58 protein-coding genes and 2 tRNA genes (1 of these 60 only partly in view) are annotated in these 56,652 nt (G+C 56.6%); 27 read left to right on the forward strand and 33 right to left on the reverse strand.

Going from position 1 to position 56,652, the window contains the following annotated elements; all coding sequences use genetic code 11:
* Positions 1 to 520: 520 nt before the first annotated feature.
* From AC2FEB_RS20405 to AC2FEB_RS20420, 4 genes are all read left to right on the forward strand, one after another.
* Entirely contained in the window at positions 521 to 1,270 is a 750-nt protein-coding gene (locus tag AC2FEB_RS20405) for a 5-oxoprolinase subunit B family protein (RefSeq protein WP_496676385.1), read from the forward strand.
* Positions 1,267 to 2,265: a 5-oxoprolinase subunit C family protein gene (locus AC2FEB_RS20410; protein ID WP_496676384.1), complete on the forward strand. Its 999-nt coding sequence runs from the start codon at positions 1,267 to 1,269 to the stop codon at positions 2,263 to 2,265. Before AC2FEB_RS20405 ends, AC2FEB_RS20410 begins: the two co-directional genes overlap by 4 nt.
* Positions 2,266 to 2,277: 12 nt before the next feature.
* The gene (locus AC2FEB_RS20415; protein ID WP_496676381.1) at positions 2,278 to 3,039 is read left to right on the forward strand and encodes a LamB/YcsF family protein; all 762 of its coding nucleotides are present in this window, start codon (positions 2,278 to 2,280) and stop codon (positions 3,037 to 3,039) included.
* A 149-nt stretch (positions 3,040 to 3,188) separates the two neighbouring features.
* The gene (locus AC2FEB_RS20420; RefSeq protein WP_496884337.1) at positions 3,189 to 4,436 is read left to right on the forward strand and encodes a hypothetical protein; all 1,248 of its coding nucleotides are present in this window, start codon (positions 3,189 to 3,191) and stop codon (positions 4,434 to 4,436) included.
* Positions 4,437 to 4,493: 57 nt separating this feature from the next.
* On the opposite strand, the gene AC2FEB_RS20425 is transcribed toward AC2FEB_RS20420, so the two are convergent.
* Both AC2FEB_RS20425 and AC2FEB_RS20430 read right to left on the reverse strand, forming a co-directional pair.
* Positions 4,494 to 5,888: a D-alanyl-D-alanine carboxypeptidase family protein gene (locus tag AC2FEB_RS20425; protein ID WP_496676376.1), complete on the reverse strand. Its 1,395-nt coding sequence runs from the start codon at positions 5,886 to 5,888 to the stop codon at positions 4,494 to 4,496.
* 279 nt (positions 5,889 to 6,167) lie between these two features.
* Positions 6,168 to 6,869 (reverse strand): HAD family hydrolase, encoded by a 702-nt coding sequence (locus tag AC2FEB_RS20430; RefSeq protein ID WP_299901484.1) that lies wholly within the window; start codon positions 6,867 to 6,869, stop codon positions 6,168 to 6,170.
* Between the two features lie 93 nt (positions 6,870 to 6,962).
* Between AC2FEB_RS20430 and clpS the strand changes: the two genes are divergently transcribed.
* From clpS to hemF, 4 genes are read left to right on the forward strand one after another with little or no spacing between them, the layout of a single operon-like run.
* A complete protein-coding gene (gene clpS / locus AC2FEB_RS20435; protein ID WP_117872341.1) occupies positions 6,963 to 7,304 on the forward strand; it encodes an ATP-dependent Clp protease adapter ClpS in 342 nt (113 codons plus the stop codon).
* Positions 7,305 to 7,347: 43 nt separating this feature from the next.
* Positions 7,348 to 8,313 carry a class I SAM-dependent methyltransferase gene (locus AC2FEB_RS20440; RefSeq protein WP_496676374.1) on the forward strand — a complete coding sequence of 322 codons (966 nt, stop codon included), beginning with the start codon at positions 7,348 to 7,350 and terminating at the stop codon, positions 8,311 to 8,313.
* Positions 8,314 to 8,349: 36 nt separating this feature from the next.
* On the forward strand, positions 8,350 to 9,150 hold the full coding sequence (locus AC2FEB_RS20445) for an SDR family NAD(P)-dependent oxidoreductase (RefSeq protein WP_117872337.1): 801 nt from the start codon (positions 8,350 to 8,352) through the stop codon (positions 9,148 to 9,150).
* Between the two features lie 5 nt (positions 9,151 to 9,155).
* Positions 9,156 to 10,040: an oxygen-dependent coproporphyrinogen oxidase gene (gene hemF / locus AC2FEB_RS20450; RefSeq protein ID WP_496676371.1), complete on the forward strand. Its 885-nt coding sequence runs from the start codon at positions 9,156 to 9,158 to the stop codon at positions 10,038 to 10,040.
* A 3-nt stretch (positions 10,041 to 10,043) separates the two neighbouring features.
* Here hemF and AC2FEB_RS20455 read toward each other — a convergent pair whose 3' ends face one another.
* A complete protein-coding gene (locus AC2FEB_RS20455; protein ID WP_496676368.1) occupies positions 10,044 to 10,451 on the reverse strand; it encodes a hypothetical protein in 408 nt (135 codons plus the stop codon).
* 185 nt (positions 10,452 to 10,636) lie between these two features.
* Between AC2FEB_RS20455 and AC2FEB_RS20460 the strand changes: the two genes are divergently transcribed.
* Together AC2FEB_RS20460 and AC2FEB_RS20465 are read left to right on the forward strand one after the other, a co-directional pair.
* Complete coding sequence (locus AC2FEB_RS20460; RefSeq protein ID WP_299901472.1) at positions 10,637 to 11,149, forward strand: toxin-activating lysine-acyltransferase; 513 nt, start codon at positions 10,637 to 10,639, stop codon at positions 11,147 to 11,149.
* Positions 11,150 to 12,088, forward strand: a complete 939-nt coding sequence (locus AC2FEB_RS20465) for a Hint domain-containing protein (RefSeq protein ID WP_496676365.1) — start codon at positions 11,150 to 11,152, stop codon at positions 12,086 to 12,088.
* On the opposite strand, the gene modC is transcribed toward AC2FEB_RS20465, so the two are convergent.
* Genes modC through modA form a run of 3 tightly spaced genes read right to left on the reverse strand, consistent with a single transcriptional unit; the run spans position 12,085 to position 14,659 of the window.
* Entirely contained in the window at positions 12,085 to 13,185 is a 1,101-nt protein-coding gene (gene modC, locus AC2FEB_RS20470; RefSeq protein WP_496676362.1) for a molybdenum ABC transporter ATP-binding protein, read from the reverse strand. The two genes, AC2FEB_RS20465 and modC, sit on opposite strands and share 4 nt — an antisense overlap.
* Positions 13,182 to 13,874 (reverse strand): molybdate ABC transporter permease subunit, encoded by a 693-nt coding sequence (gene modB, locus AC2FEB_RS20475; protein ID WP_117872975.1) that lies wholly within the window; start codon positions 13,872 to 13,874, stop codon positions 13,182 to 13,184. The genes modC and modB overlap by 4 nt, the downstream gene beginning before the upstream one ends.
* Positions 13,875 to 13,879: 5 nt before the next feature.
* Positions 13,880 to 14,659: a molybdate ABC transporter substrate-binding protein gene (gene modA / locus AC2FEB_RS20480; RefSeq protein ID WP_496676359.1), complete on the reverse strand. Its 780-nt coding sequence runs from the start codon at positions 14,657 to 14,659 to the stop codon at positions 13,880 to 13,882.
* Positions 14,660 to 14,953: 294 nt separating this feature from the next.
* Here modA and AC2FEB_RS20485 point away from each other — a divergent pair.
* The 3 genes from AC2FEB_RS20485 (at position 14,954) to AC2FEB_RS20495 (ending at position 18,220) form a co-directional block, all read left to right on the forward strand.
* A tRNA-Val gene (locus AC2FEB_RS20485) sits at positions 14,954 to 15,029 on the forward strand.
* A 307-nt stretch (positions 15,030 to 15,336) separates the two neighbouring features.
* Positions 15,337 to 16,167, forward strand: coding sequence for a tyrosine-type recombinase/integrase (locus tag AC2FEB_RS20490; RefSeq protein ID WP_496676357.1), 831 nt, complete (start codon positions 15,337 to 15,339; stop codon positions 16,165 to 16,167).
* Between the two features lie 541 nt (positions 16,168 to 16,708).
* Complete coding sequence (locus tag AC2FEB_RS20495) at positions 16,709 to 18,220, forward strand: YonV C-terminus-related protein (RefSeq protein WP_496676354.1); 1,512 nt, start codon at positions 16,709 to 16,711, stop codon at positions 18,218 to 18,220.
* A 531-nt stretch (positions 18,221 to 18,751) separates the two neighbouring features.
* Here AC2FEB_RS20495 and AC2FEB_RS20500 read toward each other — a convergent pair.
* The 4 genes from AC2FEB_RS20500 to AC2FEB_RS20515 form a co-directional block, all read right to left on the reverse strand.
* Complete coding sequence (locus AC2FEB_RS20500) at positions 18,752 to 19,993, reverse strand: membrane dipeptidase (protein ID WP_496884338.1); 1,242 nt, start codon at positions 19,991 to 19,993, stop codon at positions 18,752 to 18,754.
* A gap of 50 nt (positions 19,994 to 20,043) precedes the next feature.
* Entirely contained in the window at positions 20,044 to 21,222 is a 1,179-nt protein-coding gene (locus AC2FEB_RS20505) for a carbohydrate porin (protein ID WP_496884339.1), read from the reverse strand.
* Positions 21,219 to 21,923 (reverse strand): DUF3299 domain-containing protein, encoded by a 705-nt coding sequence (locus AC2FEB_RS20510; RefSeq protein ID WP_496676346.1) that lies wholly within the window; start codon positions 21,921 to 21,923, stop codon positions 21,219 to 21,221. Before AC2FEB_RS20510 ends, AC2FEB_RS20505 begins: the two co-directional genes overlap by 4 nt.
* Positions 21,924 to 22,009: 86 nt before the next feature.
* On the reverse strand, positions 22,010 to 23,560 hold the full coding sequence (locus tag AC2FEB_RS20515; protein ID WP_496676344.1) for an amidohydrolase family protein: 1,551 nt from the start codon (positions 23,558 to 23,560) through the stop codon (positions 22,010 to 22,012).
* Between AC2FEB_RS20515 and AC2FEB_RS20520 the strand changes: the two genes are divergently transcribed.
* Both AC2FEB_RS20520 and AC2FEB_RS20525 read left to right on the forward strand, forming a co-directional pair.
* Entirely contained in the window at positions 23,550 to 24,554 is a 1,005-nt protein-coding gene (locus AC2FEB_RS20520) for an AraC family transcriptional regulator (protein ID WP_496676341.1), read from the forward strand. The two genes, AC2FEB_RS20515 and AC2FEB_RS20520, sit on opposite strands and share 11 nt — an antisense overlap.
* A gap of 543 nt (positions 24,555 to 25,097) precedes the next feature.
* Complete coding sequence (locus tag AC2FEB_RS20525) at positions 25,098 to 26,096, forward strand: LacI family DNA-binding transcriptional regulator (RefSeq protein WP_299639828.1); 999 nt, start codon at positions 25,098 to 25,100, stop codon at positions 26,094 to 26,096.
* On the opposite strand, the gene AC2FEB_RS20530 is transcribed toward AC2FEB_RS20525, so the two are convergent.
* Together AC2FEB_RS20530 and AC2FEB_RS20535 are read right to left on the reverse strand one after the other, a co-directional pair.
* A complete protein-coding gene (locus AC2FEB_RS20530) occupies positions 26,097 to 27,230 on the reverse strand; it encodes a Gfo/Idh/MocA family protein (protein ID WP_496676391.1) in 1,134 nt (377 codons plus the stop codon).
* Between the two features lie 37 nt (positions 27,231 to 27,267).
* The gene (locus AC2FEB_RS20535; protein WP_496676338.1) at positions 27,268 to 28,371 is read right to left on the reverse strand and encodes a Gfo/Idh/MocA family protein; all 1,104 of its coding nucleotides are present in this window, start codon (positions 28,369 to 28,371) and stop codon (positions 27,268 to 27,270) included.
* 124 nt (positions 28,372 to 28,495) lie between these two features.
* Here AC2FEB_RS20535 and iolC point away from each other — a divergent pair, with 124 nt between their 5' ends.
* From iolC to AC2FEB_RS20550, 3 genes are read left to right on the forward strand one after another with little or no spacing between them, the layout of a single operon-like run.
* Positions 28,496 to 29,464 (forward strand): 5-dehydro-2-deoxygluconokinase, encoded by a 969-nt coding sequence (iolC, locus tag AC2FEB_RS20540; RefSeq protein ID WP_299901430.1) that lies wholly within the window; start codon positions 28,496 to 28,498, stop codon positions 29,462 to 29,464.
* A gap of 9 nt (positions 29,465 to 29,473) precedes the next feature.
* Complete coding sequence (locus AC2FEB_RS20545; RefSeq protein ID WP_496676334.1) at positions 29,474 to 30,310, forward strand: 5-deoxy-glucuronate isomerase; 837 nt, start codon at positions 29,474 to 29,476, stop codon at positions 30,308 to 30,310.
* The gene (locus AC2FEB_RS20550) at positions 30,307 to 31,146 is read left to right on the forward strand and encodes a class II fructose-bisphosphate aldolase (RefSeq protein ID WP_496676331.1); all 840 of its coding nucleotides are present in this window, start codon (positions 30,307 to 30,309) and stop codon (positions 31,144 to 31,146) included. Before AC2FEB_RS20545 ends, AC2FEB_RS20550 begins: the two co-directional genes overlap by 4 nt.
* A gap of 15 nt (positions 31,147 to 31,161) precedes the next feature.
* Here the strand turns inward: AC2FEB_RS20550 and AC2FEB_RS20555 are convergent, their stop codons facing one another.
* The 14 genes from AC2FEB_RS20555 to AC2FEB_RS20620 all read right to left on the reverse strand — a co-directional run bounded on the left by AC2FEB_RS20555 (position 31,162) and on the right by AC2FEB_RS20620 (position 43,014).
* Complete coding sequence (locus tag AC2FEB_RS20555; RefSeq protein ID WP_496676388.1) at positions 31,162 to 31,560, reverse strand: TIM barrel protein; 399 nt, start codon at positions 31,558 to 31,560, stop codon at positions 31,162 to 31,164.
* 6 nt (positions 31,561 to 31,566) lie between these two features.
* A complete protein-coding gene (locus AC2FEB_RS20560; protein WP_496676329.1) occupies positions 31,567 to 31,941 on the reverse strand; it encodes a hypothetical protein in 375 nt (124 codons plus the stop codon).
* A gap of 27 nt (positions 31,942 to 31,968) precedes the next feature.
* Entirely contained in the window at positions 31,969 to 32,727 is a 759-nt protein-coding gene (locus tag AC2FEB_RS20565; protein ID WP_496676326.1) for an SDR family NAD(P)-dependent oxidoreductase, read from the reverse strand.
* Positions 32,724 to 33,530, reverse strand: coding sequence for a 5-deoxy-glucuronate isomerase (gene iolB, locus AC2FEB_RS20570; RefSeq protein WP_496676323.1), 807 nt, complete (start codon positions 33,528 to 33,530; stop codon positions 32,724 to 32,726). Before iolB ends, AC2FEB_RS20565 begins: the two co-directional genes overlap by 4 nt.
* Positions 33,531 to 33,578: 48 nt before the next feature.
* Complete coding sequence (locus AC2FEB_RS20575; RefSeq protein WP_496676320.1) at positions 33,579 to 34,760, reverse strand: phytanoyl-CoA dioxygenase family protein; 1,182 nt, start codon at positions 34,758 to 34,760, stop codon at positions 33,579 to 33,581.
* A gap of 48 nt (positions 34,761 to 34,808) precedes the next feature.
* Positions 34,809 to 35,708, reverse strand: a complete 900-nt coding sequence (gene iolE / locus AC2FEB_RS20580) for a myo-inosose-2 dehydratase (RefSeq protein WP_496676318.1) — start codon at positions 35,706 to 35,708, stop codon at positions 34,809 to 34,811.
* Positions 35,705 to 37,537: a 3D-(3,5/4)-trihydroxycyclohexane-1,2-dione acylhydrolase (decyclizing) gene (iolD, locus tag AC2FEB_RS20585; RefSeq protein ID WP_299901408.1), complete on the reverse strand. Its 1,833-nt coding sequence runs from the start codon at positions 37,535 to 37,537 to the stop codon at positions 35,705 to 35,707. The genes iolE and iolD overlap by 4 nt, the downstream gene beginning before the upstream one ends.
* Before the next feature lie 152 nt (positions 37,538 to 37,689).
* On the reverse strand, positions 37,690 to 38,511 hold the full coding sequence (locus AC2FEB_RS20590; RefSeq protein ID WP_117872290.1) for an ATP-binding cassette domain-containing protein: 822 nt from the start codon (positions 38,509 to 38,511) through the stop codon (positions 37,690 to 37,692).
* 1 nt (position 38,512) lies between these two features.
* Positions 38,513 to 39,619: an ABC transporter permease gene (locus AC2FEB_RS20595; protein WP_117872288.1), complete on the reverse strand. Its 1,107-nt coding sequence runs from the start codon at positions 39,617 to 39,619 to the stop codon at positions 38,513 to 38,515.
* Positions 39,620 to 39,688: 69 nt separating this feature from the next.
* A complete protein-coding gene (locus tag AC2FEB_RS20600) occupies positions 39,689 to 40,609 on the reverse strand; it encodes a sugar ABC transporter substrate-binding protein (RefSeq protein ID WP_299640858.1) in 921 nt (306 codons plus the stop codon).
* A gap of 124 nt (positions 40,610 to 40,733) precedes the next feature.
* Positions 40,734 to 41,747 carry an inositol 2-dehydrogenase gene (gene iolG, locus AC2FEB_RS20605; RefSeq protein ID WP_496884340.1) on the reverse strand — a complete coding sequence of 338 codons (1,014 nt, stop codon included), beginning with the start codon at positions 41,745 to 41,747 and terminating at the stop codon, positions 40,734 to 40,736.
* A gap of 380 nt (positions 41,748 to 42,127) precedes the next feature.
* A tRNA-Arg gene (locus AC2FEB_RS20610) sits at positions 42,128 to 42,204 on the reverse strand.
* A 21-nt stretch (positions 42,205 to 42,225) separates the two neighbouring features.
* A complete protein-coding gene (locus tag AC2FEB_RS20615) occupies positions 42,226 to 42,702 on the reverse strand; it encodes a GNAT family N-acetyltransferase (RefSeq protein WP_496884341.1) in 477 nt (158 codons plus the stop codon).
* Entirely contained in the window at positions 42,703 to 43,014 is a 312-nt protein-coding gene (locus AC2FEB_RS20620) for an ETC complex I subunit (RefSeq protein WP_496676313.1), read from the reverse strand.
* A 158-nt stretch (positions 43,015 to 43,172) separates the two neighbouring features.
* Here AC2FEB_RS20620 and AC2FEB_RS20625 point away from each other — a divergent pair, with 158 nt between their 5' ends.
* From AC2FEB_RS20625 to AC2FEB_RS20645, 5 genes are all read left to right on the forward strand, one after another.
* Complete coding sequence (locus AC2FEB_RS20625) at positions 43,173 to 43,430, forward strand: hypothetical protein (RefSeq protein WP_496884342.1); 258 nt, start codon at positions 43,173 to 43,175, stop codon at positions 43,428 to 43,430.
* Between the two features lie 14 nt (positions 43,431 to 43,444).
* Positions 43,445 to 45,631, forward strand: coding sequence for an excinuclease ABC subunit UvrB (uvrB, locus tag AC2FEB_RS20630; RefSeq protein ID WP_496884343.1), 2,187 nt, complete (start codon positions 43,445 to 43,447; stop codon positions 45,629 to 45,631).
* A 69-nt stretch (positions 45,632 to 45,700) separates the two neighbouring features.
* Complete coding sequence (locus AC2FEB_RS20635) at positions 45,701 to 46,663, forward strand: restriction endonuclease (RefSeq protein ID WP_496676304.1); 963 nt, start codon at positions 45,701 to 45,703, stop codon at positions 46,661 to 46,663.
* A 151-nt stretch (positions 46,664 to 46,814) separates the two neighbouring features.
* Positions 46,815 to 47,522 carry an ORF6N domain-containing protein gene (locus tag AC2FEB_RS20640; protein WP_496676301.1) on the forward strand — a complete coding sequence of 236 codons (708 nt, stop codon included), beginning with the start codon at positions 46,815 to 46,817 and terminating at the stop codon, positions 47,520 to 47,522.
* Between the two features lie 43 nt (positions 47,523 to 47,565).
* Entirely contained in the window at positions 47,566 to 47,994 is a 429-nt protein-coding gene (locus AC2FEB_RS20645; RefSeq protein ID WP_496676298.1) for an excinuclease ABC subunit B, read from the forward strand.
* 5 nt (positions 47,995 to 47,999) lie between these two features.
* Here the strand turns inward: AC2FEB_RS20645 and AC2FEB_RS20650 are convergent, their stop codons facing one another.
* Together AC2FEB_RS20650 and AC2FEB_RS20655 are read right to left on the reverse strand one after the other, a co-directional pair.
* Complete coding sequence (locus tag AC2FEB_RS20650; protein WP_117872972.1) at positions 48,000 to 48,233, reverse strand: TFIIB-type zinc ribbon-containing protein; 234 nt, start codon at positions 48,231 to 48,233, stop codon at positions 48,000 to 48,002.
* Positions 48,234 to 48,391: 158 nt separating this feature from the next.
* Positions 48,392 to 48,880, reverse strand: a complete 489-nt coding sequence (locus AC2FEB_RS20655; RefSeq protein WP_496676295.1) for an excalibur calcium-binding domain-containing protein — start codon at positions 48,878 to 48,880, stop codon at positions 48,392 to 48,394.
* A gap of 78 nt (positions 48,881 to 48,958) precedes the next feature.
* On the opposite strand from AC2FEB_RS20655, the gene AC2FEB_RS20660 reads away from it, so the two are divergent.
* Positions 48,959 to 49,441: a HugZ family pyridoxamine 5'-phosphate oxidase gene (locus AC2FEB_RS20660; RefSeq protein WP_496676293.1), complete on the forward strand. Its 483-nt coding sequence runs from the start codon at positions 48,959 to 48,961 to the stop codon at positions 49,439 to 49,441.
* Between the two features lie 3 nt (positions 49,442 to 49,444).
* Here the strand turns inward: AC2FEB_RS20660 and AC2FEB_RS20665 are convergent, their stop codons facing one another.
* From AC2FEB_RS20665 to AC2FEB_RS20685, 5 genes are all read right to left on the reverse strand, one after another.
* Complete coding sequence (locus tag AC2FEB_RS20665) at positions 49,445 to 49,852, reverse strand: universal stress protein (protein WP_299640831.1); 408 nt, start codon at positions 49,850 to 49,852, stop codon at positions 49,445 to 49,447.
* A 65-nt stretch (positions 49,853 to 49,917) separates the two neighbouring features.
* Positions 49,918 to 50,244 carry an antibiotic biosynthesis monooxygenase family protein gene (locus AC2FEB_RS20670; protein ID WP_117872260.1) on the reverse strand — a complete coding sequence of 109 codons (327 nt, stop codon included), beginning with the start codon at positions 50,242 to 50,244 and terminating at the stop codon, positions 49,918 to 49,920.
* A gap of 143 nt (positions 50,245 to 50,387) precedes the next feature.
* Positions 50,388 to 52,676 (reverse strand): glycosyl hydrolase family 28-related protein, encoded by a 2,289-nt coding sequence (locus tag AC2FEB_RS20675; protein ID WP_496676288.1) that lies wholly within the window; start codon positions 52,674 to 52,676, stop codon positions 50,388 to 50,390.
* Between the two features lie 138 nt (positions 52,677 to 52,814).
* Entirely contained in the window at positions 52,815 to 53,216 is a 402-nt protein-coding gene (locus AC2FEB_RS20680) for a DUF4864 domain-containing protein (protein ID WP_496676286.1), read from the reverse strand.
* A gap of 48 nt (positions 53,217 to 53,264) precedes the next feature.
* Positions 53,265 to 54,839 (reverse strand): lysine--tRNA ligase, encoded by a 1,575-nt coding sequence (locus AC2FEB_RS20685; protein ID WP_496676284.1) that lies wholly within the window; start codon positions 54,837 to 54,839, stop codon positions 53,265 to 53,267.
* A gap of 362 nt (positions 54,840 to 55,201) precedes the next feature.
* Between AC2FEB_RS20685 and AC2FEB_RS20690 the strand changes: the two genes are divergently transcribed.
* The 3 genes from AC2FEB_RS20690 to AC2FEB_RS20700 form a co-directional block, all read left to right on the forward strand.
* Positions 55,202 to 55,927, forward strand: a complete 726-nt coding sequence (locus tag AC2FEB_RS20690; protein ID WP_496676281.1) for a class I SAM-dependent methyltransferase — start codon at positions 55,202 to 55,204, stop codon at positions 55,925 to 55,927.
* A complete protein-coding gene (locus tag AC2FEB_RS20695) occupies positions 55,924 to 56,298 on the forward strand; it encodes an EamA family transporter (protein WP_496676279.1) in 375 nt (124 codons plus the stop codon). Before AC2FEB_RS20690 ends, AC2FEB_RS20695 begins: the two co-directional genes overlap by 4 nt.
* Before the next feature lie 88 nt (positions 56,299 to 56,386).
* Positions 56,387 to 56,652, forward strand: the 5' portion of a protein-coding gene (locus tag AC2FEB_RS20700) for a tellurite resistance TerB family protein (protein ID WP_117872968.1). The gene runs 157 nt beyond the window's last position; only the first 266 of its 423 coding nucleotides appear in the window; it begins with the start codon at positions 56,387 to 56,389; its stop codon lies beyond the right edge, outside the window.

Raw genomic sequence — 56,652 nt, forward strand, 5'->3', positions numbered from 1 at the left:
CGTCTCCACCGTCTCTCCGATGCGTCCGACCGTCTCTCCAGCCCGTCAGCACCGCCTCAGCAGCGCCGGTGAAGGGGGTTCTAAGTATAACCCGACAAAGCCGCAAGTGGAAAATGACGCCGCTGAGCATTTTTTTGAAACACTCCAAAAAATTGTTTAAAGTCAATGCAGTGAAGAACCTCAAAGGCCACCTCATACCTGCTGACCCGGACTTTTCCCATTGGGTGACCACGGATCAGCACCAAAGGCAAAAGGCGACACTACTATATATTGGGATTTGACCAATGCTGGACACAAGGCTGCGCGACTCAAATCAGCGAGTCGACTCGCTGACTTTAACGGATTCAGCATGGAATCCCTCAAATATCAGATTTCGAACCGTGGCGAGTCTGACAACCAGACATTAAGAAGTCCGACCGCGCCTTCAGTGGGCCCGCATTCTGATCACCTATCTTGCACATCTCTCCGGGATGCGCTCTGGTCCCGGCAATTCGTTTTCGGCTTCAGTAGCGAGACAGGCATGGCACGTCACCTTCCGTTCCCTTTGGTCAGAACCGTCGGGTTTGACGGAGCGCTTGTAACTTTTGCGGACACAATGTCTGAGACCGCGAACCGAGCGGCGCTGGCGTTCCGATCTGAAGTGGATCGGCTTCAGTGGTCAGAGGTCACAGAGTCTTCAGCCTCATTGGCCTCGGCGTATGTTCGGTTCGACACGCAACGCACCACCCATCAGCAGATGTTGCACAAGCTTCAGGACCTGGTTGACCAAAGGGACTGGTACAATACGCCGCTTCCAACTGGCCGCAGGCTATGGCGCATACCGACGGTCTATGGCACCGACCTTGCGCCTCAGCTGGACGATGCCGCTGCTGCTGCCGGTCTCGCGCCGGCAGAAGCGATACGGCGGCTTGGCCAGTCCCGCGTGCGGGTTTTGACGATAGGGTTTGCCCCCGGGCAACCCTACCTTGGGCCATTGCCCCCCGAGTTCAACATTCCGCGGCTGCAAAACCTGACCCCCATGGTGCCCGAAGGCGCTCTGGTTCTTGCAATATCTCAGTTTGTGCTGTTTTCCGGACCAACGCCAACCGGGTGGCGACATGTCGGGCAGACGGCTTTTCGGTGTTTCCGACCTGAGACAAGTGAGGCATTCGCCCTCAACCCCGGGGATGAACTGATGTTCGAGCCCGTTTCCCGCGAAGACTTGGATCACATTAAGGCCAACAATGAGGATGGCACGGGCGGGGCAACCTGCGAGGAGATTGCGCCATGAGCCTGATCGTCCACCAGATCGGCCCGACTTGCACCATCCAGGACCAGGGGCGCATTGGTTATCTGGACCAGGGCCTGTCCCGGTCTGGTGCTGCCGACACACTGGCCCTTTTTGAAGGGGCCGCGTTGTTGGGACAGAGCCCGGAACTCGCCGCGTTGGAAATGGCCGGAATGGGTGGCGAGTTTGAGGCCACACAGAACATGCGCATCGCTTTGACTGGTGCGCGGATGCAGGCCAGTATTGATGGCAGCCCCGTGGCCTGGAACGCCTCGCATCGCTTGGAGCCCGGACAACGGCTGATCATCGGTGCGGCCCTGCAAGGCAATTACGGCTATCTTCACTTGGGGGGCGGTATCGATTCAGAGGTTTTTCTTGGATCTAGATCAGCGCACCTGACGGCACGGATCGGGCGAGCAGCGCAGCCAGTCGACAGGCTGACATGTGGTCCGGATGCAGGCGACGCAGGTTTGAAACTGACCCCTTCCGAGCGCTTCTCGGGTGGCGTGTTACGCGTCGTCGCCAGTTTTCAGACGTCCTTGTTTGATGACGCAACGCTTGATCGATTTGTCCACACCTCATTCCATCGTGGCGCCCGCGCCAACCGTATGGGAATGCAAGTGGACAGTGACGGCGACGGGTTCGCGGCCACTGGCCAACTGAACATCTTGTCCGAGGTGATCACCCCGGGCGACATCCAGATGACCGGAACCGGAAACCCGTTCATCCTGTTGCCTGAATGCCAGACCACAGGAGGGTACCCTCGCATCGCGACCGTTTTGCCCTGCGACATGCCCCGCGCAGCGCAGTCGCCCGCTGGCGGAGCGATCACGTTCGAATTTGTGAGCTTGGATCAGGCCACCGATTTGCACTCGGCATTCCTGGCGGATCTTGCCCGCCTGCCCTCAAAAGTCGAGGCGCTGGTGCGTGACCCGCATGACATCCCGGACCTGTTGTCCTACCAATTGATCAGCGGAGTGATCTCTGCCACCGACTGAGGAGATGTGCCGATGCCAAGCGTCGATCTGAATGCCGATATAGGGGAAAGCTTTGGCCCATGGAAAATGGGCGATGACGAAAGCCTTCTGAAAATCATCACCTCCGCCAATATTGCCTGCGGCTTTCATGCAGGTGATCCGGATGTAATGGCATCTACAATGAAGCTGGCGGCCGAGAATGATGTCGGCATCGGCGCGCATCCCGGGTTTCCCGATCTGCAAGGTTTTGGTCGCCGGAACATGAAGCTGTCTCAAGGCAACCTGTGCAATCTGGTGCGGTATCAATTGGGTGCGGCGATGGGCGTGGCCAGAGCGGTCGGCACTAAAGTACGGCACCTGAAATTGCACGGAGCACTGGCCAATATGTGTTCGGTTGATATTGATATGGCGCGGGCCTGCTATCAGGGCGCGCTGGACGTCGACCCTGACATCATCGTGATGGTTCTTGCCGTGACGAAACAGGAAGACGCCGTGCGCGAGCTGGGCTGCAATTGGGTGGGCGAGATCTTTGCCGACCGCGCCTACAATGACGACGGAACATTGGTTGACCGCAGCCTGCCCGGAGCCGTGATCCACGACGCGGATGTCGCCGGACCACGCATCCTGAACATGGTGCGTGAAGGCGCGATCATCACCGAAAGCGGCAAGCGGCTGGAGACATCCATCGACACGATTTGCCTTCACGGGGACGGACCGACTGCTGTTCAGATTGCCCGCTCAGTTCGCGAAAGCCTGATCGGGGGCGGTGTAGAGGTGACGAAATTCACCCGCTGAACATCATGCGTTAACACCAGCAGCCCAGTTTTACGACTGTTGCCCGTGCAGGTCTCAGCGCTTAGCATGACGGGCAAACGCATATTCTGAATACCATAATTGCAAACAATGCATTGACCCACAGCGGGCACGTGCAAGGAGGTCGTGGAATGTCATTTGATCTGATGTCTTATCAGCCCCGAGGCGATAAGAAGAACTCGGACTTCTTCAATGAGTACCTTCCGAAGATATATCAACGCCGGACAAGCTCGGGCGTCGCGGATCAGGTTGGCGCAATGAAGGCCATTACCATTCAGGTCGAACCCGGTGCGCTGTTCGACACAATGGTCGAGCTTTACGTGATGACGCCTTATCGGCACACCGCCAGCTATCTGGGGCAGACCCACAGATTTTCGGTTCTGCATTCGCATCCCGACTATCCCGCGCTTATCCTGATGGCCCCGCTCAGCCCCGGATTTGAAGATTTCATCCCCCGCATCAACCGCATGTACCCGCTGGCGCGCAACATGCCTCAGACGCGTTATGTAGGTGAGGTTTTCGCTGCCAGTGATCTGGACGCGCTGACCGGAGCACTTGAGGATCAGAACATACGCTTCGAGTATTCCGGCGACACCGAGAACCCGTTCTACACATCAGACGGATTCCGGTTCACCACGCCGTCGGACTTTACCTGCAACCGGGTTGGGTATTCGACCCACGACTTTAACGACACCGACAGTCTGGGCCTTGGGGATCGCGTGTTGCTGAGCAATACGGAACAGGCCCGTCTGGAACGGGCCGCCGCCTTCGGAACCGAAAGCAGGATCGCCCCGCTGATGCTGGGAATCGACCATCTTGCGACCCGGGTGCTGGCGGGTGAGCGCGAGGATGCGATCCTCGAATTCCTGACCATGGTGCCCTACTATTTCTGGGGTGCTTACAACATATTCGACATGAACTCATCGACCAACGTGAACCGCAGCGGCAACGTGGACGATGACAAAAAGTCTCCGGCAAAGGTTTTCACCGCAAACAATACGCCATCTTTCGTCAATTCCTTCGCCAAACTGCCAATGCCGACCGAAGATTTCGTGCGCAATTTTGGCCGCCGTCTACACCACATGGCCGTAGAGATTCAGGATGGCGATCACGGCGCCGGGGAAAAGAACGTCGATTTCGTGGTGAACACCTTGAAGGACAAGGGCGTGCCGTTTCTAGCCCATGTGGTGGGTGAGTGCAAAGATGACCCGAACCTGAAACAGATCTTCTCGAAACACTCGAAGCACACCCTGCTGATTACCGAGTATATCGAGCGGTGTCACAAATACGACGGGTTCTTCACCAAGGACAACGTCGCCGCCCTGACGGCTGCCGCCGGACAGGATGAACAATACCAGCACGGTCACGTTTTCGACTGAAAAAAAGGCTGCGGAACACCGCAGCCCAGACCCGTTCAGGAGAGAATATGCCGAACCTTATGACGGCCCGATCATGAAACAGGTGACGTTGCGGGCCTGCAGACGACGACAGGCCAGATCAGCCTGTTCGCGGGTCATGCCCTGAAAGGTTGCATCGAAACCACGCGAGTTTTGGTTTACCTTGCGCAGCGTGCCTTCCAGCGTGGTCATTTCCGACAATGCAGTCTTCAGCAAAACCTTCTCGGCCTCGTACCGCGTGGTGTAACGACCCACATTGACGCCCCACAGGTGACCACCGGACGAGGACAGGCGGGTGACGACCTCCTGCTCGGGCTCTGGCTGTTTGGAGGTTTTGGTCGACGCCAGCACCAGATTGTCCGGACGCAATGCCGGACGGGTATCTGAGGTTTCGACAGGCGGGGCAGTAGGCGCGATATCCGCTTCGGCAATGGCCGCCGCAATACCGCTGGTGATGCGATCGCTGTTCTGATCGGCTGCCGCCGCAACAGCACTTGCCACCTGCGTTGCCGCAGTTGGCCGTACAATCGGGCGCAGGCTGGATTTTGGCGCGCCGCTCACACTTGCCACCTGCGTATTGCCACCCAGCCCGGTATTGCCCGCATAAGCGGGGCGTGCCGGTTTGCGAATGGGTGCGCGCGACGGGGCACGACGGAAACCCATATCCAGAAGCTCTGCAACCTTGGCGTTGCGCGAGGCACCGGATTTTCCACCAAAGACGGTTGCGATGATGCGCTCGTCCTTGCGTTTCGCCGACGCCACCAGATTGAAGCCCGCCGCACGGGTATACCCGGTCTTGATACCGTCAGCCCCTTTGTAGGCGGCCAGCAAGCGGCGATTGGTGTTGGGAACGGTCTTAATCCCAGCATGCGTCGATTGCCGCGAGAACAGGTTGTAATACTGCGGGTAATCATACAGCAGATGCCGCCCCAGCGTGGTCATGTCGCGCGCGGTGGACAGGTGCCCCGACTCGGTCAGACCATGGGCGTTCTTGAAGGTCGTGCGGCCCATACCCATCGCTTTCGCGGTCCGCGTCATGCGCCGCGCAAAGGCCGCCTCGGACCCGCTGATGGCAATCCCGATGGCGGTGGCCGCATCATTGGCCGATTTTACGGCTGCCGCACGGATCAGATACCGGAATGCAATCGTCTGACCCGAGCGCAGGCCAAGCTTCGACGGCGGCTCGGCCGCTGCCTTCTTGGTGATCCGAACTTGGGTATCCAACGTGATTTCACCGTTTCGCACGGCTTCGAACGCAACATAAAGCGTCATCATTTTGGTCAGCGACGCCGGATGCAACCGAGTGTCAGCGTTACGCGAATGCAGAACCTCTCCGGTTCGGGCATCGATCACCATCGCAGCGTAGGGTGCCGCCATGGATTTGAGCGGCCCAAACGCCAGCACACATAGCAACGCTATAAGGAATAAGCCCATTCGGGCCGGAACTGTCCGCCGAATCTGCACGGTATTTGCCTCTGTCTGCCTCGCGCCGCCGGGTTTTCCCGGTCAGCAAATTTTGTTTTATTATCGTACAGACTATCACAGAGACCTAGTGAAATAAACCGAAAGCTGAGCTTTTCGCGGTTTCGTTACGCCGCCCGAACAGGGCTATATCTAGACAGATACTGCCCAAAGCACACCAGATGCGCGATTGAGGCAGAACTGGGTCAACACACGGCTGGGTTTTTGTGGAACTGCGGCCAAAAGGCAACATCACTTCAGGCCGCGCACCAGATCGACCAGATCGCCCAAATCCCTCAACTCCCGGAATCGGGGACTGTCGACCGGGGCTTCAGCATGCTCCACCTGCCAGACAAGGCCGTGCGGGACATGAACCCCCCAGCTTCCAGCCTGAATCGGAGCCACAACGTCAGATCGCATGGAATTGCCAACCATCATCGCACTCGCCGGGCCGTCACCGTGTTGGTCAAATATGGACCGGTATGTGTCAGGGGTTTTTTCAGACACGATCTCCACCGCGTCGAACAGATCGCCCAGACCCGACTGAGCCAGTTTGCGCTCTTGATCGATCAGGTCCCCTTTGGTGATCAAGACAACCCGGCACAAGTCGGTCATGCCTTCCACGGCTTCGCGGGCATGGGGCAACAGCTCGATCGGATAGGCCAGCATTTCTTGGCCGGCTTCGATCAATTGGCGAATGACCGAGGCCGGAACACGGTCGTCAGTGACCTCGATAGCGGTTTCGATCATCGATAGGACAAAGCCCTTGATACCATAACCGTAATGTCGAATGTTGCGCTTTTCGGCTGCCAGAAGCCGCTCCATCAGATGGTCCCGGTCGGCATGCTCGGCCAGCAATTCAGCAAAATGCGCCTGCGTCAGCTGAAAAAATCGCTCGTTGTGCCAAAGGGTATCATCCGCATCGAAACCGATTGTCGTCAGCCTGTCAGTCATCTTGTTTACGTCCGCTTGCTCTTTTCACCGGCCATCCCCACGTTATATAAGCGCGGAGATAAACCCCAAGCCTGAATCGGACCGTTGCCTACGATGCTGGAAAAGACCTGGATGATGTCTGACGAACCGGACGACGACAGCGACGCGTCCGTCCTGCTGCAGACGCGCCCTAAAACCAAGCGTCCGCCTTTGTATAAGGTGCTGTTGCTGAACGACGATTACACGCCGATGGAGTTCGTGGTTCATGTGCTGGAACGTTTCTTTGGCATGACCCATGCGGAAGCGTTCGAGATCATGCTGACCGTGCATAAAAAAGGTGTAGCCGTCGTCGGCGTCTTCAGTCATGAGATTGCCGAGACCAAAGTTGGCCAGGTGATGGATTTTGCCCGCAGGCACCAGCACCCGCTGCAATGCACCATGGAACGCGAAGAATAAGGCTTTTCGCCTGACGCTCACCCACTTTCTGCCGGAATCGCCCATGTCCCCTCGCCTGGAACTTGCATTGCAAAACGGCCTGTCGCTGTCGCTGCCTCTTAGCGTGATCTGCCCCGTGCCAGACCATGATTTGTCAGTGCTTCCCCAGGGGGCGCAGGTGGTGCAACCGTTCAAACCTTTTCACGACCATTTTGCTGCGCAGGGCTTTGACACGGTGCCAGAAACAGACGGCCCCTGTCAGGGTGCCATTGTGTTTTTGCCGCGCGCCAAGGCGCTGGCGCGGGCGATGATCCATCTGGCCAGTTCACGAGCCCGAGGCGTTGTCGTGATCGATGGCGCAAAGACCGACGGTGTGGACAGCATTCTGAAAGATGTACGCAAAAGGACCTCGGTCGAAGGGCCTCTATCCAAAGCCCACGGTAAAATTTTCTGGTTTCAGGCTGACACACAGACCTTCGCGGATTGGGCCGCGCCAAAGACGCAGATGGTCGATGGATACCACACGGCACCGGGTGTGTTTTCAGCCGACGGAATTGATCCCGCTTCGGCCATGTTGCTGAACGCCTTGCCCGCCAAGCTGGGGCCTCACGTGGCGGATCTGGGTGCAGGATGGGGGTATCTGACCGCAGAGATCCTGAAGCGCGACACTGTGAAATCCGTGCACCTTGTCGAAGCAGACAACCTGGCCCTCAACTGCGCGCGTATCAACGCATCTGACCCGAAGGCCCGGTTTTATTGGGCCGACGCCGTCACCTGGACTGCGCCAGAGCCTATAGACACGGTGGTGATGAACCCTCCGTTTCACACCTCACGCAGCGCGGATCCAACGCTGGGTCAGGGGTTCATCATCGCTGCCGCGCGAAATCTGACCCGCAACGGGACCCTATGGATGGTCGCAAATCGCCACCTTCCATACGAGACAACGCTGAACGAACAATTCACTCAGGTCAATGAAGTCGCCGGCGACAACCGGTTCAAGGTGTTTCAGGCCACTCGCCCTCGACGCTAAGGCTCGCTAACCTGCCCCCAATTCAGGAGGATTCGTATGTCCTTTTCCATCGCAGGCAAGACAGCAATCGTTACAGGCGGGGCCAATGGCATCGGGCTGGCCATAGGACGGCATTTCGCAGATGCGGGCGCAAACGTCATGTTCGCCGATATAGATGAAAAAAGCCTGGTCGATGAGGTTGGGGAACAGGCAGAGGACGGCAATATTCGCTACTTCGCAGGCGATCTGCGCGAAAAGCTGACCATTGCCAATTTACTGTCGGCAACACTGGATGCGTTTGATCAGGTGGATATTCTGATCAACGGGGCGCGCCAGGTGATCCAGTCTGATCCGCTGGACCCTGATGATGACTCGATGCGCACCTTGCTGAACCAGAACCTGATGCCTGCCCTGCGGCTCAGCCAACTGGTCGCAAAGCGTATGATCAAACAGTCCGGGGATGACGATGAAAGCCCGGCAGGATCGATCATCAACCTGTCTTCAATCGCAGCCCGGCGCACGCATCCGGACCTGATGGCCTATTCCGTGTCGACCGCCGCGTTGGATCAGTTGACACGTTCACTGGCCGTGGCGCTGGCGCCGAACCGCATCCGGGTCAATTCGATTGCGCTCGGCTCGGTCATGAGCGCATCCCTTCAATCGACGCTGAAAGAGAACCGAGACTTCCGCGACGATATCGAAAAGCACACACCGCTTGCCCGCATCGCGTCGGCCACCGAATTGACGGAAACCGCGCAGTACCTGGCATCGGATGCAGCTGGATTCATCACCGGCCAGATCCTGACAATCGACGGCGGCCGCACATTGCTTGACCCTGTTGCCGCACCTGCGCATTAAGACCCATGTTCGAAAAAGAAAAATCCACCGCCTCTGCCTGGTTCCGCCAATTGCGCGACGACATTGTTGCCGCGTTCGAAGCGTTGGAGGACAGCCACGATGCCGGCCCGTTTTCCGACATGAAACCCGGCCGGTTTGAAGTGAAGGAAACCAAACGCCAGTCCGAAGACGGCTCTGACGCAGGCGGCGGTCTGATGTCCGTAATGCGAGGCGGGCGTGTGTTTGAAAAGGTCGGGGTCAATGTCTCGACAGTTTACGGGACCCTGGGCGAGCGTGCACAACAGGCAATGGCAGCACGCAAAGGCATTCCCGGGATGACCGAAGACCCACGTTTCTGGGCCTCGGGGATCAGCCTCGTGGCGCATATTCAGAACCCGCATGTTCCAGCGGTGCATATGAACACTCGGATGTTCTGGACCCCGCACGCCTGGTGGTTTGGTGGCGGATCAGATCTGAACCCCTGCATCGAGTATGATGAAGACACGGCGCATTTCCACGCGACCCAAAAGGCTCATCTGGACCCGCATGGCCCCGGACATTATCCACGTCTGAAGGAGTGGGCAGACGAGTATTTCTATATCCCCCACCGCAAACGCGCACGCGGCGTAGGCGGTATTTTCATGGATGATTATTGCACCGGAGACTGGCAGGCGGATTTCGCCCTGACGCAGGATATCGGTCGGGCTTTCCTGCCGGCTTTCCTGCCATTGGTTGAAAAACGGCGTGTACAGAGTTTCTCGGACTCCGACAAAGACACTCAGTTGGTGCATCGCGGTCTTTATGCGGAATACAATCTGGTCTATGACCGCGGCACTAAGTTCGGACTGGAAACCGGACATGACCCGGACGCCGTTCTGATGAGCCTGCCGCCGTTGGCGAAATGGGTCTGACGCTTAGAACGTGTCCATGATGAAATTGTCATAGCAGTAGTTCTGCGCCGACGACGCCGACATATTTGCCCCAACTTTCCTGACGGTGATGGAATACCCGGGCTTGGTATCCACCCCCGGCGGCGGGGTCAGCGAGAATTGCACGGTCCGGACACCGGGTTCATAGGCGCGCCAGATATAGATCCGCTGGTTGTTTGGCACGCCCAGCGAGCGGATCGCATAGTCCCCGATCCCACACCAATAGTTCACGGGCGCTGACGATCCGATGGCCTTGACCTCATAGACACCGTCCGGCATCGGAGTGATTTCCGTGCGAAATTGCGGTCGAACGGACAGACCGAACCCAACAGCCTCGGCCATGGCAGGTATCAACAAAAGTGCAGCAGCAGCAAAAGACTTTACTAAACGCATAATCCAGATATCCCGAAACAAGGGGCCGATACCAATAACATAGCCGGGACGACCTGCGAGTAAAGCGGGACATGCCAACGAACCTGTAACACTGACCACAACAGCGAATTAATTCTACTCAAATTGCAGGAAAGCATTACACTCTCTGTAAACTTTTGGGTCCCGTTACACTGTTGGGTATTTCTTTGAGCAAGACGTTTCCAAAAGACTGGTTTGATTTCCCGCCTGAGAAATACTCGGATCTGGGCGCAATGTTCTATCTGGCAGGGCTGACGACAACACATCAGAAACGCAGTCTGGCACAGGTTTTGTATGCGTTCGAAACCCCGTTTCGCCTGGGCCAGTACCATATCTTCCGACAGAACGGATTCCCCCGAGGCTTTGTCACGTTCGCCGGGCTCAGCCCCGAGGTCGAGCACCGCTATGCAGTAAAGGGAAAACCCCTCACAGACGCGGATTTCACCAGCGGACCCTCTTTCTGGATCATCGATCTGGTGGCCCCGTTTGGACAGACCAGCCAAATTGTTGATATCCTCAAGCAGGAGATCCCGCACCAGCGTGTGCGCACCAACCGGATGGACAGTGACATGACACGCAATCGGATTGTCGAATGGACGCGGGATGAAGCAGGCGAAGTTCACATGCGCCTGTATCGAAAGAAGGAATTTGAACGCGTGTTGCAGCAAGGCGAGGGTTAATTGGTTTCAGTTCCGATCACAGGCGAACTGACCGGGGATGTGACTGGTTTCCCGCCCAACGTGGAGACGGGACAACCCACGTTGGACAATGGAAACTTCAATCCGGTCACACAAACCTGGACGATAGCGGCACAGCCCGCCAACGGAACCGCCTCGATCGACCCGAACACAGGAGAGTGGACCTATACCGTCGACCCGACATTTTTCGATGGTCTCGACAAAGGCGAAGTTGTCTTCGATTCTTTCTTCATCAGCGTCTCGGGTACAACGCAAGTCGGCCCATTCACCCTTCCATTCACCGGCACACCGGACCCGGTGGAAGTGGTCATCAGGATTGAAGGCGTCTGTTTTGCAGCCGGAACTCTGATTGAGACTGAAAACGGCCCAACTGCGATTGAAACGCTGGAGGTAGGTCACAAGGTGGCTACCGAGGATAACGGTCTGCAACCCATCCGCTGGATCGAAAGCAGTACGATTCCACGCGAACGATTATGCGATGAACCTGTTATGCGCCCCGTTCGTATCTCGGCGGGCAGTCTCGGGCCGAACGAACCCTCTCGCGACCTTCTCGTGTCGCAACAGCACAGAATTCTGGTAAAGGGCCCGAAGGTCGAGTTGCTTTTCAGCGCATCCGAAGCCCTGGTTGCCGCCAAACACCTGTGCGGATGGCCCGGCATTGGCATCGATACATCTGTTGAAGCCATCGAATATCTCCACGTCCTGCTGGACCGACACGAAATCCTGAGCGCCAACGGAGCGCTGGCCGAAAGCCTGTTTCTGGGGGAAGAGGCGCTGTATACCTTGTCCTCTGACGCGTTGCGGGAACTGGCCGCAATATTCCCGGACAGGCCGACCCCGGGTCATACCGGGTTCGGGCGCGCGGCTCGTCTGATACTGCGCGAACACGAAGCCCGCGCCCTCGCCCTCGCCCGAGACTAACTACCGGCCACAATATGTCCGCCGACATCCTGCGGAGCCAATGCAACCGTCTTGATCACCGCATGACATGTGCTGCCCGGTTGCAGGTTAAGGGCCGCAACAGATCGACGCGTGACCCGCGCCAGCACATTGCCCGCCGGGGTCCTTACGGACACGATCGCACCAGGTCCCTCGCCCGACCGGATCTCTTCGACAGTGCCGCTGAGCACATTTAGCGCCGAAAGCCCCTCGGGTTTTTTGTTCGACAGGATCACTTCCTGCGCAGGAATACGAATACGCAAGTTAGCTCCGATCTCATGCGCAATGCGAGGCAGAAACAACCGTGCGCCATTGGCATTCAATTCCGTCAGTCCATCGGAATGATGCTTTGCAACCTGAACCTGCAACACGGCCCCGACGGCACGGACACCCGTAGGGGCCACAGACGGGTCGGCAAGAACTTCGGATGCGGGCCCATGACGAACGGCCTTGCCATCCTGCAACGCAACGACGGACGTTGCCAATCGGGCCACTTCAGCAGCCGAGTGCGTCACATAGAGGATCGGAACCGAAACCTCATCCCTGAGACGCTCGAAATAGGGCAGGATTTCCGCTTTTCGCCCATCATCCAGTGCCGCCAGAGGTTCATCTGCCAGGATCAATCGCGGGCTTGCCAACAAGGCCCGCCCGATGGCGACGCGTTGTTTCTCACCGCCTGACAACCCGGCAGGTCTGCGGTCCAGAAGATGACCGATGCCCAGCATGTCGATGACCCTGTCGGGGTCTTCGCGTCGTGTATTCTTCGGCGCGAACCATCGCCCATAAGCAAGGTTCTGACGCACGGTCAGATGAGGGAACAACCGCCCTTCCTGAAAAATATATCCCAATCGACGCCGATGCGGCGGCAGCCAGAGTCCCTTTTCCGTGTCGAACAGAACCCAGTCATCCACAGACACACGTCCCGCCTCGGGCCGCAGCAACCCTGCGACTGCGTTGACAATGGTGGTCTTGCCCGATCCGGAGCGCCCAAAAAGCACTGTTACGCCGGGGGGTGCATCAAAACTGACGTCCAGATCTATCCCTGGCAGATGGTGGTGCAATCGAACAGACAGGCTCATGATCCGGCCACCCGCGCGGCGGCGCGGCGTCCCACATATTCTGAAAGCAACAACGCGCTCATCGCGATGACGATCGAGATCAGAACCAGCCGCGTCGCAGCGGCCTCGCCGCCTGGAACCTGCAAAAAGGCGTAAACAGCCGAAGGCAATGTCTGCGTCTGACCCGGAATATTGGACACGAAAGTGATCGTCGCACCGAATTCACCCATGGCCTTGGCGAAAGCCAAAATAGACCCGGCTATGACCCCTGGTAGAATCATCGGTAAGGTCACGGTAAAAAACACCATCGGGCGCGACGCGCCCAGTGTTGCTCCTGCCTGTTCCAGCTTCGGGTCCACCGCTTCGATCGACAAACGTATCGCCCGGACCATCAAAGGGAAGGCCATGATTCCGGCGGCAAGGGCTGCACCTGTCCAGCGAAAGGCCACTACGATCCCGAACTCGGCCAAGATCCGCCCCAGTGGCCCTTGAATGCCGAAGGTCAGCAACAACAGGTATCCGGTGACAACCGGCGGCAGGATCAGCGGCAAATGCACCAGACCATTCAAAACCTGTCGCCCCGGAAACCGCCAGCGGGCCAGAGCGTAAGCGACAAATATCCCAAACGGCAAAGTCGCCAGCGTCGCCCAAAAGGACACGCGCAGTGAAAGTTTCAAGGCTTCAACTTCTGCAGGCCCTAACCAATCCAAGGCAATCACCTGCCCGGCAGGGTAAATCCCTGCTCCAGAAATACAGCCGTGACAGCATCCGTCTTCAGGTGTTCAAGGAAAGCGTGTGCTCCTTCTTTTGCATTGAGGGTCAGTGCCGCAGGGTAAATTATCGGTGGATGCAGGTCGGCGCGGAAAGTCGCAACGACCTGGACCCTTTCCTCCACCTTGGCATCTGATTGGTACACGATCCCCAATGGCGCGGCCCCTGCTGCCACCAGAGCCAGCGCAGCGCGAACATTGTCGGCCTGCGCCACCTGATTCCGCACAGCTTCCCATTGGTTCAGACTCTGCAAAGCCGCTTTGCCATAAATCCCGGCAGGCACCGCATCAACCAGTGCCATGGCCAGATAGCCATCTTTCAATTCCGCCCTGAGGTCATAGCCCGGTTGGATTTCGCCCATTTCGACACGATCATCAGACCCGATCAGAACCAGACCGTTGCCCAGCAAATCCACTCGAGCATCTGTCCGAATTAGACCATCCTGCTCCAACACATCCATCCAATCCGTGTTGGCCGAGACAAACATATCCGCAGGTGCGCCCTGCTGAATCTGCCGCGCCAGAACCGACGACGCCGCATAAGAAACAGTAACTCTCTGGCCGGTCTGGTTTTCATACCCCACCACAATTTCATCCAAAGCGGTCTTGAGGCTGGCCGCTGCAAAAACCAGAATGCCTTCGGCACCGGCCCGGATTGGGGCCAGCGCCAATATGCCAAAGACCAGTGCCACCATCCAAAATCGGCGGCCGAAGGATAGGGTCATGTATTCTCCCGACCGGATCGTTTCAGTTTCTCCGGGAATATCGGACGCCACAGGTGGCGCGCAAGCGCCTTTGGCCATTTACACATGGTGGGTCGAAAGCTCAGCGCAAAATTTGCTGTCGATCTGCCTGGAATTGGGTTGCACACTCCTTGGCCTGAGGGGGGTCCTGAGTACACGTATGTTCAGTCGACCGCTCATACGATGCAACGTTGGTCGGCTGCTGATCAAGGAATACAAGAAAATCTTCCAGACCCTCTTGCGCCCGCCCGCAGGCTTGGCTAAATGCAGCGTCACGGGTGATTAGCTCAGTTGGTAGAGCGCTTCGTTTACACCGAAGATGTCGGGAGTTCGAGTCTCTCATCACCCACCATCCTTTCCCCACAATGTATCAAGGTCTTACGCGACTAGCACCTTTTGCTGTGCTGCGCATGAAACTGTGTCCGCTGCGCCTCCGCTGCACTTAAACGGAAAAGATGTCTCCAACACAGGAGATATGAGCTATGGCAACAATCGTAAAACGGCCTAGCGGGAAGTGGCAAGCGACTGTGCGGAAGGACGGACAATCCCGATCTAAGTCTTTTCATAAGCGTGCTGATGCGACGAAGTGGGCTCGTGAAACGGAGTTGAACGCCGACAGGGGATTGCTAACCCCAACCCTCAGTATGGGCGTATCCGAGATGACACTTGGTGAAGTGCTGCGAAAGTACCGAGATGACGTCACGAGCGAGAAACGGTGCGCTGACAATGAGAGTTATGCAATCAACGGGTTCCTGCGTAAATGCTACAAATTAGCCAGTAGGAAGGTCGGCAAGCTGCGATCCGCTGACTTTGTCCACTATCGTGACCAGCGCATTAACTCCATGAAGGCGGCAACTGTGGTGAGGGAACTGGGTTGGTTGCAGCACGCCCTTGATGTCGCCTGTGAGGATTGGGGGCAGAACCTGCCACAAGGAAACCCGGTCAAGCCTGTCCGAAGGCCAAAGATTGATAACCGTCGCGAGAGGCGATTGCAGGAAGGAGAATGGCAGGCTTTGTTGGGTGCCGTGAACCAAGCTCGGTCTCCATTGATGAAGCCGTTGCTGACGCTGGCTTTGTCGACCGGAATGCGACGCGGAGAATTGCTTTCGATACGATGGAAGCATGTAGACCTTGAGCGTCGGACAGTGTTCTTGCCCCGAACCAAAAACGGTCATGCCCGTACAGTGCCTCTCAGCCCGTGTGCCGTTGCCGTATTGACGGACCTGCCACGCGGTGACGACCGTTGTTTGCCCCTGTCTGGTAACTCTGTGCGATTAGCCTTTGAACGCCTCAGGCAACGGGCAGGCGTGGTTGACCTTACATTTCATGATATACGACACGAGGCAGTATCCCGCTTTGTGGAAAGTGGGTTATCGCTGGCGCAGGTCCAAATGATCAGTGGGCACCGAGATTTGCGAATGTTGATGCGTTATACCCACCTACAGACCGATGACATCGTGGCAAAGCTGGCTGCCGTCGAATTTGCTTAGATCGACCTGATACGGTGCAGGGTGGTCATACTTTACCCAGAGCGGCAGCAGGGACCACCCTCACCTTTTTCCACCGACAACAGGTGTCCCTTGTGCATTTTGGCTGTTCAGTGGTTGGCCTTAAATCCCTCAAGCATTGAGCAATGGCCTTAACCCTTCCTCTTATGAACACACAGGTTTTAACCCTCCGTCTCTTGAGCTAACGAACGACACCCCTCGCTCAATTGAGCAAAACCCCTCCGTCAGTTGAGCATACAGGTTTCGCTTGGTCAGCCTTGATCGGGTTGCATTGATGGCTTGGGCTTCCTTCACTCCAATGCGAGCGGAGTAAGTACCCTCTAACTACATGTAAATAAAATAAAAAACGTACTGACCTGTAAGCAAGGTTACTGAAAAGAAGACTCTTGATCCCTCTAATTTAGCCATTGCGTGTTCACCGGGATTTTCTCCCAGTCGCCCCAACGGGGCAATTCCATTTGCTTGGCATCCACCAGAGCGCATTCCCCAAACTGGTCCAATGGACCGAACACAGGAGGCTTATATGCCCCATATCACTATCGTCGACAAACCCTGTGGTTATGGCAAATCCACAGAAATCAACCGCAGCTTCCAAAAGTCGGAGAAGTATGTCGCCGTTGTCCCTTACCTAAGTGAAGTGGAACGGTTCATCAAAGGTGCCCGAACAGCTTCCGACTTCATCCTCACACAGCCTATTTGCAATGGCAGCAACAAAAGTGATCACTGCGAGAAGTTGATCCGAGCGGGTAAGTCAATCGCTTGTACTCATGCACTTTTCTACCGGCTTGGAACATTGGCAACCCAAGACACAGGGATTGCTAGTTGTACTGAGTTCGATAGCAACGGCAAACCGACCATCGAAGTCGATCACCTACTTGATGGGTACAACATGATCATCGACGAAGTCGTAAACCCCTTCGAGGTGGAACAGACAGTCCGAAAGGTTGACTTTGATGCAGCTTACCTCGGCCTTGGCATGGCAAAAGAGGAGCCTGACGGACGTATTGTTCCAACGGAAAGGTGGGATGAGCTATACCGTATAGGGGACAAGACATTTGACCGATCACTCTATGAAAAAGCCAAGTCGGGCGCACTGTATCGCATAAGCGAGAAGCTGTTCATCATCGCCATTCCCAAAGAACTCTTGCTCAAGCCCAAATCCGTGACGATTTACACGTACCTTTCGGAAGGATCGGTGCTGCTGCAATATTTGCAAAAACTGCAGAAAGACCACCCCGGCTCCTTTACTTTAGACGTGCAGCGTCTGGACAAGAAAGTCGAGGCGGCATGGCGAGAAGATGTTGCTAACGCGCTGACGGTATTACCCATACCGGAATTAGCTAACCAAAAGTGGACACATTGCGCCCAGCTAAACACGATCAAAACGCACCGACAGTGTTCATCGGTTGGTCACAAGCTACGCAAGTTCAAGGAAAGAGAGCTGTATGGTGTAGACCCCAAAACGATCATGCTAACTTGTGCACGTGGCCTATGGCATGACACTGCGACCGGACAAAAGCCAAAGGCAGGAAGGCTAGCAACGCACACACGGATGTTTGGTCGCGCCTTAAAGAAAGAAGTGTACAACAAGGACACAGAGGTCTTTGATGCGGTGTGGACCACAGACGGTGTGAGCTTCGTACCCAACACCACACGTGGGACCAATGACCATATAGGGTGCACAACTGCGGTGTACCTATATGACCAAAACCCCAACCCACAACTGCTCACTTTCCTCGGCATGAAACGCGACAGCAATGTGGCTCGAAGATTCTCTGACGCCTATGCGTTGACCGAACTGGTGCAGTGGCTGTTCCGGTCCGCAATACGTGTCGGTGGTCTAAACGGTACGGGACGTGCCTACACGCCAAGGCATCGGGTGACGCTCTACATGCCATCTCAGAGAATGCGAAACCTACTGCTGAACTGGCTGCTATCGGGTGAGGTCAATAGTGGACAGGTTTGTGCCAACGGGCAGAGGCAGAAAGAGCTGCTTGCCCGATTGGAGGATCGTCACGTGGCGGTAGCTGCATAATGCCGTTTGACATAGCTGGGGAACAGGCGTTCCTAACTCGTGAAGAGGCCGCCCTGAGCGGCCTTTCTCGTTTCTGGACGGGTCGTCCGTGTAGGTATGGGCACATGGCCGAGCGCTACGTCAGCAATCGCCAATGCGTGCAGTGTAACGCCGGGAAAACGGTGGAGCGGGATCGGAAATGTCGGGCAGCCGATCCTTCTTACCGTATGTTCAGGTCGGTACTAAACCGGTCGGGACAAGCGCTGACGGGGCGAGCACGCCCATCTCTAGCGGTCGGTTGCTCTAAGGACAAACTAAAGCGGCACATTGAAGCCCGGTTCTCAGACGGCATGACATGGGATCGGTATGGTCAATGGGAGGTAGATCACATTATCCCCCTCTCGGCAGCTCGGTCTCCGGAACACCTCATCGAACTTTGCCACTATAGCAACCTGCAACCTCTTTGGAAGCGGGACAACCTAGCAAAGGGCGGGGCATAAGCCTCGCCCGTGCGGGATGTAATCTGTCTTCTTTCAGTAAGCTCCTAAAAATCTAACGCGAATAGAACCCATCACGAAGTTCTTGCCTTAGGCGCAGACGCTCCGGGTACTCTTTCAGGAATAGTTCGGGTGGTTTGCCCTCCCAAACTTGCGCATAAACTCGCATCTTGTTACCGCCGTAAATCTTCGCAAGGTCCTCATTGGAATAACCTCTTGTCCAAAGGTCATCGGTAATCGCAGCAAGGATTTTGGCAAGTTCACCGTTACCGGTAGCCCCTATGTTGAACGCGTCGATCATGTATCCGCCATCATCGTACATGCTCGCGTTTTCAGTTGCGAATTGCACGACAAGCTCAGTCGAGAACATGTCATCCGTTGCGATCCCAACATGGTCGACCCCTACAAGTTGGACATAGTAGTCGATCATATCAGCAGCCTGTTTGGGTGAAACATCCTCAGGCCAAACGCCGTCCATCATCCATTCGGTGAAAGTCGGAGAAATGTAGCCGCCCGATTTGGCCGCGCGCAACGCTTCGTCGTCCGGAATGGCACGATAGCATCCGCGTGGCGTGGCATTAGGTTCGGTCGCGTAAAGTCCAGCTGGAACAGAGTGCGTATAGACATATGGTACGCCGGGATAGTTCTCGTCCATATAATCCATTGCGTCATTGGCCGTTTTTGAACCCGTGTGGCTTAGGTCTAGCAGGATGCCGAACCGCACCAATTCATCGATGACCGACTGCCCCCAAGGCGTCAGACCAATGTCGCGCCCGTTATAGGCCGCCAACTGCCCCGATCCGGTTCGGAAAATGTCATTGTAAGCCAGGATCATACTTTTGATCCCCATATCCTTTAGCAATGCCATTTTCTTAAGATCGCCATTCAGGATTGTGGCGGTTTGGCTGTTCCAGATGACGGCTGTCTTGCCTTGGATATGGGCGGCTTCGATATCTCGGGTTTCATTGACGATCAGGTAGTTTTCCGGTTGCTGCGCCATGGCCGAGCGAAAGTGGTAGTGCTGCTCTAGCAGGGTTTCAAACGACATATCCGCAGCAGCCAGCGTCATCTCGTGTCCCGTAATGCCGTTGTCCCGCGCCCGCGCGAAGTAGGTATGAAGCTGGTCGTAGTCGGTCCAACCAGTGCCGTAGGGGCTGGCCAACATGCCGAGGACGATTGTGTCTTGCACGAATTGCTTCGCCTTTTCTGACGCATCCCAAGTCTTGCTTTCCTCGCTGGCGTGTAGTGCGCCACCAAAATTGATCGCTATAGCGCATGCGGCCAACAGGGTCTTCATGACAGAACCTCCCTAACTGTTTTGATCTTTGCTGACACTTTCGATCCACCTCAGAAAACGATCCGGGTTCTTAGGCCGAACAGCGTAATGCTATCCTGAGCGGGATTCAGCAGCGGGTCGGAAATGAACTGCAGTGATGGCGTGATCTGCAGTCCGGGCGAGATTGAGAACCGATAGAATGCTTCGAGCGTGAACTGGTCACCGTCTATGCCTCTTGCCTCAGCCCAGTTCAGGCCCAGCCCGGCCAAATCGGTATTGCGACCATAGTAACCCAGTCCGGCAGAGACGGACCGGTCATAAAGCGCAGCGGTCCCCTTTGAGGCCCCGGCCCGAAAGAATGGCATCCACTTATTATCAACAAACCATGCGGCAGAGAACGCAGCGCCGTAATCTTCCGCTCGACTGCCATCGTCAGCCGCATCCGCATGCCAGAGAGTCAAATGGACATTGTCCAAGTAGATGCGATCAAAGCCGGAGGTGTAACCAAGTTCAAGTGATTTGAAGAGATTGCCGTCGCTAAACACATCAAAGTTTGGATCAGACGAGTCGGCGTTTGCGTCTGAGACGCTGGCTACGGCGTAAAGGTTCTCGCTCAACTTTAAGCCACCGGCAATACCAAGGCCTGGATTAGGCGCGTTAAGTGTAGGGTTGGTGTTGAAAGACAGGTTTTGGAAACCGCTGTAGGGGCTTACCAACCCATAGATATCCACAAAGTCTGTTACATCAATCTGCCCAACTTGCAGCGTCCACGAGCCGTTCTCGGCCCTTTGGGTCCAGAACAGGTTGGTCAGCAGTAAACCATTATCGTTGAAGGCCGTCCCTGTGATCGAAAGGGCTCCGCCATCCAGCCCAAGAAACTGTGGGGCAACATCGGTGTAACTGTGCCGGTCTTCGATCTTGAATGTCAGAGACCCCCGTTCAGTCGCCTGCCAACTGCCGTAGAAACGCGCAATTCCGCTGGCCGCCTCACCGGTTCCCAGATCAGCATTCGTAGTTTGACCCAATGCCAAGTAATCAATGTTGAACCGAAATCCACCCTCAGCCAGTCGGTCTTTCCACTGAAACCAACCCGGTGCGATGTTGCGCGGAAAATCGGAACGATTTTGTGGGTCGGTCAGTCCATCACCGGGCTCTAGATCAGCTTCAACCGAAGAAGGCCCGGACAGACCTTGAGCCGACGCTGCGCCGGCAAAGGCAATACTAAGTGCGACAACTAGAAGTCTTATCATTCAGACGCCTTTGCCCCGCCGGTCTTGCGATTGCCCGCCGCTCGGATACGATCAGCGGCACGCTGCTTCCATTCCAGCCTGTCTGCTTCAGTCTCCAGAGTTTCGACACGTTCCGTATCTAGCTGGAAAGTCGCATTCATAGGCATAAGGCCGTCCACAACCATCATATTATGAACAGAAGGATCGATAGTCAGCTTACCGGTCAGCCGAACGGGTTCGTGGAAATAGCTGGGCGTCCAGTCCCCATTCAACCGCACACGGATCATTTGATTGGGCAGAGGTGGAGGCATGTGGCTACACATACCTCGTTCTGGCACTAGATACGCCACAGGTCGCCCGTCTGGATCGCTTGGACCTGGAATGGCAAAGCCCACGATTGTGATTGGTTGACCATCGAGGCGAGGATTTCCGTTTGTTCCTGCCTTTCTTCGCCGTTCCTTCACAGCCTCTCGCTGATCGAGCAGCCAGTCGACATCCACGCCAACTCCCGCCAAGGCGTCCTCGGTCTCGGTCAGAAGCTCCTGCCATTTCTGTCTTTCATCTGCGCTACCAGCGTCCTGCTGCAGCCTGCCGCGCATCCGCACAACGAAGAGGACGTCGTCGAACTGTTCGGGGCTTAGATCGCGATAGGGGTCTTCAAAGACCTGCGAGGATGGGTCCGGCAGGTCTGCCCAGTCCAACGCGGCTTCAGGCGTCGCCATGGCTGTCTGTCCACACCAAACCAACCCTACGAATACTACTGAGCGAAGCCAATGTTGCATAAATACTCTCCGGCTATTTAGACAGATCAATCCAGTGTGTTTTTGTAGATGACGCCGTCCTTCATGATCAGTCGGATCGTATCTGGGCTTTCAGGCCTCGGGTCGGCACCGAACCACTGATCGCCCGTGCCAACAACTGAGAAGTCTTCAAGTGGGTTACCATCGATTAGCAGGATATCCGCATAGGCTCCTTCCTCGATAACGCCCAGTTTTCCAGCGGTATACGGGTTCATAAAGTCACCTGACAAAGCGACGACCTCGCCACCCATTGATGTCAGTGTCACCATGGACGTATAGGGGCCGAAAAAATCATTGTTTAAGTGTTTTTCGTAGGCAATCTGGATATTGCACGCCTCTACAGAACCAACACAGTCTGTCTGGAAACCCCGCTTCACCGGGCATTCTTTCATATTGTCGATATAGCCTGCAAATGTGGCCGAGGCAGACTTTGCCTTGGCAAGGCTCGCCGGAACATTCGCCACAGCTGGAATGTCGAGAAGGCCGGGGTCAAATGCCGTTAGGTTTGTTGTTATGTACGCACCCTTCTCGTTCATGACTTCGGCAATTTCGCAGTCAAAAGAAAAACCATGTTCGATCGACATCACACCCGCATCGAGTGCACTCAGGATTGCTTCCTTGCGATAGGAATGCGCCATGACATAGCTGCCGTATTCATTCGCGACCTGGACGGCGGCTCTGATTTCTTCGGGCGACCCGGCCAGCAATTGCCAAGGGTCGAATGCCGACACGACACCACCGGATTGCATGAATTTCAATTGCGTCGCACCCATACGAAAGTTGTTACGTGCGAATTTATAGACGTCATCAACACCACTGACCTCCTGAGCCATGTTCAGTCGACCCATGTTTGTTTCTGAACCGGGTGGTGCTGTGAAATTCGCGAAGTCAGCGTGACCACCGCGTGTTCCGATAAACGCCCCAGATGGATAGTAACGAGGGCCCTCGATTTGCCCCGAGTCTATCGCCCTACGTAGTCCGCCATTAGCACCACCGGCATCCCGGACAGTGGTGAAACCCTGCATCAAATACATCTCGGCCATCCGCGCACCGTGTATGGCAAAGTCCTCCCAGGTCGTGTTGGCTTCCATCGCAGGCAAGGTCGGCCCCATCAGCATGAGATGCGCGTGCAGTTCAATAAAGCCGGGGGTCAGTGTCCGCCCTTCTCCGTCAATAACCGTAGCATTGGGGGCATCAATCACTTCAGTTGATACGGCCTTAATCAGGTTGCCCTCGACCAATACGCTGGCATTCTCGATACGCTGTTCATTTACTCCATCGAAGATGTGCACGTTGGTAAACAACGTTTGGGGGTCTTCTTGATCCTGAGCCTGCGCGGACGCTGAAAAAGAAAGACCTGCAGCGACAATTACCGTCGAGCAAAGCGACATTCGTAGACCAGACATAAGCACTCCCTTCATATTCATGTTTTGCCAACTGTAGTCCGGAAATCTTTTCCTCGGTTGCCACTTTTGAATTGGCATGTTCGAATGTGTTCGTAAAAATGGCCACTGAATAAAACTACTATTCATCACATGGGTGACGAGCTTGCCTTTCAACTCCACCTCTCAAGAGCATAGCGAGGGCTTTATTCGCCTCTCCTTAGCCGCTCCGTTTCTGCAATATCTCACCGAACGCAAGATCAATCCGCAACCAGCATTGGACCAAGTCGGATTGAAAGCCGAACTGTTGTCTGACCCATCCGTGTTCGTTCACTCAGAGCTGGTCTACGGTTTGGTGAACGCCTTCTCAGAAGTATCAGGGGATCGATACCTTGGACTGAATGTAGGTGCGGCGTTTGACCTACAAGGATGGCCACCCTTCGCTCAAGCCTTGCAATCTACAAAAACGCTATTCGAGTTTTTTACCCGCTTTGTTGAGCTCGTACCGCAGGAGTCCAATTCTGTGCGGCACAGCCTTGTCATTGAAGCAGACAAAGCAACTTATCGTATCGAGAGGCAACAGGAACCAACTGTCCCACCCATTCAGGTGACCGGTTTTGGTGCCGCAATCTACGTACGCCTATTGCAGACCGTCGTCGGCGATTCCTGGGACTCTTCGCGTGTGCGATGGGAAAGCAGATACATCAATGGTCTGCCTATCGACTACAAAGGGATCGAGGTTGGCCTTGGAACCGATCCCGGAATGCAAATCAGTTTTCCTGTGGAATGGTTGTTTTTGCACCATGTCTCTGAGGGCTCTGCCAAGCCGATAGCCTCACCGCGACAAGATGAAGAAGTAACCGTGGTGGCAGCTTTGCGATCTGTCTTACGCGACAAACTGGATGAGACCGATTTGAGACCAAAGGTGGTGGCTGGATTGCTGGGAATACAGCCGGAACGGTTTCTTAAAGCGCTTCAGCAACAAGGCACAACGCTACCCCGTGAAATCAAACGGCTGCGTGTCGATGTCGCCAAAGAGCACCTCAAAGAAGACCAGATGACAATTGCGGAGATTGGTCTGATGCTCGGCTATTCTGACAAGTCCCATTTCACTCGCTTTTTCCGAGGTCAAACCGGAATGACACCGACCAAGTTCCGCCTCGGTGTATAGTTACGTTGCGAATACTTGGGCTGCTTTTCCACTACATAACAAGTGCGGGCCGACAAGAATTTGCAACACACTTTTTGGAGCCCCTATCTAAGGATCACAGAGGGACAAATGCCCCCATAGCCCCTGCGGCGGTGCATGCAGCGCTGCGCCACCGCTGCACCAACTCTTTGTTTCAGTTCGATCAACGACAGACCTGATCTCAGAAAGCTGTCAAATGATCTTGATACGTCCAGAAGATCGTGCAACCTTCAAGCCACTGACAACACTAGACATCTCTTCAAGATAGTGCTGGTTGCGGCAGTGGAAAACAGCACCTTGTTGCACGTGCGGATTAGGATAGAGCGCTTCGTTTACACCGAAGATGTCGGGAGTTCGAGTCTCTCATCACCCACCATTCTCCCGTCAAAGCATCAGCATTCAAACAATATCGAAATGCCGAGGCGCAGTTGCAACCGATTGCAAGTCGAGATCGATGATGCATAATGCACCAGCAATGCCACACCTATCTGTTTCCCTGCCCCACTACTATCGGAGTTCCCCGGCGTGAGTGTAACTCTGAAAGACGTGGCCGCTTTGGCCGGCGTTTCACGATCCGCCGTGTCGCGCACCTTTACCGAAGGTGCCTCGGTTTCTGCAAAAACGCGCAGCAAGGTTGAAAAGGCGGCCCGTGAGCTGGGCTATAGTCCCAATGCCCTGGCGTCGTCTCTGACGACCGGGCGCACCAAACTGATCGGATTGATTTCGAACAACTTTCACAACCCGATTTTCCTGGAAGTCTTCGATCAGTTTACACGCGCCTTGCAGGAACGCGGCCTGCGCCCGCTTATCGTGAACCTGACGGACGAAACCGAACCTGCCAACTCTGTCCGAATGCTGCGCCAATACTCGGTTGATGCAGCTATCGTGGCATCCTCGACGTTACCGCCCAGTTTTGCAAAGGCCTTTCATGATGCGGGTGTACCAGTGGTGCACACGTTCGGCCGGTCTGCCACCTCGCCCGAAGTCCATGTGGTCGGGATCGACAATGTGGAATGCGGACGCATGGCTGCGCGCGAGCTGGTCGCGCGGGGCTATGCCAGTGTGGGCTATCTGGGCGGGCCGCAGGATGCGACCTCGTCCCTGGACCGGCAACGGGGCTTCATTGAAGAAATGGCCGGCCATCCGCAGATTCCGGTCAGCCACTCCTTCGCCGGGGCTTATTCCTTCGAAGCGGGGCGGGCCGAGATGCTGCGCCTGCTGGCCGGTGATCCGGCGCAGGCCTATTTCTGCGGCGATGACATCCTGTCGATCGGGGCGCTGTCAGCGCTGGCCGATCACGGGCTGAAACCGGGCACCGATATCGGAATCATCGGCCTGAACGACATGGAGATGTCGCGCTGGGAATATATCAACCTGACCACCATCCATCAGCCGATCAAGCAGATCATCACTTCGTCCGTGGATCTGGTCGTCGAGATGTTGAAAGAGCCTCAGCGTTATCCCGAAGCCCGAATTTTCCCGTGCCGGGTGATTGAGCGGGGCACTCTACGGCCCCGCGTCTGATCAACGAAACATTGGCGGGCGGGCATCATGCCAAGCGCCATCTGCTTTGCCCGAAGCAACAGCCGCGTGAACGGCGGCGATCGATCGCACACCATCAGCAGCATCGGGCAGCCCATCCCGGCTTTCACCGCGGATTGCATCCGCCAGATCGCAATAGATATTGGCGACGGCCAGCGGGAACCCCTCGGGGTGCGCGATGGCGACACGTGACAGGCGCTGAGCTTCGCCATGCAGACCGCCCTCGCCCTTTTCTATGATCTGTGTACGCCCACCGACGGGTGTATAGATCAATTGGTTGGGCTGCTCAGACGCCCAGCGCAGCCCGCCGGTTTCGCCAAAGACCTGTATGTCAAAGCCATGCTGGCGCCCGATCGCCACAGAGGATGTCCAAAGACGCCCGACTGTGCCGCCTTCCATACGAAAGTTGATCATTGCATCGTCTTCCAGTTCCCGGCTTGCGATCGTTGAGGCCATATCGGCCGAAAGCGTCTTCACCTCATCATCGCAGATAAAACTGGCCATATGCAGTGCGTGAATACCGCAATCGGCAAACTGCCCGGAAACGCCTGCCATCGCAGGGTCATAGCGCCACCGCACACGCGGATTGTCGGCATCGGTGGCATCCCCGTGGTGGCCATGGCTGAAATTGGTCACCACAAGACGCACCTGTCCGATTTCGCCCGCGCGCACCATCGCGCGGGCCTGACGTACCATGGGATAGGCGGAATAGCAGTAGTTCACCGCGCAGATCTTTCCCGATGCTTCGGCAACGCGGACTATTTCCTCACCCTCTTCCACGGTCATGGTCATCGGCTTTTCACACAGGACATTGAAGCCTGCTTCAAGATACGCCTTGGCAATCTCGAAATGGGTCGAGTTGGGTGTGGCGATGGTCACCAGGTCAACCCGGTCTTCACGGTCTTTCTCGCCTGCCAGCATCTCTTGCCAGTCTCCATAGGCGCGATCGGCGGCAACACCCAATCGCTGCGCGTATTCCCGGCCGGTTTCGGGCCGGTGATCCAGCGCGCCAGCGGCAAATTCAAACAGCCCGTCAGCCTGTGCCCCCAAGCGGTGCGCGGGACCAATCTGGCTGCCTTCACCACCACCGATCATGCCCCATCTCAACTTAAACATGGTCATTGTCTCTCATTAAAGCTTTTAGGTTGAGCGATCAGAAATCGCAGATGTCTTTCCACTGCCGCTGATCTGACGACGCCAACGCGGCAGCAAGCACGCGGTTGACCTCATGCCCGTCGCGAAAAGAGGGCCAAGTGGCTTTTCCGGTATGGATGGCCTGCAGAAAATCTTTGGCCTCGATAATGATCTGGTCCTGATAGCCCGTTCCGTGGCCCGGACCCTGGCAGAAAGGCTCGTAATCCGGATGCGCCGGGCCAGTCAGGATCTTGGCAAACCCGCGCGTGGCTTCGGGCCCTTCCCGCTTATACAGCCACAGCGCGTTCTGGTCTTCCTGATCGAACCGGATAGCGCCCTTTGTTCCAGATATTTCATAAGCATAGCCCATTTTCCGCCCCGTCGCGACGCGGCTGAAATACAGGTTGCCCATAACCCCGTTTTCGAACCGGCACATCATCTGGGCGTGGTCGTCGTTTGTCACCTCACCACCAGGTCGGGTTTTGTGAACCGTTTCAACATCCGCCATCACCTGTGCGATGGGTCCAACCAGTGCCAACGCACCGTTGACCATGTGCGGTGCCAGATCTCCGATAGTGCCATTGGCCATGCCCGTCGTGCGCCAGGTCGCCGGAGCTCGCGGGTCGGCATAGAAATCTTCGGTGTGCTCCCCCCGGAACCAAGTGACATCCCCAATCTCTCCGTCGGCGATCAGCTGGCGGGCGAATTGGCTTGCGGGCGTGCGAATATAGTTGAACCCCACCATGTTGACCGCACCCGAAGCCTCGGCAGCAGCAGCCATAGCCTGACTGTCCGCAAGCGACGCGCCCAATGGCTTTTCACACAGAACCGGTTTGCCCAGTGCAAAAGCCGCTTCGGCAATCTGACGATGCGTGGATTGAGGCGAGGCGATGACGATTGCCTCGACCTGTGGGTCCTCAACCAATACACGCCAATCGTGAGTCGCGCGTTTGTACCCGTAGGCTGTCCTGTATCGGTCAGCGCTATCGGGGCTGGACGAACAAATGACCTCCAGTCGGGGTCTCAATGCCGTGTTGAACACTGCACCGACCGCAGACATGGCTACGGAATGGGCCTTGCCCATATAGCCGCCGCCGACGATTCCAATTCCGATTTCAGGCATCTGCAACGGCTCCGAACATATCATTTGCAACCGGTTGCAAAATCAGTATCGTGTGAATCGATTCAACGCAAGGTCCAAACTTTGCCGACCCCACTCTGCCGGAGGACAAAACTTGAGCGCTTTGATGGATGGTATCAAAGGAAACCGCTTCGCCGTTCTGGGTCGCGCAGGTATGGACCTGTACGCCGACCCGATCGGCGTCAGAAGCGAGGATGCCGACACGTTTCATGCCGACCTTGGGGGGTCTTCCGCGAATATTTGTGCCGGGTTGGTCAAGTTGGGCAGTGAGGCGTCGCTGATCACGTCCGTCTCGGATGATGCGATCGGACGGTTCTGTCTGAACCGGTTGCGGCATTACGGTGTGGACACATCCTATATCCGCGTTCTGGGCGGCGAATACCGCATGTCTCTGGCCGTGTACGAAAGCCGGATCGAGAACTTTCAGAATGTGATCTATCGTAATGGGGCCGTTGATTTCCAAGTCACCGAAGAGGATATGGACAGGGTCGATTATTCATCATTCTCGGCGATCATCTCGGCTGGGACGGTCTTTGCGTCCGAACCGTCGCGCAGCGCTACATTCCGGGCCTTTGAGAACGCCCGGAACGCAGGCCTGCCGATCATCTTCGATATCGATTACCGCCCCTACAGCTGGCCCTCACCCGAGGTGGCTGCCGAAGTTCTGTCGCGGGCTGGTGACGCCAGCGACCTGATCGTCGGCAACGACGAAGAGTTCGGGTTCATGGCCGGCGGCATCGAAAAGGGTTTTGCCAAGGCCCGGGAACTTGCTGAAAAACCCGGTCGGATCATCATCTACAAGATGGGTGAAAAAGGCGCTGTCACCTTGGTGGACGGGCAAGAACTTCGAACCGGTATTTACCCGGTCACTGCTGTCAAACCCAACGGGGCTGGCGACAGTTTCATGGCGGGTCTGTTGGCTTCGATCGCCGCAGGGCACGATCTGAAAGACGCCGTCATGCGCGGTTCGGCCTGCGCGTCGATCGTAGTGTCGCATCCCGGTTGCGCGCCCGCCATGCCGACGACCCCGGAACTGGACGCGTTCCTCGCTTCTCATCCCGGCCCGGCCACATAGGAGAACTCCATGCATATCGCGCCCTACGATAACCAGAACAAACCGATCGTCGACGCAGATGATCCAACTGTCCCACTGAACTATTTCAACATCGTAAAACTGAAAAAGGGCGAGGCCTTCGAATACAAGGTCCCGGGCTATGAGACCTGCATCGTGCCTGCCACCGGCAGCGTCGACGTGGATGTCGAGGGCGTGCGCTTTGCCCTTCTGGGCAACCGGGGCGAGGACGTATGGGATGGCGAGCCCGAAGGCGCCTATGTGCCGTCGGGGGCCAGGGCGCTGATGGTCTGCGTCTCGGAGACGGCCGAGGTGTTCGTGGCCGGCTCCAAATACGACAAGGTGCTGGACCCGTTCGATGTGCGCGAACACGACCTGGTGCAATATGGCAGCGATGACACCAAGACGCATCGCAAGATCAAGCACATCCTCGGCCAGAAACAGCATGACAAGGTCGGCCGCCTGCTGGTCAGCGAGCTGTTTACCGTGGGTCAGGGCGGCTGGTCGGGCTTTCCCAGTCACAAGCACGACACCAACCGCCTGCCGGACGAGACCCGGCATGACGAAACCTACAATTTCCGTTTCAAGCCCAACTGGGGCTCGGGCCTGCAGATGTTGCAGCGCGAGGACAACGAACCGGGCGATGCCTACCATATCGTCGACGGCTCCACGATCTGCATCGACAAGGGCTATCACCCCTGCTGCGTGCTGCCGGGATACGAGATGTATTACTTCACCATTCTCGGCGGGCTGACCCAGCGGTCGCTGGTGCAGTATTTCCAACCCACCCATGCCTATCAGATCGAGACCATTCCGGGCATCAAAGACATGATCGCGAAGTTCAAATGACCCTCGTCACACTGAAAGACGTCCTGCAACCCGCTTATGAACAAGGCTATGCCGTGGGCGGGCTCGTGACGCTGGGCTGGGAAGACATGCGCGCCTATGTGGCCGCGGCCGAGGCGGAAAATGCACCGGTTATTTTGCAAGCCGGTCCCAGCTGTCGTGAGCACACACCGCTGCCCGTTCTGGGCAAGATGTTCCGGTATCTCGCCGAAAACGCCTCGGTTCCGGTCGTTGCCCATCTGGATCACGGCTACACGTTCGAGGACTGCAAGGTCGCCCTCGACAGTGGTTTTACGTCGCTGATGTTTGACGGATCACGCAAGCCCTTGCAGCAGAACATAGATGAAACCGCCGCGATTGCTGAGATGGCCCACTCAGCCGGGATTTCATGCGAAGGAGAGATCGGCTTTGTGGGGTATTCCGGTGGTGAAGGATCAAACGGCACCGACCCCGAAGAAGCCGCGAAGTTTGCACGCGAAAGCGGTGTCGACGCGATGGCGATTTCGGTTGGCAATGTTCACTTGCAGCAAGACAAAGAAGGTGGTTTGGATGAGGCGCGTGTCGCCGAAATCGATGCCGTAACCGAAGTGCCTTTGGTCATTCATGGCGGGTCCGGTGTGCCGGTAGAGCAGCGTACGAAGCTGGCGCGCGAGACCTCGATCTGCAAGTTCAACATAGGAACCGAGCTGCGTATGGCATTCGGAAATGCCATGCGTGAAGCCGTCAATCGTGATCCTGAACGATTTGACCGCGTCACGATCCTGAAGGAAACGCACGACCCGGTTGAGGCCGCTGCCCGCACCGTGATCCGTGCCTTTGGCGCCCCGCCGCAAAGGTAAGATGCCCAATCTTTCTTAAATCGTAAAGGCTGCCCGGAACGCCTCAAGCGCCGTTTCCGGGTCGCCCGCAGCAAATGCCTCGAGGCTGACAGGTCCACGGTACCCCCTGTCATTGAGCGCCCGCGCCACGGCGGCATAGTTGATCTCACCGGTTCCCGGCTGGCACCGCCCGGGATTGTCGGCCACTTGTATCTCTCCGATCCAAGGCAGGCAATTCTCGCACCAACGGATCAGATCGCCTTCCCCGATCTGCGTGTGATAGAGGTCCAGATTTATGCGCAGGCTCTGGTGGTTCACAGACGAAACCAACGCCAGAACATCCTTGGTCGAACCAAAAGGACAACCGGGATGATCCAGCAGATTCAGGTTCTCCAGCGTGAAAACGACATCCTGTTCTTCCGCCAGATCACAAATGCGGCGCTACGTGTCCCGCGCTTTCAGCCACATATCGCCGGTCACAACGTCGTGCTGCCAGAGCGGTATTCCACCATCGCCTAAACCGGTACCGTGCAGGTTCAGACGATCCACACCAAGACGCTTGCCAATCTGCACCGTCTCACGCGCGGATGTCAGGAGCATGTCAGCCCCTAAATCATCCGCAAGACGGCCCTGAAGATAACCATTCATGATCGTGTAGTTCGCGCCAACGCATTCAAGTTTCACCATATCCCAAGCCGGCCAGTTCCATAGGCCAACTCCAAACCCCATCTCGGTCAGCCGCGCGGCACGCCACTCCATGGGTTTGTCGAGCCAAAGCATTTCAGCACATGCCGCAAGTTGAAAAGGTTGAGGCATGTCAGCTTTCCAATTGTCCAGATTGGTTCAGATCGAGCCACCTTCGACCATGAAATTCCCCGCACTGCACATGGCCGCGTCATCCGAGGCCAGAAACAGGACCATGCGCGCCACATAGACCGGCTCAATCGGGTCCGGCAGACATTGACGATCCACCTGCTTGGCCAGCGCCTCGGGCGTGACCCACAAGTCTTTCTGGCGGTCGGTCATGATCCAGCCCGGCACCACCGTGTTCACGCGAATACGATGATCGCCCAGTTCACGCGCCATGGTGCGGGTCAATCCATGGACTGCGGATTTGGCGGTGGCGTAAGCCGGAAAACCCGCACCTGCCTCCCACCACGAATTCGAGCCGATATTGACGATCGAACCCGCACCCCTGGCTATCATGCCGGGCGCCACTGCCTGAATGGCAAAGAACATGTGACGGATATTGGTCGCCATGCGCTCATCCCAGTAGTCCGGCGTCACTTCGCGCCAGTCATGACGATCATCCTGGGCGGCGTTGTTGACCAGCACGTCCGCGGCGCCCAGCTCATCGACCAGTTGCCCCAACGCCTCTTGCATAGCTTCGATATCGCGCAAGTCGCACTGCACAAAAGTGTGTTCACCGTCCAGGCCAGACAGCAGCGCGAGTCCGGCGTCGGCATTCAGATCCAGAATGCCGACCTTTGCCCCTTGGTCGGCAAAGGCCCGAACGGTTTCAGCGCCAATTCCTCCAGCCCCGCCCGTGACAAAAACCGTTTTTCCCGCAAGGCTTGGGTAACTGGCAAAATCTCTGTTCATCCGTCACGCTCCATGATCCATTCAACCTCTGGGGCTGGTACAAACCGCCATTTTCGCAGCGGCCCGGCCATGACGTTAAGATAGTACATCTCAAATCCATAGGGCGCGCCGCAAGGGTGATGGCCGCGCGGAACAGTAACAACATCGCCATCGGAAAGGGCCATTGTCTCATCCAGGTGACCATCATCTGTATAGACCCGCTGAATTCCGAATCCATTGGAAGGGTTGAGCCGGTGGTAGTAGGTCTCCTCCAGATATGTGATGCGAGGATAATCATCCTCGTCGTGACGGTGACTGGGATAGGACGACCAATGGCCATTTGGAGTGAACACCTCGGTCACCAGCAGGCTGTCTGCGTAGTCCTCGTTCTCCATGGCGATATTGTTGATGTATCGCGTATTTACCCCTTTGCCGCGTTCGGTCAGGGTTATGCCATCAGGTCCAATCCGACGCGCCGTACGACCGCCCTTACCCGGCGCCGAACAGATGGCCACAACGCAGTCGGTTTCCGCCACGGCCTCCCACTCGGTTCCGTTGGGCAGATACAGGCAATGCGGCGGCGTCTTTTCGAACACGTTCATCCGGTCACCCAAAATGCCCCAGTCCTGACCTGCCCCGGTGATCTTTGCCTTGCCTTCGACCATCACCAGAATGACCTCACGATCCCCGGTTGCCTCGGCCGCCCTGTCGCCTGCTTTTAGATGATACAGGCCAAAGCCCACATATCGCCATCCCGCGCTGGCCGGAGTGATGTCATGTACCTTGCCACGGGTTCCAAACGGTTTCTTCAGCAGGTCTGCCATTCTTGTTCTCCTTATTGGGCGGGCCCACAGGGTCCGCCTGAATTGTATTCAAGCAGCTTGCCTTGCCCGCAGGGCAGAAAGAGCCTCGGATAGCTGTTCCTTCTTCCATCCTTCAAAAACGGCCCGTCTAAGGATGTCAGCCTGGCTGTCGGGCGCGTTGCCTCCAATCGGTGGATCAGTATCCAGATTGGTCGGGAACGGATAACCTTCAGCGGTAGCAGCAATCGCTGCATCCAGGTCCCCCGAAGTCAAAGCCCCACGTTGTTTCAGGGCGACAAGCGACGGGAACACAGCCTGCGACATGGAATGCCGATCAACCATCTCCATCGCGCGTCCGAAGGGGGATGAGATTTGCAGCAAGTTTGCCATGCGAATGATGTCGGTGCTGCTGTTCTCGCCCGCTGCATGGAACAGGGCCGGATTGAAGAACACCGCGTCACCCTTTTCCAGAGGCAACTGGATACAGCTGTCTTCGAAATACGCACGGTGCGCTTCATCGTGGAACGCCAGATAGCCCGATGGGTAGAGCTGCGAGAACGGCAACAATTTGGTCGGGCCGCTTTTCACCGGCATGTCACAATGCGCAACCGCCCCTTGCAAGGTCAGCGAGGCCGTCACCAGATGTGCATGAGCCGGATACCGGGCCGCGCTTTCGGCGTTTTGAAACCCAAGGTGATAGTCCCGATGCGCCTGTTGCGCCTTGCCACCGGGGCGCACCTGATTGATCTGAGCGGTCACCTGATAGTTCGGCCCAAGCCATGCTTCACATGCCGCAGCAATCGCCGTGTTCCCGAAATAGAGCGCAAAGCCCTCGGGGTCGCGCAGGCATTGCTTTTGCAGCGCGTTCCACACCCGGTCATTCGCGCCCGAGGCGGCAAAGTGATCGCCCTCACCCGCGCTACCCTGGCGTTCTTCTTCGATGATTTCACGAAATACTTCCGTCGCCCGATCAATGATCGACGTGTCCGGATACGCCCCTTTCAGGGCGATCACACCGGCGGATTTGCCCAGCACCCGGCCCCATTCCGCCAGCAAGGCCCTACGCGTATCAGGCTGTTCCAAACCGGAACGCAGTGCCTGCATATCATAGACGGGCACGTTCTTTTCGACGGAGACGGCAAAAGGCACCGTCTCGGTCGAAAGGCTCTGAGAGGTCAACACCTTGAATTCGTCCAGATCACAGGATTCCCGGTCGAAATAGCCGACATATCCAAGGTCCTGATGTACCATGACGTGCTCCTCTCTCATGGCTTCGGTGTTGCCCCGTAAGGCGATGATTTAAGCGGTGATTTCCAACCCTGCGTTGCCACAAACCTCGACAATGTGGTCAAAGCCCATTTTGGAGTACTCACATGGCGGCGCCTTGGCGGGGTCCTGCTCTGCCTCGACCACAATCCAGCCGTTGTAATCCATTGCTTTCAATGCATTGGCCACGGCCTGAAAGTCGATGCAACCATCACCCGGCACTGTAAACGCACCTGCGATCACCGCATCCAGGAAACTTCGATTGTTCTCGCGTGTGTCCTGTACGATTTCGGGTCGGATATCCTTGAAATGTACGTGATGAACCCGGTCGCCCCAACGGTTCAGTGTGGCCATCACATCGCCGCCGCCAAACAGCAGATGGCCCGTATCGAAGCACAGCTTCAATTCGGGGCCGGAACCCTCCATCAGCCAGTTCACTTCATCTTCGCTTTCGATGATCGTGCCCATATGATGGTGATAGGCCATCGGCATGCCCTGATCTGCCATCCACTTGGCAAGTTCGGTCAGCTTGCCCGCATAGGCCAGTACCTCATCCTGCGACAGTTTGGGGCGATCATTGACAGGCGTTCCGATCTGCCCCTGAACGGTATTGGAACACTCGGCGTAAACGATACATGGGCTGTTCAGCGCGACGAATTGTTCGACCTGTTCGCGCACGACGCCGATCTCGGCGTCAAGGTCATTGACCAGAGTGCTGCCCGAGCACCAACCACCACACAACGCTATGTTGTTGGCATCCAGATACGCGCGCAGCCCTTCGGTGTCGGCGGGCATCCTCTGGCCGCGTTCGACACCTGTGAAACCGATCTCGCGCGCTTCTTTCAGCGCCTGCTCCATCGTGTAGGCTGCGGTCAGGTCCGGCAGGTCGTCATTCTGCCAGGCAATCGGAGAGATACCGATCTTCACGCTCATTTCGTGTTTCTTTCCTTGATGGCGGTTTCATAGGCCGCACGTTTTTCATTCACTTCAGGGCGGACGCTGACCTCGGGCACCGCCACTTCCCACCACGTTCCGCCATATTCGGTCGATGGGTAGGGATCGGTGTCGATCACTACGACATAGGGGCCTTTGACCTCACCGCGTTTGGCCAGCGCGTCTTCAAGCTCGGCAATTGAACTGACCTTGACCGAGGTAGCCCCCATCGCTGCCGCATGGGCGGCAAAATCGATGGCCGATGCCGTTTCGTGTACGGTGTGGTCGAGAAGGTTGTTAAACTCGGCCCCGCCTGTCCCCATTTGCAGACGGTTGATGCAACCAAACCCCCGGTTGTCCGTGACGACAACGGTGAACGAGATCCCCATCATCGCCGCCGTCGCCATTTCCGAGTTGGCCATCATATAAGTACCGTCACCGGTAAAGCAGATCACGTCGCGGTCCGGCTGGGCCATCTTGATGCCCATGGCACCGGCGATCTCATACCCCATACAGCTGAAACCATATTCCATGTGATAGGCACCGGGGCGCGGCGCTTTCCACAGCTTGTGCAACTCACCCGGCATCGTGCCGGCGGCGCACATCGCAACAGTGTTTTCATTGGCAGCCCGCTGCACTGCGCCGATCACCTGCATATCCGTGGGCAGTGCATTGCTGTCGGTGGGTGCATCCGTCAGCGCATCAACTTTACCGAACCAATCAGATTTCAATATCGCGGGCAGATCAGGCGCGCGATGGTCTGCCAACGCTTCGCTGAGTTCACCCAGACCAACCCGAGCGTCGGCCTGCAACGGCATCGCTCCGTGCTTTTCGGCGTCATAGGCGGCGGTGTTCAGGCTGATCAACTCACGCTGGGGGTTCGCGAACAAACCCCATGACCCAGTGGTGAAATCCTGAAACCGGGTGCCAACGCCCAGCACAAGATCCGCCTTTGCACAGATGTCATTGGCGGGTTCGCCCCCGGTCACACCAACAGGACCAAGGTTGAGCGGATGATCCCAGGCCAATGCGGACTTGCCGGCCTGTGTCTCTGCCACCGGGACGTTATGTGCTTCGGCAAAGCGCTGCAACGCGGCCGTTGCGTCCGAATAATGCACACCTCCGCCTGCAACGATAACGGGACGCTTGGCGGCCTTGATCGCGGCAACGGCACGGGCCAGTTCACCCTCATCCGGGCGAATGCGGCGCTGATACCAGACGCGTGGCTCAAAGAAGCTTTCGGGATAGTCATAAGCTTCGGCCTGCACATCCTGACAAAAGGCCAGCGTCGCCGGGCCGCAATCCGCCGGGTCCGTCATCGTGCGGAAGGCGCGTGGCAGAGCCGTCAGCAGATGTTCCGGGCGGGTGATGCGGTCGAAATACCGGCTGACCGGTCTGAAACAGTCATTCGCACTGATGGTTCCATCCGAGAACACTTCGGGCTGCTGCAAAACCGGATCGGGGCCACGCGTCGCAAACACATCGCCAGGCAGCAATAAAACAGGCAGGCGGTTAACATGGGCCAGAGCAGCCGCAGTGACCATGTTGGTGGCTCCTGGTCCGATTGACGACGTGACCGCCATCGCGCGGCGCCGACCCAACTGCTTGGCATAAGCAATCGCGCTATGTGCCATGGTCTGTTCGTTGTGACCGCGATAGGTCGGAAGACTGTCTCTCACGCCATGCAGTGCCTCACCCAAACCAGCCACGTTGCCATGGCCAAAAATCGCCCACACACCTGCGATAAAAGGCTCTCCGGCCTCGTTCATCTGCGCCCCGAGATAGCGCACCAGAGCCTGCGCCGCGGTCAATCGGACTGTTTTGCTCATCATGATCCCTTTCAACTCGGAGCCGCTGTTGGCGGTCCGCGGGTTGTCTCATTTGCGAAGGTGTCAGGCCTTTTACCAGAGCCTGAAAACAGAGTGACGTCAGGTGCCACCGCCCGATGGATGCCCCCGTGGGGACATCCGGATATTTTGTTTTAAACAGTACCGCCCAGCGATCCCTCAAGCTCGGCCATTTCCTGACCGCCGGCCATCAGATCCTGCAGCTGTTCCGGTGTGATTTCGCCGCGCGTGGCCGTACCCAGTGTTTTGCCACGGTTCAGCACGGTAAAACGATCGCCCACCGCCAGCGCATGGCGCACGTTGTGGCTGATGAAAACCACGCCGACACCCTGGCTGCGCACCCGGTCGATTGTGGCAAGAACATTCGACGTCTGACGCACACCAAGCGCCGAGGTCGGTTCGTCCAGGATCAGGATCTTGGCGCCGAAATACACCGCCCGCGCGATGGCGACAGTCTGACGTTCACCACCTGACAATGTACCGACAGCCTGATCCGGTCCGCGCAGATTGATGCCCATCTTGCGCATCTCTTCCATGCAGACGTCGTTTGCATGATCCACATCGAACCGCTTGAGCAGCCCTTTACCCTTGGTAGGTTCACGCCCCATGAAGAAATTGCGCGTCACGCTCATCAGCGGGATCATCGCAAGATCCTGAAACACGGTTGCAATGCCCGCTTCCATGGCATCGCGCGGCGTGTCGAAGTGAAGCGGCTTGCCTTCGAACATGATCTCGCCCTTGGTGGGCTTGTGTACCCCGGACATGGTCTTGATGAAGGTGGACTTTCCCGCACCGTTATCGCCCAGCAGGCAATGGCATTCACCGGGTTTGACGTCAAAGCTGACCCCAGCGAGCGCGATGATATTGCCAAAGTGTTTTTCGATGTCTTTCATCTGTACGATGGGCGCCTGATCGCCGACGGCATCGCCATGGTGGAACTTGGTGTCTTCGGTCATATCAGCGCTCCCCGGTTACGCGCTTACGGATCGCGTTGTTGAACAGAACGGCAATCAACAGCATGGCGCCCAGGAAAACCTGGAACCAATCCTGATCAAAGTCGGTATAGGTCAGGCCGATGACGACCATGCCAAAGATGATCGAGCCGAAGAAGGCACCGATGGCCGAGCCATATCCGCCAGTCAGCAGGCAGCCGCCGATCACCGCGGCGATAATCGCCTCAAATTCTTTCTGGAACCCCCGCCGCGCATCGGTCGAGCCTGCGTCCATGACGGTTATGATCGCCACCAGAGCGGCGCAGCAGGCCGTCAGCATGAACAGTGAAACCTTGACGCGGCTCACCGGAACACCTGAGTTGGATGCAGCTGTGCTGTCACCACCCGAGGCGAAAATCCAGTTCCCGACCGGGGTGCGCAACAGTACGTAGGTTGCCGCCAGTGTAATGAAAATGAACCACAGGATTTCGACGGGAATTCCCGGGACCTTGGGCGCGCCGCTTTTGAATGTATCTATCATGCCGTTGGCGGCCAGCCATGCGAACAGGCTGCCGAATGCTTCGCCCGAAAAGAAAGGAGCCAGCCAGTCGTTTTCGACCGCATCGCGTACACCGCGCAACTGGGTCGAACCGCCTGTTGCCATTTTCAGGCCGACCAGTGACAGGCCACGAAGTATGAACAAAAACGCCAGCGTTACAATGAACGATGGCAGGCCCGAACGGATCACGATATTGCCGTTGATCGCACCAACACAGGCCGCGAATACGAATGTCATTGGGATGGCGAAGATCAGTGGCAATTGCCAGGTCACGACACAGACGCCGAAAAACAGCCCCGAGAACGCAACCATCGATCCGATTGACAAGTCGAACTCTCCGCCAATCATCAGTAGTGCGGCGCCGATAGCCAGGATGCCCAACTGCGCCGCAGGGGTCATGAAGTTCATAACACCAGCAAGGGTGAACATCGATTCATCTGCGGTGATCGCAAAGAATAGGAAAACCAGAACAGCACCGGCAATGGCACCCAACTCGGGTCGTTTCATTAGTTTGGCTAGGAATGGTTCTTTCTTGACCCTTTCGTCCGACAGGACGGGCGCTGATTCACTCATGGTTTCCTCCCAATTCGGTGAGACCGGCGCGTTGGCGCCGATCCTGTTGATTGCCGGATCGCGCCGAAGTCAGCGGATGCCCTGTGCGGACAGTTCGATGACCTGAGCGGCCTTGTCCTGAGTGATCAGGTTCGGACCCGACGGCACGTCGCCGCCCGGCATCAGGCCGTACTTGGCGTGCAGACCCATGAAGTTCACGGACAGATAACCCTGAAGGTACTGCTGCTGGTCGATGGCAAAGGCCGCATCGCCATCAACGATTGACTGCAAGAAGTTGGCCGACAGGTCGAACGAGGCAACATTCACATCCCGCCCCGACGCTTTGGCAGCAGCGACAGATGGCTCGCCGGCCGAGCTTGCGCCCAAAGCCATAACGGTATCGACGCTTTCGTCAGAAGCCAGCGCGGCAGCAACCTTGGACTCGATCTCGGACGGATCGTTCGAGGTCGGCAGAACGGTTACCTTACCGCCAAACCCTTCGGTGAAGCCTTCGCAGCGCAGGTCAAGTGACACGTTGCCAACCTCGTGGTTGACACAGATCGCATTGGAGCCACCCATCGACGCCAGTTCTTCACCAGCTGCTTTCCCTGCATCGTATTCGTCCTGACCTACGTGCAGCAGAGCACCCAGTTCCTTGGCCACTTCCGCGCCCGAGTTGATCGAGATCACCGGGATACCGGCGGCAACCGCGCGCTCGATCGAGGGGCCAAGCGCGTCCGCATCCGGGATCGAAACGATCAGCCCGTCGGGTTCCTGGTTCACGGCGGCGTCGATCAGCTGCGACATGGCCACCATGTCAAAGGTTTCAGGCGCACGATATTCCACGTTCACACCGACATCTTTACCGGCCTGCTCGACACCGTTTTTCACGACGTTCCAGAATGCGTCATTTGCCTGGCCATGCGACACGACCACGATTTCTTGTGCAAACGCGGGCGTGGCCAAGGCCAGTGCCCCCGCAGCAAGCGCGCCTTTAACGAATTTCTTCATTTCAGTTTCCTCCCATTGGTTCAGTCTGATCTTCTGTTGGGGTACCGGCCCCAATCATCCGGCTGTGCCGAATCTCCGTGGCTACGGCGCTGGGCCGAGCTGGCGTAAGTTTGAAGAATTTCGATCATTTTGCAACCGGTTTCAAAACTTCTTCCATTCGAACCGGTTTTCCTGTCTGCGCTGACACGGTTGCAGCCTCGGCCATCGCCAGTGCCGCAACACCATCTTTCAATGACACCGGAACGTCGGATCCGCCTTCAACAGCTTCGACAAATGCGGCCCATTCCACGCGGTACGCAGGCATGTAGCGCTCCAGGAAGAAATAGGTTGGTTTGGCGCCCACAACACCGTCTGCCGTTGATTTTACGACTGTGTTTTCCAGTACATTCCGAGCCTGCAGCAACCCCTCAGAACCCAACAACTCGACCCGCTGGTCATAGCCATAGGCCGCGCGCCGTGAATTCTTGATGACTGCAATCCGGCCATCCGCGTAGGACATTGTAACTACGGCTGTGTCCACATCTCCTGCAGCGCCAATCTCGGCGTCCACAAGCGAAGATCCAACCGCCGAGATGGTATCGGGAACCTCCCCCATCAGGTAGTTTGCCATGTCAAAATCATGAATCATCATGTCTCGAAACAACCCACCAGACACTTTTACGTAGCTTACCGGCGGTGGTGCTGGGTCAAACGAGGTGATTGAAAGCAATTCCGCCTTACCAATTTCACCCGCGTCCAACCCCGCCTTCAAGGACGCGAAATTGGGATCGAATCGCCGATTAAATCCAATCATTACCGGCTCGCCTCGTCCCGAGACAGTGTTCAGGCAATCCGTGGCACGCTGAAGGTTCAGATCAACAGGCTTTTCGCACAGAACAGCCTTGCCTGCGCCGGTCGCAGCTTCGATCAGATCAGAATGCGTGTTGGTTGGAGTTGCGATCAGAACCGCGCCAATCTCCGGATCCGCAAGGATCTCTTCAGAGCGGCGCGCTTCGACCCCATGATCGTTGGCCAGGCTCGCCGCAGCTTCGGGCAAGGCGTCGGAAACGGCACTGAGCGTGCTGCCCGGATGAGATACAATCGCCTGTGCATGAACACGCCCGATGCGCCCGGCGCCCAACAATCCGACCTTCAACATGCAACTCTCCCGAATCTTGTTATTGCGCGCAACAATGATTCTCTTTGCAACCGGTTGCAATATTTTTTTTCACTACCTCAGAGCTTTTGCTCCCAAAGCCCCAAATCCCCTCGAAAAAGCAGCGACATGATCCCAGATCCCGAACATTCAGCAACACTCCACACGCTGAAATCCGCGCATTGGCCGCCCTACGGGAATCCCCCAATTTCGGAACACGGTGAATCAGGTTAATGTTAAGTTAAGGAACACACTACCACTCTGTGACCCCTAAGAAGGGCTGGCATGACCCCCTCGTCCAGCCCTTCCCCCCCCACCCAACAGCCACAAGAAAGTGGCGGCCCCAGCGGCCCGGTGCTTTCATTGAAATTGGCGTTCGAGAATGGCGATCCCTGAAGGACTCGAACCCTCAACCTGCTGATTAGAAGTCAGCTGCTCTATCCAGTTGAGCTAAGGGACCGCTGCACCCTTCTTGCGGTTTTTACGCGCGGGGTTCAAGAGCCAAGCGCATGAATGCGCTGTTCGGATCGTCGCTGTACCCAAAGATCGGTCCGCAGTAGGAATAGCCCAACGCTTCGTAGAGTTTACGAGCGGCATCATACTCCGGAAGATGCTCTGCCCCGGTTTCCAAAACTAGGGCTTCGACACCTTCAGCACGCGCCAGTTCTGCCAGATGGATCATCATGACGCGCGCCGGTCCGCGCCCACGCGCCTGCGCGAGGATATGCACCGATTTCACCTCGGCCGTACCATCGGGCAGCGCTTTCAAAGCGCCGCAGCCCAAAGCCTGCTTGCCGTCGTAGATCGCACAGAATCGAATCCCCGGTCCGGCCAGTGACTCGGCGCTCATCGTGTGGTTGCTTTCCGCAGGACCCGCTGATTCGCTGTGGGCGAAATGCGCTTCGACAACCGGGCGCAACACGTCCGAAGTCGGGTCGGCCTCGCGAATGTCGATCATTCAGTGTGTCCAGGGCGCACGCCGGTCGGTGGCGAAGTTTTCCCCGTAGCCCCGTGCGCGCAGGTTGGGTTTGCGCTTGTGCGGCTCGCTGACCTGCGCGTCGATACCATTGTCACGAGCGTAATCAATCGCCTCTTTCTTGGTGTCGAATTTCAGACGTATCTGGGTTTGCGTGTCATTGGATGACGTCCAGCCCATCAGCGGATCAACCTCACGTGCCGAAGCAGGGGCATATTCCAGAACCCATTTGCGGGTTTTGGCCATCCCCGAGGTCATCGCATTCCTTGCAGGCTGGTAAATCCGTGCGCGCATGTCGCCTCTCCGTACTCACTTGGCTAAACCTGTTTATGCGTCAGAGCGCAGCCCGGGACAAGACAACAATTGTCGCGGATCACCGAAGCCCACCAATGCCAGAAACTGTCATCAGGACCAACTATGATCTTCGAAAAATCAGCCGAAGGATAATACAGATGATCCATCGCGAACGCACTCTGGACGTCGACGCAAACCCCGGGAACATCTTGGCGATGCCCTCGACCGAAGCCCATGCCGTGATCGCCGTCAAACCGATGATGACGAAGGCTCTCGACAGCGAGCTTGCCGCGTTGGCCGGTAAGATTGGTTCGGATCACGATCCGGATGCGTATCTGCCTAGTATCAAAACTGGGAGATTTGTACCGGATCAGCCCTTGCAGTTGGACAAAATAAGAACAAATGTAGGAGCCTGATCCGGAGCCTGCCCATGCCATACGCCCATTCCGACAAGACCCAAATGACAACCGAAGATGTTCGGGCCCGCCTGAAACTGGAAGGCGGCAAACAGTTTGTCATGCATACGGAGTTCGCCCCCGCTGGAGACCAGCCAACCGCGATCAAGGAGCTCGCAGGCGGTATTCTGGATGGGGAGCGTGATCAGGTTCTGTTGGGGGCGACCGGTACGGGCAAAACCTTCACCATGGCCAAGGTGATCGAGGAAACCCAACGCCCGGCGATCATCCTCGCACCCAACAAGACACTGGCGGCGCAGCTTTATGGTGAGTTCAAGGGTTTTTTCCCGGAAAACTCGGTCGAATACTTCGTCTCCTACTACGACTACTACCAGCCCGAGGCCTATGTCGCGCGGTCGGATACGTATATCGAGAAAGAATCCCAGATCAACGAACAGATCGACCGGATGCGCCACTCGGCTACGCGGGCGCTGCTGGAACGCGACGACGTGATCATCGTGGCCTCGGTCTCGTGCATCTACGGTATCGGCTCGGTCGAGACCTACGGGGCGATGACGCAGGATCTGAAGGTCGGAAACGAATACGACCAGCGGCAGGTGATGGCCGATCTGGTGGCCCAGCAATACCGCCGCAACGATCAGGCGTTTCAACGCGGGTCGTTCCGGGTGCGCGGCGACTCACTGGAAATCTGGCCCGCCCACCTTGAGGACCGCGCCTGGAAATTCTCGTTCTTCGGAGAGGAGCTTGAAAGTATCACCGAGTTCGACCCGCTGACCGGCGAACGCGCCGCAACGATGGAGCAGGTGCGCGTCTACGCCAATTCCCACTACGTGACGCCGAAACCCACGATGCAGCAGGCGATCATCGGCATCAAAAAGGAACTGCGCACGCGCCTCGACCAACTGGTGGGCGAGGGCAAACTGCTGGAAGCCCAACGGCTGGAACAGCGCACCAATTTCGATCTGGAAATGCTCGAGGCCACCGGCGTCTGCAACGGCATCGAAAACTACTCGCGTTATCTGACGGGCCGCGCATCGGGTGAACCGCCCCCGACCCTGTTCGAATTTATCCCCGACAACGCGATTGTCTTCGCCGACGAATCTCACGTCAGTGTCCCTCAGATCGGTGGCATGTATCGCGGCGACTATCGGCGCAAGTTCACGCTGGCCGAGCACGGGTTCCGCCTGCCGTCCTGCATGGACAACCGACCCCTCAAGTTCGAGGAATGGGACGCCATGCGCCCGCAATCCGTCTTCGTCTCGGCCACGCCGGCGAAATGGGAGATCGAGCAAACCGGCGGCGTCTTCACCGAACAGGTGATCCGCCCCACTGGCCTCTTGGACCCCGAGGTCGAAATCCGCCCTGTGTCCATGCAGGTGGACGATCTTTTGGACGAGGTGCGCAAGGTCGCTGCCGACGGATACCGCACGCTGGTCACCACGCTGACCAAACGCATGGCCGAGGACCTGACGGAATACCTGCACGAACAGGGCATCAAGGTCCGCTACATGCACTCGGATATCGACACGCTGGAACGCATCGAAATCCTGCGCGACCTGCGGCTGGGGGCCTTCGACGTGCTGATCGGGATCAACCTGCTGCGCGAGGGGCTCGACATCCCCGAATGCGGTCTGGTCGCCATTCTGGACGCCGACAAAGAGGGTTTCCTGCGCTCGGAAACATCCCTGATCCAGACCATCGGCCGCGCCGCGCGGAACGCTGATGGCCGGGTGATCATGTATGCCGACAAGATCACCGGTTCGATGGAGCGTGCTTTGGGCGAAACCAACCGCCGCCGCGCCAAGCAGGTAGCCTATAACGAAGAACACGGCATCACCCCCGCGACCGTACAAAAGAATGTCGAGGACGTTCTGGCCGGTCTCTACAAGGGCGACGTCGACATGAACCGCGTCACCGCCACGATCGACAAACCGATGCACGGCGCAAACCTTGAGGCGCATCTGGACGGGCTGCGCGACAAGATGCGCAAAGCCGCCGAGAACCTTGAATTCGAAGAGGCCGCCAACATCCGGGATGAGATCAAACGCCTTGAAGCGGTCGATCTGGCCATCGCCGACGACCCCATGGCGCGCCAATGGGCGGTCGAGAAAGCCTCGGAAGACGCAGTAAAATCGCGCGGGCGGTCAACAGCTGGCAGGCCGGGTCAGCGGGGTGGGAATGTTAAGAGAAGGAAGCGGTGATACAACCCTATCGACCTGCTATTTTGTTTGTGGTCGAAAAATCAGCAACCCAGACCAAGGAAGTCATTAATGAATGGCCCAAAGCAATTTGAGCAGCGTATTTCGAGAATCTACAGACTATTAGAAGAAAAGGGGACGGAAGTAACTTGGGACAAGAGGATTACGGACCCAGACAACCCTTCGCAAAAAAGGCAAATCGACGTCGAAATACGAAGGCCAAATTGCACGATACACGTTGAGTGCCGTTATAGAGGCCGAAAACAGGATGTAAATTGGATTGAAGAACTGATTGGTCGCCGTGCGAGTTTGGGAGCCAATATGGTCATTGCTGTATCTTCAAATGGTTTTTCCGAAACTGCTAAGAAGAAAGCAAAGAGGCATGGTATTATTTTACGTAGTTTGTTCGATGTTACTGATGAGGAAATCCTCACTTGGGGAGTAAACGCCAAGGTAGGTGTCTGGTTTGCCCGTTTCAGGAACTTCAGCGTGGGTGTTAAAATCTCTGAAGCTGATCAAAGGCGCTTTGAAGCGGAAGTTTTGGCAAACGCATTGGATAAGAACGACTATCTTGGCGGAATTATGCGAGGTGTTGTGAATGAGTATCAAAAATCGGACACATTAAATGGCCCACAAGACTTTCAGCTTTCAGGCATCCAGTTTGAAAAACCTTTGGTCGTGGGCGTTTTTTCACTAAAGCCAATCAAAATTTCTGCTCAAGGATCTGTGGAGATTTTTCGTGAGTGGCGTGAGAGCATTGGATTTTGTGAGTACTTGCAACAGGATTCGGAAACATACTCCCAAGAAGCCGTAGTCGAAGAGTTTGATCTACTCGGTTCAGAAATTGTTCACGCACAAAAGAAGGCGTTGTGGCATTTGGATTTATCGCTAATCGAAGCTCCCAAAAATTGTATTTTTGCGGGAATAGTCGATTTGGATTTTGGAGTGCCCAGAGAGATGCATGCCGTTTCATTGGTCGCCGGTCCGAGGAAAAACGCAGAGCAGGTCGATTGCAAAGTGGTTCTCTACTGTTAATTGGATCGAGTTTCTAAAGTGCGCCTAGGGTCGGCGCCCTCATATACTTCTCGCACGCTCTCTGACGTTTGGCTCGCAAAACTCCACCCTTGCAGCCCAGCGCGCACTCCGCCACGTTTGAAATCACAAATTGTGATTCCAAACGGTTGACATGACGAACCCGAACACCCTGCCCAGCACCCATGAGGTCCAACGCGCCATTCACCGGGTGCGCGGCGCCCGCGTGGTGCTGGCCGAGGATCTGGCGCAGTTTTACGGAAAGTCGGTCAGCGCGTTCAATCAGGCCGTGTCGCGCAACAAAGACCTGTTCGAGGGCTACCGCTTTCAGCTTACGGACGCCGAAGTCGCCGATTTGCAATCACAGAATGTGATTTCAAAACCGAAAGGTCGCGGCGGGCGGCGGGTCAATCCGTGGGTCTATACCGATTACGGCGTCGCCATCGCCTCGGCCCTGTTCAAAGACCCGCGCGCCATCAAGATCACCCGAATGATTACCGAAGCCTTTGTCGACGGCGCAAATGCTCTGGCCGAAACCCCGCGCAACGCGCCGGAAATCCTGCCACCCGAGGACGCCCCCGCCCCGCTGCTGCCCAACGGCGATCAGTTGCGTACGCTGGCCGAAAACATCCTCGATTCCGGGCAGCAGAGCCTTGTCGACTATATCGCCAACCCCACGACCAAGCGCCAGCAGGTCGTGGCCGTGATCATGAAGACGCTGGCGGAAACCGCAGGCGAAGAGGTGCGCACCCAGCACGAGCGTCTGCGCCTGCGCATCGCTGAACGGTTGGCCGCCGGCGATTATGCCGATGATGACGACCGCAAGGGGTTGCTGGAACTGCTGAATGCGATGAAAGGCTGAGGCAACCCTTGCCTTGGACCTTTCGGCCACTAGACTCCGCACCATGCGCGTTGTCTTGTTATCACTGATCCTCGGCACACCAGCCGCCGCGTGGGAAGCAATGGTTGGCCAGATCTGCACCCTGTCACATGTGACGGACACGGCAGAGATATTCCTGACCTACGACCCGGCACAACCGCTCTATACCCTGTCCGTTACCCGCAAAACCGAAGGCTGGACCAACACCCCATGGTTCGCGATGCGGTTCGAGGGGCCAAACCCCATCGAAATCGCCACTCCGCATCATGTCCTTTCCGACGGTTCGTCGTCTCTGACAGTCACTGATACCGGATTTGGAAACGTGCTGGACGGGCTGGAATACAACCTGACCGCCTATGCGTTCACGCAGGACAGGGTGACTGAGTTTCCCTTGAACGGTGCGGCGCCCCAGGTTCGCATTTTTCGCGAATGTGCCGGGGCCCAGCTGTCCTGACCGGGTCAGAAATCGAACAGATCTTCCAGAAAACCGCCTCGTTTCTTTTTCTTGCGATAGCCGTGATCCGCCCGGTCATCATAGCCGGATTGTGGCGGAGAATACGCTGTTGACCGCTCGATGATCTTGTCCAGTTCACCCCGATCCAGCCAAACGCCTCTGCACTGCGGGCAATAGTCGATTTCGACCCCGTTTCGGTCCGTAATGACCAGTTGAGTGCCGTCAATCGGGCATTGCATCATACGATCTCCCATCTTGCTATCAGTATGAGATGGGGTTGATCCGCTGCATTGCCATCCCTCTGTGACATGACGCCCGTTCGCCTGGGCCGAAGTCGGATGACACGGGCAACTGGTCCTGGCCCGAGCAGATCTTCTGAACTTCGCAATTGCCGCCGTCAGGGTCGCACAAACTTGGCAGTTCCAAGAGACCGTTGTTGCGGTTCAGGACTGTTGTGAGCTGGCGGCGCACTTGCCCGCGGCACGCTGGCAGCACCACAGGCGACCCCGTCGCCATCCGGGTCATTGCGCTTGTGATAACCCGCCTGCCCCTCGTAAAATGGCCCTACCCCCAGCGACTGCGTTGCATCACAACCTGCCAATGCGATCAGGTGGATCACCGCCTCGTCCCGCTCAAATTCGGACAGGCGCAGAAAAACACCGGTGGCGATCACCACGGTGGTCAGCGGCAACAACAGAACCATGACCAGAATGCGAACCGGAGACAGCGCCTGCCTGCGCGTTGCCTCTGCGCGTCGGTGTCGTTTGGACGACCGTGGCTTCAGATCAGGCATATCCTGCGAGGGTTTCTTGAACAGCATTCCCTGAACCATAACGCCGATATGTGGCAAAGCCGAGGCAATCTGAATTTGAACGAGGCGAAACAAATGGCGCAGTTCAGGCCAGGCCCCTAAGATAAAGAAACCGCCAACTGCCTGTTCATTCTGTACTGCCGGACCGACATCGTGACTGAATCCAATCCTTATCAGACGCCCGATAAAGCGGTGCGCTTGCAAGCGCAGGATCTTCTCTTTCAAGCTCCATTTGCCGCGCTGGCCTTTCTGCGCCCTGACACGGGCTTGCCGTCACTCTCCCGGATCGCGTTGACCACGGATGAAGCAGGTTGCCCTGCCTCGCTGATCTCCACCCTTGCGGAACATACGCGTGCGTTGAACGCCTGTCCCAATTGCGCCCTTCTGATCGGAGAGCCCGCAGACAAGGGCGACCCGCTGACCCATCCGCGCCTGACACTGCACGTGATCGCTCAGCCTGTTCACCGGGGTATGGCAGGCTATCGCGCCTTGCGAGACCGATATCTGGCCCAGCGACCCAAAGCGAAACTCTACATAGATTTCGCTGATTTCGGATTGGTGCGGTTTACCATTCAGGATGGCCTTTTGAACGCTGGATTTGGCAAGGCTTTTCGCCTTACCGCTCAGGATTTCTAGCCATCAGCGAACCACATGCACGGCACAACCCGCATGACGCACGACATGCGATGCGGTTGAGCCCAGCAACAGATCCTGCATCCCCGGCCGGTGCGACGCCATTATGATCAGATCGGGTTTATTCGCCTCGGCCCAATCCAGAATGGTTCGGCCGGAATGTCCTTCAATCACCAAACCCTTGGCATTCGGCAGTTGAGATGCCAGTTCATCCAGTTCTGCCTGAATCGCTTTCCGTGCTTCTGTCAGGTATTCGGACGGCATGTAAGAGATCGCATAGTTGGGAATATGCTCGACCACATGCAACAATGTCACTTTAGCGTCTGGCGTGGCCAGGATCTGGGCAAGCTTCAAGGGCCCGGACGTATCTCTTTCAGCATCGAACGAGATGGGGACCAGAATGTTGTGATACATAGTGTGAGCCTCCATTTTTGCAGGATCACTTTGAAACAGATATGAAGCACAGGCTTTGATTCAGGTCAGGAACTGCCAAATGTTTCAGCGACATCGTACATGACCGGCTCAAAGCTTTTGCATAGCTCGTTGATCTTGCGGTTGCGATCACGCATTTCAGGTGTGCGCAGCATAGCAAGGAAATCTTCGCGGCGTTCCCATTGCGAATAGTTTGCGATCCGGGTTTGTGCATCATTAACGTGCAGCCCGGCGGAAACGAAACCTGGCTGCTTCGAAATGAACTCGGAATAGGCGTCCGTCAAGGCCTCCAAAAGGTCCTGACACGTGCCAGGTGTCATCTCAAAGGTCGTGATAACTGTTTGAACACTGGCGTTTTTGGCAATTTTCAGCATCGGGATTCTCCACTTCCTGGCCCAAGCCTAACACATCAAAATCAAACGTCGCCTATTTCCTGCAAGCTTCGCAAACCGGGTCTGTCATTACCGGTCAAATCAGAGTGAAATGGCCACCCGGCTCGGGGTGGCCATCTGGTCTCTTAACGTTCCATGCGCATCAGAACAGAGGCCGTACCCTTCACATGCTCTGGCCAACGCAACAGAAAACTGTCGCCTGTCGCCCCCTGTTCGACCTCAACATGAGGAGCGCTGAAGACGTGGTTGTTGAACACCCCTGAGAGCACACCGATTGTCGCAACCCCATCGCAGCTTCGTGCCTTACCGTCGAAAGGCAACTGTCCGTTGGCCGAGACAGGCCAAAGATTGGACACCGAGCTTTGCGTATGGCGAACCCTCAATGGGTTTGCGGTTTTCCTGGTTACGCCATGGTAAGTATTATTCTGGAAAGTCACGTTCGTATGCCTGTCTTTGTTCAAGTCGGCGAAGGATGTATCCACCTGTTCCGCTCGAAAAATGTTACCGCTCGTGGCACGAAACTTGTTACCGGTCACCGCAAGGCCATTGAGAAAATGTCCGGGCCCATAAGGGCGAATAACGATGAAACTGAACCAGGACGGCGCTTGACTGGAATAAAATATATTGTCCGTAATGCTCATTGCACTGAAAGAAAAGCCACTGGTGTATGTCGGCGACGGGTCTCGTTCATTCGTCCATTCGATGAAACAGTTGTCGACATAATTCTCCGCGATGGTGGAACTATTGTAGGTGCCGATCAAGATCAGCCCGGCAGTACGCACACCTTGCGGGATGCTATCGCCCTGAAAGACATGGTTGCCCAGAACCATATTGTTGTCGCCGCCCAGAACAGCGAAATGCCTCAAACGCACCGCGCGGTTGTGGCGCAGCTTCACATCGTTTGAATTGGTGTTCAATCCGATGGAATACCGATCCGTTACATCAAAAGATTCTTCTGCCGAAAGGAACTGACAATTGTCGATCAGCATGCCCTTGCACCCCGTTCCGGTCGACGTCATCCCCCGGTCTTTCGGGCGACTGACATGACAGTCTTTCAACGAAAAGGTGCTGCCAGCGGCCGCCAGACGAATTCCGCTACATCGGCTGTTGCACTGAAACTCGATCTGCTCCATTCCGAACTTCCGAAGTTTGCTGAAGCCGCTGAAATCCAGCAGGTACTTGAATGAGTAGAATGTGAAAGACTGGGTCCCCGACGCCCCCACAAGAGGCGCGCTCAGTGTGATTTCACCAGCCCCGACATTCTTTGACCGCACATAGATCTCACGCCCGACGCCGCTGCCCGCAACGTAGGACCCAACAGGAATGTTGGCGACATTTGCAACATTGGTCAGACGCGTATTGTCCGAAGGATCGTAAGTCGCAGTTGATGTGAACGTTTCAGTATCCCACGCTGAACTGCTTTTGACGTCAAACTGACCGTTCCGGATCACACGACGGGTCGAAAACCCGCTCTGCTTGTTGGGAACCGCTGCTGCCATGTCGATCGGAGCGGTGACGGAAATCTTGCGCCCGCCCAAATCGAGTGAGTCATGATCCGAATTGTTCAAAAGAGCCTGAAACGCTTTTTTGAACGCCAATTCTTCGTCTCCGAAGGCCGAAATGTAAGCAGGCAGATGGAAATCCTTTGTCAGCAACAACATCTTGTCATCCGGCATGGTGACTGTGCCTTCAAAGTCCATCTCGGACGTCATACTGGTGCTTTCAGCCAGATGATAGGTCCCTTGCGGAACGTAAACCCGTCGGCCACCCGCCGCCTGATCGGCCGCTTCAAACGCAGCCGAGTCGTCCGTCACACCGTCGCCGATGGCACCATAATCCCGTACATCCACAACACTGATCATTTCGCGCAGGAAGACACCGGTGACATCCGTGATCTCCAGGTCGTCGATGCGCACCAGCGCTCCGTTCGAGCCCTCAATATCCAGACCAAAATGGCCATACAGGGCGGCAAGCCCCCAAGGCATGTCCACGCCCTGGCGCTGGCCTGTTCCGACAATCGCCGTTACTTCATGCACGGCCCCATAGCCCGACAACTGTGTTGCAGGCCCCTGCTCCACGACACCCGCCACATGCGCGTCGCCCGCACCCCCGGCCCAGGCCGCAATACGCACCGACGGCAATGGTCCGCTGATCGCCTTGACCCGCGCCTTGATCTGCAAATAGCACCCGGGCAAAATCGGTGTCTGGCCCATGTATCGAAGCTGTTGGGTGGTTTGGATTTTCAGAATCTCCAGGCAGCCACCAAAATTGGCATCCGCAGGCACGAAAACCCCGGTGCCGGATCCACCATATGTGGGTGAGCCCGGCGTTCCGTCCCCCGCAGACCATACGGTCAGGCCATTCGCGAATTGAGGCGGCATGAAAACGATGCCGTCAGTGGTTGCCTTGTTCATTGAAAACCCTTTCTCAATCGCGCCGCGCAAATCTGGCGACGCGTCCAAACCCCGTGTCCAGGTCCGCCCCGAACGCGTCAGTCTGGATACCGAAAGGGAGTTAACCGCGGTTCATCTCACCGTGACGGTGGTGTTGCCTCAGGCCGCAGGATCCGCGTTACCCAACAATTGGACCCCGTTGATTTTCCAACCGCCCTCCAGAGGGATCATCTGATAGTCCAATATATGCACGCGCCCATTTCCGTCAGTGATCAACACTTTCTGCCACAAAGCCCCCGCCACCTCACGCAATTCCAGAAAGCGCACGTCAGAAGGACGCCAGACCATTGGATACCCATTGCGTACCATTGCTCCGAAATTGTCGGGATATTGAAAAAGGCGCTGAATGCTGGGACTGGCAAAGGTAAAGGCCGTGGCAAAATCATCCGCCTTGAAGGCTTGTATCTGCGCCGAAATGTTTGCTTCGATCTCTGCGTTTTGCGCAAATGCGCCTGACCCCAACCCGGCACTCAGGGATACAGCAAGCAAAAATCGACGCATGGGGCCACCTCCTGCAAAAAGTGTAGCCCCTTACTGGATCAGGTCAAATCAGGCCAGCTCTCCGGCCAGCGCCTTTTCGATCAGGGCGATTGTCTCTGGCACACCGTACAGAGCGATGAAGCCGCCAAAGCGCGGACCCTGCGATGCACCCAGAAGCACTTCGTACAACGCCGTGAACCAACCGCGCATGGGGTCGAACCGCTCACGCCCGATGGAGTAGACCACCGATTGCAGCGCCTCATCCTCGGCCGGGCCATCATAAGCCTCAAGCGCGGCTTTCAGCGCTTCGAGCGCCTCACGCTCCTGGTCGGTCGGTGCACGATGTTTACGCGTTGGTTTAACGAAATCGTTGAAGTAGCGAACCGCAAAGCCCGCGGCCTGGTCCAGATCGGGATGGCTCAATGCTGTTGCTTCCGGCGCATAGCGGCGGATAAAGCCCCACAGCGCCTCCTTGTCTTCCGCGCCAGAGACCGACGCCAGGTTCAGCAGCATCGCAAACGGTACGATCAGGGTCGATTCAGGAACGTCGCCACCGTGAATATGCCAAACCGGATTGTTCAACTGAGCTTTCAGGTCCTGCCCCGGATAGGCGCGCAACTGTTGATGATATTCATCATAAGCCTTCGGAATAACATCAAAATGCATCCGCTTGGCCGTTTTGGGCTTTTGGTACATGAAATACGCCAGGCTTTCGGTCGGTGCATAGGTCAGCCACTCGTCAATCGACACGCCATTGCCGGACGACTTGGAAATCTTCTGGCCATTCTCGTCCAGAAACAGCTCGTACGAGAAATGCTCGGGCGCCCGGCCACCCAGCGCACGACAGATCGCATCATAGATCTTTTCGTTAGTCGCGTGTTCCTTGCCGTACATCTCGAAATCAACGCCAAGCGCCGCCCAGCGCGCCCCGAAATCTGGCTTCCATTGCAGCTTCACGTTGCCGCCAGTGACGGGCAGGGTCCATTCTCTGCCATCTTCGTCATCGAAGGTGACGGTATAGGTCTCAGCGCAGACCTTCTTCATCGGAACATACAAAACCCGACCGGTTTCGGGATGGATCGGCAGGAAGATTGAATAAGTCTGCTGGCGTTCTTCACGCAAGCTTTTGAGCATGATGGCCATGACGTCATCGTACTTGTCGACCGCGCGCTTCAGGATCTCGTCGAACTGGCCTGAACGATAAAAATCGCGTGCCGAATAGAACTCATAGTCGAACCCGAACGTATCAAGGAACCGACGCAGCATGGCGTTGTTGTATTCGCCAAAGCTGGGGTATTCGCCAAACGGATCGGGAACCGAAGTCAGCGGGCGCTGCAAATGTTCCTCAAGCGCCTCGGGATTTGGCACATTGCTGGGTACTTTGCGCATCCCGTCCAGATCGTCCGAAAAACAGATCAGCTTGGTCGGGATATCCGAAAGCGCCTCGAACGCGCGCTTGACCATCGTGGTCCGCGCGACCTCACCAAACGTGCCGATGTGGGGCAGGCCCGACGGGCCGTAACCGGTTTCGAACAGCACATACCCCTTTTCCGGAGCACCTTTCTGATAGCGTTTGAGCAACCGGCGCGCCTCTTCAAAAGGCCAGGCCTTGGACGACATCGCGGTTTCACGCAGTTCAGACATTTCAATGTGCTCCATCGGGGAAAGTGTCACGGCCACCCCATGCAACCGGACCGACCCCTCCTATTGTGCCAGTGCAGCATGAGTCAATAAAGCAGTGGCGCAATTCGCGGCACACCCAGTTAAAAACAGCCGCCGTCGGGCCTGCTGCAAAACTGTTTTTTGGCCCGCAGACACTCTGTACGTGATATCTGCGCCGCTTTTTCACTGACCAGCCTTACTCAAGCCACAATGGTGGGACGATTGTTCCCGCGAAACAAAAAAGACACGGGCGGCGCGCCAACTTGACCTGCTTATTTCGCACGCTTACCCGGCAATGTTAAACAAAGGCGACACGGGGGTTTCCCCGAACCAGAGGAAACGGGATGCGACGCGAAACCACCAACCGTATACGCTTTGTACTCGAAGATATCCTGCCGCCTATCCTGCGTGACAGCGCCGCCTTTCATTGGCTAGCCTGCAGGGTTTGGGGCGAACACATCACGCGTCTTGCAGAATTCCGCGAACGCGCAACCTACCTGACGGATAACGAGTACGAAAAACTCTACCGCGATCATCCACGTGTGCATCAAGGCACCGACAATTCCGAAGCCTGTATCAAACGGATAGCCGAGGACATCGTTGGGCAAAGCATCTGCGATATTGGCTGCGGCACCGGAGTTCTTTTGCAACGCATAAAAGCCGCCAGACCGGATATCACGCAACTGACAGGAGTGGATTTCGTGGTCGATGATGCGGATGCCATCGACAATATCGACTATGTCGCTGCCCGGATCGAAGAGCTGCCGTTTGAAGACAACAGCTTTGACACCGTCATCTGCACCCATGTGATTGAGCATCTTCTGGACTACCGGCAAGCGATCGCTGAACTGCGTCGTGTCGCGCGAAAACGCGTCATTATCGTCGTCCCGCGTGAACGCGAAAGCAGGTTCACCTTCAATCCACATTTCAACTTTTTCCCCTACACACACAGCTTTCTGCGTGCCGTGCATCCCAGCCCGGACATCCATATCTGCGAGGATCTGGGGCGCGACATTTATTACTGTGAAGACCGCCCCGAGGAAAAACCAGAACCGGAGCAACAAGGATGACCCCGCCCGCCCCTACGACACTGGTCTGGGCTGGTTTGCTGTGCACACCAGTTATGATCTCAGCCGGGCAAATCTTGTTCAAACTTGCAGGAAACCGGATTGATGGGCGCGAAGTCACCGGATTGGCGGGGCTCATCCAGACGCTATTCGATCCGTTCCTTCTGACAGCCTTTGCCATCTATGGCTCGGCAACGGTGCTGTGGGTGTACGTCCTGCGGTATCTGACACTGTCCCAGGCCTACCCCTTCATGGCCCTCAGTTTCGTTCTTGTGCCACTGGCCTCACACGTCTTCTTCGGCGAAACACTTGGGCTGCGCTACTGGTTGGGGGCTGCGCTTTTGATTTCGGGAATGATGGTCATGAACACCTGATCACGCTAGGTGGATGAAACAAGGTGTTGAACCTGACCCGCTGCGCTCATATCGTGCGTCTTCGAACAACCCCAATCAGGACCATCCCATGACCGAGCAAGTGCCCCACCCGATGTCTCCGCAGGATTGCCTTGTGGCGATCATGGTTGCAGTCTCGGCCTCTGACGAAAACATCCGAACCGCCGAGCTGGTCAAGATCGAAGTTGCCGTGAACATGCTGCCGGTCTTTGCCGGATACGACATTGATCGGACCCGTCGCGTATCACAAATCGTTTTTGACCTGTTCGAACAGGAAGACGGGCTGGATGCGCTGTTTGGCCTGATCCGTGAAAACCTGCCCGAGCGTCTGAACGA

Source organism: Ruegeria sp. YTSC106 (genome assembly GCF_059609765.1).

Coding starts and splice junctions, on each gene's coding strand:
- AC2FEB_RS20510 (WP_496676346.1), bottom strand. CDS start 21,923: ATGGCGACGCCTGAAGCCGCGTTGGACTGGGCAGACCTGCCGGACCCA.
- AC2FEB_RS20670 (WP_117872260.1), bottom strand. CDS start 50,244: ATGCTGAAAATTGCCAAAAACGCCAGTGTTCAAACAGTTATCACGACC.
- iolB (WP_496676323.1), bottom strand. CDS start 33,530: ATGGCAGACCTGCTGAAGAAACCGTTTGGAACCCGTGGCAAGGTACAT.
- AC2FEB_RS20575 (WP_496676320.1), bottom strand. CDS start 34,760: ATGGTACATCAGGACCTTGGATATGTCGGCTATTTCGACCGGGAATCC.
- AC2FEB_RS20625 (WP_496884342.1), top strand. CDS start 43,173: ATGATCCATCGCGAACGCACTCTGGACGTCGACGCAAACCCCGGGAAC.
- AC2FEB_RS20420 (WP_496884337.1), top strand. CDS start 3,189: ATGTCATTTGATCTGATGTCTTATCAGCCCCGAGGCGATAAGAAGAAC.
- iolE (WP_496676318.1), bottom strand. CDS start 35,708: ATGAGCGTGAAGATCGGTATCTCTCCGATTGCCTGGCAGAATGACGAC.
- iolD (WP_299901408.1), bottom strand. CDS start 37,537: ATGAGCAAAACAGTCCGATTGACCGCGGCGCAGGCTCTGGTGCGCTAT.
- AC2FEB_RS20595 (WP_117872288.1), bottom strand. CDS start 39,619: ATGAGTGAATCAGCGCCCGTCCTGTCGGACGAAAGGGTCAAGAAAGAA.
- AC2FEB_RS20685 (WP_496676284.1), bottom strand. CDS start 54,839: ATGTCTGAACTGCGTGAAACCGCGATGTCGTCCAAGGCCTGGCCTTTT.
- AC2FEB_RS20620 (WP_496676313.1), bottom strand. CDS start 43,014: ATGCGCGCACGGATTTACCAGCCTGCAAGGAATGCGATGACCTCGGGG.
- AC2FEB_RS20650 (WP_117872972.1), bottom strand. CDS start 48,233: ATGCAATGCCCGATTGACGGCACTCAACTGGTCATTACGGACCGAAAC.
- AC2FEB_RS20665 (WP_299640831.1), bottom strand. CDS start 49,852: ATGTATCACAACATTCTGGTCCCCATCTCGTTCGATGCTGAAAGAGAT.
- AC2FEB_RS20490 (WP_496676357.1), top strand. CDS start 15,337: ATGACACTTGGTGAAGTGCTGCGAAAGTACCGAGATGACGTCACGAGC.
- AC2FEB_RS20695 (WP_496676279.1), top strand. CDS start 55,924: ATGACCCCGCCCGCCCCTACGACACTGGTCTGGGCTGGTTTGCTGTGC.
- AC2FEB_RS20590 (WP_117872290.1), bottom strand. CDS start 38,511: ATGACCGAAGACACCAAGTTCCACCATGGCGATGCCGTCGGCGATCAG.
- AC2FEB_RS20635 (WP_496676304.1), top strand. CDS start 45,701: ATGAATGGCCCAAAGCAATTTGAGCAGCGTATTTCGAGAATCTACAGA.
- AC2FEB_RS20535 (WP_496676338.1), bottom strand. CDS start 28,371: ATGCCTGAAATCGGAATTGGAATCGTCGGCGGCGGCTATATGGGCAAG.
- AC2FEB_RS20405 (WP_496676385.1), top strand. CDS start 521: ATGGCACGTCACCTTCCGTTCCCTTTGGTCAGAACCGTCGGGTTTGAC.
- AC2FEB_RS20530 (WP_496676391.1), bottom strand. CDS start 27,230: ATGTTTAAGTTGAGATGGGGCATGATCGGTGGTGGTGAAGGCAGCCAG.
- iolC (WP_299901430.1), top strand. CDS start 28,496: ATGGATGGTATCAAAGGAAACCGCTTCGCCGTTCTGGGTCGCGCAGGT.
- AC2FEB_RS20455 (WP_496676368.1), bottom strand. CDS start 10,451: ATGCGTTTAGTAAAGTCTTTTGCTGCTGCTGCACTTTTGTTGATACCT.
- AC2FEB_RS20615 (WP_496884341.1), bottom strand. CDS start 42,702: ATGATCGACATTCGCGAGGCCGACCCGACTTCGGACGTGTTGCGCCCG.
- AC2FEB_RS20645 (WP_496676298.1), top strand. CDS start 47,566: ATGCGCGTTGTCTTGTTATCACTGATCCTCGGCACACCAGCCGCCGCG.
- AC2FEB_RS20600 (WP_299640858.1), bottom strand. CDS start 40,609: ATGAAGAAATTCGTTAAAGGCGCGCTTGCTGCGGGGGCACTGGCCTTG.
- AC2FEB_RS20430 (WP_299901484.1), bottom strand. CDS start 6,869: ATGACTGACAGGCTGACGACAATCGGTTTCGATGCGGATGATACCCTT.
- uvrB (WP_496884343.1), top strand. CDS start 43,445: ATGCCATACGCCCATTCCGACAAGACCCAAATGACAACCGAAGATGTT.
- AC2FEB_RS20545 (WP_496676334.1), top strand. CDS start 29,474: ATGCATATCGCGCCCTACGATAACCAGAACAAACCGATCGTCGACGCA.
- AC2FEB_RS20550 (WP_496676331.1), top strand. CDS start 30,307: ATGACCCTCGTCACACTGAAAGACGTCCTGCAACCCGCTTATGAACAA.
- modC (WP_496676362.1), bottom strand. CDS start 13,185: ATGAGCCTGTCTGTTCGATTGCACCACCATCTGCCAGGGATAGATCTG.
- clpS (WP_117872341.1), top strand. CDS start 6,963: ATGCTGGAAAAGACCTGGATGATGTCTGACGAACCGGACGACGACAGC.
- AC2FEB_RS20410 (WP_496676384.1), top strand. CDS start 1,267: ATGAGCCTGATCGTCCACCAGATCGGCCCGACTTGCACCATCCAGGAC.
- AC2FEB_RS20445 (WP_117872337.1), top strand. CDS start 8,350: ATGTCCTTTTCCATCGCAGGCAAGACAGCAATCGTTACAGGCGGGGCC.
- AC2FEB_RS20500 (WP_496884338.1), bottom strand. CDS start 19,993: ATGAAGACCCTGTTGGCCGCATGCGCTATAGCGATCAATTTTGGTGGC.
- AC2FEB_RS20560 (WP_496676329.1), bottom strand. CDS start 31,941: ATGCCTCAACCTTTTCAACTTGCGGCATGTGCTGAAATGCTTTGGCTC.
- AC2FEB_RS20680 (WP_496676286.1), bottom strand. CDS start 53,216: ATGCGTCGATTTTTGCTTGCTGTATCCCTGAGTGCCGGGTTGGGGTCA.
- AC2FEB_RS20425 (WP_496676376.1), bottom strand. CDS start 5,888: ATGGGCTTATTCCTTATAGCGTTGCTATGTGTGCTGGCGTTTGGGCCG.
- AC2FEB_RS20505 (WP_496884339.1), bottom strand. CDS start 21,222: ATGATAAGACTTCTAGTTGTCGCACTTAGTATTGCCTTTGCCGGCGCA.
- modA (WP_496676359.1), bottom strand. CDS start 14,659: ATGACCCTATCCTTCGGCCGCCGATTTTGGATGGTGGCACTGGTCTTT.
- hemF (WP_496676371.1), top strand. CDS start 9,156: ATGTTCGAAAAAGAAAAATCCACCGCCTCTGCCTGGTTCCGCCAATTG.
- AC2FEB_RS20690 (WP_496676281.1), top strand. CDS start 55,202: ATGCGACGCGAAACCACCAACCGTATACGCTTTGTACTCGAAGATATC.
- AC2FEB_RS20565 (WP_496676326.1), bottom strand. CDS start 32,727: ATGAACAGAGATTTTGCCAGTTACCCAAGCCTTGCGGGAAAAACGGTT.
- AC2FEB_RS20675 (WP_496676288.1), bottom strand. CDS start 52,676: ATGAACAAGGCAACCACTGACGGCATCGTTTTCATGCCGCCTCAATTC.
- AC2FEB_RS20415 (WP_496676381.1), top strand. CDS start 2,278: ATGCCAAGCGTCGATCTGAATGCCGATATAGGGGAAAGCTTTGGCCCA.
- iolG (WP_496884340.1), bottom strand. CDS start 41,747: ATGTTGAAGGTCGGATTGTTGGGCGCCGGGCGCATCGGGCGTGTTCAT.
- AC2FEB_RS20440 (WP_496676374.1), top strand. CDS start 7,348: ATGTCCCCTCGCCTGGAACTTGCATTGCAAAACGGCCTGTCGCTGTCG.
- AC2FEB_RS20640 (WP_496676301.1), top strand. CDS start 46,815: ATGACGAACCCGAACACCCTGCCCAGCACCCATGAGGTCCAACGCGCC.
- AC2FEB_RS20495 (WP_496676354.1), top strand. CDS start 16,709: ATGCCCCATATCACTATCGTCGACAAACCCTGTGGTTATGGCAAATCC.